Raw genomic sequence first — 52,035 nt, 5'->3', positions numbered from 1 at the left:
AGTGGCGCGGCCATGTATCGATCAATTCGAAGCACTGGCAACACTCACTGGCGCCTGAATCTCAACCAGCCTGGAAGCCCCGGTTTGCTGAGATCTTAGATTCCATAAAAAGAATTGAATTTTTTAATCGATTTTTCGTAATTGTCTTTCATGGCAATATATTGACGAAAATCACTTTTGATGCCATCAATAATTAGTGAGGAATTAAACATAGGGTAACTAGGCAAACCACTAATTCTTTTTAATTTGAAATTATTGTAAGCACCTATTAAGTCGCCGCTATTGTCATTTGAAGAAAACCACTTATCAAAGCCGGACCTAACATAGAAATCTTTAAGCCCTTTATCTGAAATCACAACTGTAGCTTTTTGGTTTTCGGATATTTCTTTTATTAGATTGGCTGCATAACCCTTACCTCTATACATTGGGGGAGTATAGAGCAAGCGAATTCTGCAAAAAGTACGGTCATAATAATCATGAACAACTGCCATTGAGAGGGGATGCTCAAGATCGTTTGAGTATATACCCACGACTTTAGCATAACCCTTAAGATAATTGGTTTTTATATATCCCGTATAATTTGCGAGCCCCTCCCCAGGAAATAGTGGTTTCTTATCAAAGATATTACTAACGACGCCTGATATATAAATAGGCCAGAGTCTTTTGACCTCGATCATACAACTTACCTTAATCAGCTATTAACACTCCAACTAATATAGCGTGCGGTTTTGTAATGTCACCCTTTACAACGCCCGCCGCTCGCCAATCTGAACCCCGCGCCACACCATGAGCCTGACCTTTTTCACGATCAGGACAGCCCATGGCACTCGATCAATACCACCACGGCGTGCGCGTCGTCGAAGTGAGCGACGGCACCCGCGTGATCCGCACGGTCTCGACCGCCGTCATCGGCGTGGTCTGCACCGGCCCGGACGCTGACGCAGACGCCTTCCCGCTCAACCGCGCCACACTCATCACCAACGTCTCGAGCGCGATCGGGAAGGCCGGCACCCAGGGCACGCTGCGCAAGACGCTGACCGCCATCGAGGCGCAGACCAAGCCCATCATCGTCGTGGTGCGCGTGGCCGAAGGCGCCGACGCTGACGAGACCACTGCCAACGTCGTCGGCACCGTCGATGAGAACGGCCGCCGCACCGGGGCCCAGGCGCTGCTGTCGGCCAACAGCCGGTTGGGCGTGACGCCGCGCATCCTTGGCGCGCCGGGGCTCGATACGCAGGCCGTGGCCACCGCGCTGGTCAGCATCGCGCAGGACCTGCGCGCGTTCGTCTACAGCTACGCCCACGACTGCACCACGATCAGCGATGTGACCGCCTACCGCGACCAGTTCGGCGCCCGTGAGCTGATGGTGATCTGGCCCGAGTTCGAGGCGTTCGATACCACCGCCGCCGCGACCGTGCCCCTGAGCGCGGTGGCCTGTGCCCTTGGCCTGCGCGCCAAGATCGACAGCGAGACCGGCTGGCACAAGACGCTCTCGAACGTCGCCGTCAACGGCGTGACCGGCATCAGCGCCGATGTGTTCTGGTCCCTGCAAAATCCCAACACCGACGCCGGCCTCTTGAACGCCGCCGACGTCACCACCCTGATTCAGCGCGACGGTTTCCGGTTCTGGGGCTCACGCACCTGCGCCGGGCCGACCTCGCTGTTCGCGTTCGAGAACTACACCCGCACCGCGCAGATCCTCGCCGACACCATCGCCGAGGCCCATTTGTGGGCGGTCGACAAGCCGCTGCACGCAAGCCTTGCCCGCGACATCATCGAAGGCATCAACGCCAAGTTCGCCGAACTCAAGGGCCTCGGCCTGATTGTCGACGGCACCGCCTGGCTGAATGAGGAACTGAACACCGCCGAATCGCTCAAGGGCGGCAAGCTCCGCATCGATTACGACTACACCCCGGTGCCGCCGCTTGAGGATCTCGGCTTTCAGCAGCGCATCACCGACACCTATCTGGCCGACTTCGCCGACCGCGTCAACGCCGGTTAAGGAGACACTGACCCATGGCACTTCCCAAGAAACTCAAAGGCCTGAACCTGTTCGGCAACGGCGACAGCTACCAGGGCCAGATCCAGTCCGTCACCCTGCCCACGCTCTCGCGCAAGATCGAGGAGTGGCGCGGCGGCGGCATGGATGGCGCAGTCGGCATCGACATGGGCATGGACGGCACGCTCACCTGTCAGTGGACCGTCGGCGGCCTGATCGAATCGATCTTCGACAACTTCGGCTCGAGCCGGCTCGACGCCGAACTGCTGCGCATGACCGGCAGCTTCGAGCGTGACGACGCTGATGAGGTGGTCGCGGTTGAAGTCGTCATGCGCGGGCGACACACCGAGATCGATCTCGGCGATGCCCAATCGGGCGAGAACACCGAGCACCAGATCACCTCGACCCTCAGCTACTACAAGCTGACGATCGACGGCGCCACCAAGATCGAGATCGACCTGCCCAACTACGTGTTCAAGGTCAACGGCGAGGACCGCCTCGCCCAGCGCCGCACCGCCCTCGGCGTTTGATCAGCCAACCATCCTTTACCGTAAAAGAGACCCATCATGACCAAAGCACACACCGCCCAGGTAATCAGCGACGCCATCGAACTCGACAGCCCGATCACGCGCGGCGAGCAGACCATCGACACCGTGACGCTTCGAAAGCCCACCGCCGGCGAACTTCGCGGCGTGAACCTCTCGGACGTGTTGCAGCTGCAAACAGATGCGCTGATCAAGCTGATTCCCCGCCTGTCGAACCCGTCCCTCACCGAGCACGAAGTGCGCCACATGGACCCGGCCGATCTGGTCCAGTGTGGCGGCGAGATCGCCGGTTTTTTGCTGACGAAGCGGGCCAAGGGCGAGGCCGCATAAGCCTGCCTGCCACGGTAGAAGACGCGATGGCCGATCTGGCCATCGTATTCCACTGGACGCCCACCGACTGCGCGGCGTTAACCCTGCGCGAACTGATGGACTGGCGCGAGCGCGCCCGAACCCGCTCCAACCCCGAGGACGCCCATGGCGCGCGATCTCAAGCTGCAAGTCATTCTCGACGCGGTCGATAAGGCCACCCGGCCGCTCAAGAAGATCGCCCAGGGCAGCGGCAAGACCGCCGAGGCACTCAAGGCCAGCCGTGATCAGCTGCGCCGCCTCGAACGCCAGCAAAAGGACCTGTCCTCGTTTCGGGGGCTCAAGCAAGCCACCCGCGATAACAGCGACGCGCTTGCACGGGCGCAGGAGCGCATGCGAAACCTTCGCACCGAACTCAAGCACACCGCCGCCCCCACCAAGCAGTTTCAGCAGCGCTTTCTCAAGGTCCAGCACGAAGTCGAGCGGTTGAACTCCACCCTTGGCGATCAGCGCCGACGCCTCGGGGAGCTTCGCACCACGCTCAAACAGGGCGGCGTCAGCACCGACGACCTCACCGGCAGCGAGCGCCGGCTGACCGAGCAGATCAAGCAAGCCAACGGCGAACTGAGTGAACAAAAGCGCCGCATGGGGGACGTGGCCAGCGCCCAGCGCAAGGCCAAGGCGGCAGCGGATCAGTACCAGCGCGGCCTCGGGCGCGCCAACGCCATGCGCAGTGCCGGCGTCACTGGCCTCGCCACCGGTGGGGGCGCACTCTACGCCGGCGCGCAGATGCTGACGCCCGGCATCGCCTGGGGCGAGCAGATGAGCGCGGTGCAGGCGGTGGGCCGGTTCTCGGCGGACGACGCCCGCTTCCAGGCGCTCAAGCAGCAGTCCCGCGATCTCGGCGGCTCGACCGCCTTCAGCGCCAATGAGGTCGGCGCCGGCCAGGAATTTCTGCTGCGCGCCGGCATGAGCGCCGAGGCCATCAAGGCCTCGATGAAAGACGTGCTCGACCTGTCTCTGGCCAACAACACCGAGCTTGGCCGCACCGCCGACATCGCCTCCAACATCGCCGGCGGCTTCAAGATCGACCTCGAACAGGCCGGCGGTATGACCCGTGTGGCCGACGTGCTCTCCGGCACGGCCAGCCGCGCCAACGTCGACCTCGAAATGCTCGGCGAGACCATGAAGTACCTAGGCGCCGGCTCGGATCTGGGCCTTACGATCGAGCAGGCCGGTGCCATGGCCGGGCTTTTAGGCAATATCGGCATTCAGGGCAGCCAGGCCGGCACCACAATGCGCGCCATGATGGATCGCCTGACCAAGCCCACCGCGGCCGCCTCTGCCGTCATGGAGGATCTCGGGCTCAAGGTCGCCGATGCCGAGGGCAACATGCGGGCGATGCCCGACATCCTGCGCGACATCAACGACGCCACGGCAGACATGGGCAACGTCGACCGTAAGGCCGTACTCCAGGAGCTGTTCGGGGCCGAGGCCGGCTCCGGCATGGCCGAGCTGGTCAGCCAGATGAGTACCGGCCAGCTCGATGCGCTGATCGATAACCTTTCGAACGCCTACGGCGAGAACGCCGAGATGGCCCGGGTGCGGGCCGACAACCTCGGCGGCGACCTGAAGAGCCTGCGCTCGGCGTGGGAGGAAGTCGGGATCTCGGTCACCGACACGAACGACGGCCCGCTGCGCGAGCTGATCCAATCGATCACCGGCATCACCCGAGGCGTCGGTGACTGGATCAAGGAAAACCCCAGGCTCGCCGGAACCCTTGCCAAGACAGCCGCCGGGCTCGCCGCGCTGGTCGCGGTCGGCGGCGCGTTTACCCTGATGATGGCCTCGATCCTCGGGCCGATCGTCACCGTGCGCTATGGCCTCGCCATGCTGGGCCTCAAAACCGGCGGCGTCGGCGGCAAACTCTATCAGTTCACCAGCCGCATTCTGCCGGCGCTCGGCAAGGCGCTGTTGTGGCTCGGGCGGATCTTCATGACCGTGGGGCGGCTGTTTTTGCTGAACCCGATCGGGCTGGCCGTGACCGCCATCGCCGGCGCGGCGTATCTGATCTACCGCTACTGGGAACCGATCACCGCGTTTTTCGGCGGGCTATGGCAGCAGGTGAAAGACGCCTTCAATGGCGGCATCGGGGCCATCGGCAAGCTGCTGATCAACTGGTCCCCGGTGGGGCTGTTGTACCGGGGCATCACCGCCGCGCTCGATAAGCTCGGCCTCGAGATTCCGGACAAATTCAAGGACCTCGGCAGCTTCATCGTCGATGGGCTGATCGGCGGCATCAGTGACAAGTTCGGGGCGCTCAAGAATAAGGTCTCGGAGATGGGCAGCTCGGTCACCGGCTGGTTCAAGGACAAAATGGGCATCCACTCCCCGAGCCGCGTGTTTGCAGCGCTTGGTGGCCACACCGTCGATGGCCTGAACGTCGGCCTCGAACGCCAGCGCGATGAACCCGCTCAACGCATCGCCGACATCGCCAAGCGCGCCCAAAAAGCCGGTGCAGGTCTCGCGATCGGGGCGATGACGTTACCAGCCACCGCCATGCCGGCCATCACGCCCGCCGAGCCGATCCGGTTCGATACTCGGCCGCCGATTGGCGCCAGTGGTGGCCAGCAGCGCGTCGATCAAAGCATCACCTTGGGCGATATCAACGTAACCGCCTTACCAGGCATGGACGAGCGCCAGCTCGCCCAATACGTCGCGCAGGAGGTGCAGCGAGCACTGGCGCAGGCCCAGCGCGATCAGGGCGCCCGCCGCCGTTCATCCATGTACGATCAGGAGTAAGCCGCCATGCTGATGGCCTTGGGCATGTTTGTATTCGAAACCGGCACCGTGCCGTACCAGGAACTCCAGCGCCGCACGGAATGGCGCCATGCGTCACAGTCCCGCGTCGGCGATCGGCTGGCCTATCAATTCCTCGGGCCAGGCACGGACACCATCACCCTCTCGGGCACGCTGCTGCCAGCGTTCACCGGCGGGCGAGTCAGCCTCGATCAGATTCGCGACATGGCCGATCAGGGCCAGGCTTGGCCGCTGGTCGAGGGCACGGGCAAGCATTACGGCCTGTGGGTGATCACCGGCGTCGATGAAACCTCGAGCACACTGTTTCGAGACGGCGCCGCCGCCAAGATCGAGTTCAGCCTCACGCTCGAGCACGTCGATGACGAACGTACCGACCTGATCGGGGATCTCACCCGCTATGGCGCAGCCCGGCTGGCCGGGGCCTACGTATGAGCGAGCAACCCACCTACCGCCGCCCGGGCTATCGGATCACCCTGGCCAGCGAGGACATCACGCCGCGCATCAACGGCCGCCTGATTGATCTGCGCATCACCAGCCAGCGCGGACAGGAGGCCGACCAGCTCGACCTGACGCTTGCCGACCACGACGGCAAACTCGCATTGCCGCCCACCGGTGCCCGGCTAAGCGTCGCGATCGGCTGGCAGCACGAAGGGCTCATTGAGCGGGGCGTATTCATCGTCGATGAACTCGAGCACAGCGGATCACCCGACCATCTCACCCTTCGCGCCCGCGCCGCTGACATGCGCCATCTTCTGCCCGGTAAGCGCTCCCAGTCCTGGCACGACATCACCCTCGGCGACATCGTCGATACCATCGCCAAACGGCATCAGCTCACCCCCGTAATCGGCAAGACGCTGCACGGCATTCGCGTGGGCCACATCGACCAGACCGACGAATCCGACCTCAACTTTCTGACCCGGCTCGGCGAGCGCTATGACGCCATCGCCGCGGTTAAATCCGAACGAATGCTTTTTACCCTCGCAGGAGAGGCTCTGACAGCCAGCGGCACTGCCCTCCCCCGCATCACGCTCACCCGCCGCGACGGTGACCATCATCGGTTCAGCCAGACCGACCGCGACAGCTTCACCGGCGTGCGCGCGTATTGGAACGACACCGCCGGCAGCGTACGTAAAACCGCCATCGCCGGTGAGAGGGAAAAGTTCAAGGATTTACGCGCCACCTACGCCTCAGAAGCGGACGCCCTCGAGGCCGCCAAGGCGGAACTTAGGCGGATTCAGCGGGGTAAAGCCACGTTCGAGCTGACGCTGGCCCAGGGCCGCGCAGACCTCATGCCCGAAACGCCGGTGACGCTCAACGGCTGGAAACCGGGCATCGATGGGAAGGACTGGCTGGTGACCGAAGTCGAGGATTCACTTGATGAGCGCGGGTATGGCACGCGCATCAAATGTGAGGTGATGCGCGTTTGAGTGAAGCGTTAATTGACCCCCCAAAGCTTGAGAGCAACCGTAACTAAAATAGGAGCAATAATCGGACCCCAGAGCCAGTCTTGAAAGCCAACCCAGCTTATTGAACCCATTTCTGTCTTATAAACGGGCCTTTTATTGAAAGTGGTGACCTCTTCTCCGGCCCGCTGTTTTTTAAGTCTCTCCCTTCTGATGTCTGCGTCAATTTCTTTCAGCTCTTTGCTGTCCTTGCTGGCCCCAGCCCATACTAGAGCAGCCGCCAAACCAACAACATAGGCAGTCAGCGCGTACAAGTTTATTGCTGCAAACGGGTAATTCAAATCAATGGGAGCCAGTAGAAAATTGACGCTATTGGTAACATGCAGAAGGTTGAAAACTTGAGCAGCAGAATTGCTAATAGCATTGTTTGCTGCTCCCGCCATGCCGTATCCGATACCACCATGTGAGGCATCCCAAACTCCCCAACTTAAATCGAGGAGTAGACAATACAAAGCCAAAAGACCGACTAGCCCACTGAATAATCGCCGAACCCAAATGCTTGTAGAAATGCTCATGCCGTTGTCCCTTGCTATGAAAAGCAGAAACGTATCATGAGATATCATTTATTTAGATTTTTTGTATGTTAATTGGGTCACAAACCGTTACCGCGCCCATATCAGAACTTGGTTAACCTACGTCCATCACGTTTCTAGTCAAACATGGGGTCGTCATGCAGGATCTGGCAAAACTGGGGGATAAGGTCGCGTGCTCATGCAAGGGCGGGCCGCATTCCATCGTCTCGTCCGGCACATCGGTAATCGATGGTATTCCCGTCGCACGTGTCGGCGATATGAGCTCCTGTGGCGCATCGATCGTAGAGGGGCACTCCTGGTTCACCATCGACGGCGCTCCCGCCGCGGTTCACGGCAGCCAGACCTCCTGCGGCGGCAGTGTAATCGCCTCCTCGAGTGCCAACAGCGCGCCACCGCGCACCGCACAGACCGAACCGGAAGAGCCGGAAGAGGAAGAGCCGAAAAGCGACATCCTGCCTGGCATCACACTTGTGCGTGAGGCGGGCACTCGCGTACAGGTCAAGCAGCGCATCCTACCCTCGCCGTCTGCCGAGGTCAGTGCCAAGTTCGACGAGCTAAATACCCACCTGCCGGATAATGTACTGCCGGGCACACTGGTCGTATTAAGCGACCCCGAAAATACCAGCCAGATGTGTACCCAGCAGGAAGAAGAACTCAGACAGCAAGCGGTACGTGCTCAACAGACCGTTCAATGGCTAGAGCCCCCTGAAGCGCAGGCACTGGTCGATCATTACGGACCACTTCGCGATTTTGCCCTGCTTGATGATGAAACTTTAGGCAACGTAAGCACCGATTTAGGTGCCTTTTCTGCGGCCGGTACCGAAGTAGCAAATAAGATGAAAAAAAATCTTCAAACGATCGAAGGTTTATACCGGGACACGCTAAATCCTGAACGAAAAACATCGCGCGCTCAGTTCACAACGATAAGAGACTCCGTTTTCAAAGAACTTGATCAGTTTAGCGAGAAGTGGATCAATTCCATTCTAGGGATTCCTGATGACGCTCAAGAATTGAAAGCAAAGATAGGAGTGGCCACTGCCACAGCTGTCAGTAAAACCGAAACGGCCCTAACGAGCTATAAGGATTTTAAAGTACCTAGCGTTTCAGAAGCTATTGTTCGGGCAGGACATATAATTCGTGGACTTTCAATAGTTAATCTAGTGGGTATTGGAATTGATACTTATGCGACTACCTCCAGGGTAGAAGAGGCTTGCTCTTCAGGAAGGGCAGATGAATGCAATCGCGTTCGATTTAAAGAGTATGGTGCTCTTGCGGGCAGAGTAGCAGGTGGATCATTTGGCGGATCGCTTCTAGCTTCAGCGGCTGCTCAATCCGAATATCTTTGTCTAGCTATTGGACTGCACCCTGCTGGTCGTCTCGTATGCGTCGGGGTTGCAGCTGGCACAGGTGCAGTTTCAGGCGGTTATGTTGGAGATACCTTGGGTGAGATGATTGGGAACGGGATATATAAATCTTCCGCAACAGATAAAAGTGAGCAAAAAGATGATTGATATCATCGAGTTAGTGGGCATGTTTTTTGGCGGAGCAATGATTTTTTTCGGGCTTTTAGGGATTTTTTTGTCTCCATTTATAATCAAAACTGCGGACCGCGTTTTTACTGGAGAAAGTGATAACTTGAACGTCTGGTTTCCCCTTTGTTTCTGGGGTATGTCTCGTTATGCCTGGGATGCTTCTTTTTTGAAGAAAGAGAGGTTTAAAACAAAATACCCAAATTATGCTGAGGCTGTAAGAAGAAATTCAAAAAGCTACAAAGTAACAAGGTTCATATTATTTTCAGTTTACGCACCTGGAAATATTGCATTTATAGCATCTTGCTTAGCCTGGATACCTATTAGTGCCATTAACCGCTAAACCAAATTTAAGATGGCTACTCAGGCCTCTCAGATTATAAGAGATCATAGAACCATTACATCAAAAGCAACAGAATAGGGAAATGCTTAGTATCGTAGAGCACCTTTGTATCATTTCTGGTACGGCAATGATTGCCCTCGGACTGATTGGAATAGTCCTGTCTCCGTTCTTTATTAAAGCGACAGATCGATTATTTACAGGAGAAAGCGATAATATAAATGTTTGGTTTCCGCTTTGCTTTTGGGGAATGTCTCAATACGCATGGCATTTATTGCTATTCAAAAAGGACAAATTTGAGGCGGAGTACCCTGTTTATCTAGAAAAAACAAAATCATCAAAACCTAAATACACTATAATTAAAGGCTTGCTTTTCACTGTTTACATGCCAGCAAATATCGCACTTGTAATTACAGCCATATTATATGCCTTAAGAGTTTTTTTATAGGACACAAAACGTTAAAACAAGCTAGCCAAGACTGGGTGACTGACTACATCCATGAAAATTAAAAACTTATTCAAACGTTTTCAAAGCAAAAAACAGCGCTTCCGGGATTTCAAGCAAGAAGAATTTGAAGAGTTAGACTTGTCAAAGTACGTCTATCCACACTTCAACTCCGACGAAGAAGCATCAGGCCCGCGAGTCTATGCCTACCACTCGACGTTCTTGATGCGTCATGAGCAATTCGGCGCCTTAAAACAAATTGTGACTGAGAATGGATTCGACCTGACCGATCACGACTTCGATACACCAATCGTCAATCGCAATAACAAGGCAATGGCTTTGATGTGGCGAAACGAGTTTGCCGGGTTGATGGTCGTTTTGATTACCAATTGCGTCGCCCTGATCGATCAGGTTTATCGCATGCGGCCTATGCCACCGCTACCGCAGAACAGCTTCCCTGACCTCGACCCCGATGACTACCCAGGCAGTCTGCAAGGCAATATTGAATACTGGTGTGATTACCATTGGCACCCCTATTGGCAAACGCTCACCCAGGACGAAAAAGCCGCGTTACCGCTGACTGAGGGGTGGCGGGAATTCACTTACTGGCACTGTGAACCGGGCGCGTGGGATTGAATGACGCCAGCCGCCATACCACCGCATCAACGTTGTACTGCCGAATCAAAAGCCACGCCGGTGAGCCCTTGGTGAAGCCGTCCTCGACGTGATAGCGCTCGAGCAGCGTGGCGCCCTTCCAGATCCGGCCGTCGTGAACCGCGCAGTACTCGACCGGCCGGCGCCGTGGCACCACGAACCGCTTGCCATCCTTCCAGCCGGCGCGCTCCTTGCGCTTGCGCCATTGGATCAGCTCATAGCGCGAGGGTGCCCAGCGCACCGGCACGCTCGTTTGCCAGTCTCGAAAGCGCGTGTACGGCTCACCCTGGGCGCGGGCCATGTCAGCTCACCTGCCGAATCAGATTGACCACCACGCCCTTGAGGGTCGCGTTACGCGCATCGGTGTACGGTGCGCCTTCGAGTGTTTCGATGTGCCGGTGGCCATCGAATGCCCGGTACCGCATCACGCGCAGCTCGCCGTCATAATCCACCACCACCGGCGCGTTATCGGCGGGGGCCTGCTGCTCGCTGATTACCAGCCAGTCGCCTTCGCTCCACTCCGACGATGACGACACAGGCTGCTCGACGATTTCGACAAGAAAGGACACGCCCGCGTGCGGGGCGAAGAACTGCTGCCAATGAAAGGCCGCAGAATCGGGTTTCAGCGCTGGCCGCGAACTCATCGCAGGAACAGGCACCCGGTACACGACACGCATAGCTCACACCTTAATATACTGTATATTTATACAGATAACGTATATCAAGTTGGCTATCAAGGTTAGGCTGAATTTCCTAAGCCTTCTGATGCGCCTCGACAAATGCATCAGCTACTCGGTTATCAAAGGTTCGGTATACTTGGGGCACGGCTCAGAATCACCGTGAGCTGCTGAACGGATAGAGAGGGCGACGATGAAACTATGGAAGAAATGGCGGGAGCGTTTGGAGAAAGCCTACTGGGAGGCCAAGGCGGAATCCGAATACAAGATACCGTACCGGATCGTTGGCAATGGCGTATTGGTCGCAGATGCAAAAGACATTGTTAACTCAGGTGCCTATAAAGAGCAGATACGTAAAGCGGCTGAGCTTGAAAGGCGCACAAGAGGGAATAACTGCTAACTTACTCTTTCGAGTTCTTTTTTTCTTCTATTTGCTCGTCAAACCTTTCAAGCTGCTTAGATATCAATCTATCTGGAAGACCAATTGAAAAAAAGAAAGAAATACAAGCAAAAAATATATAAAAATACTCAGACCACAACTTTAAACAAGGTGCGTCATTTTCATTCACAAGCCTAGAAGAAAATATCAAAACCAAGGTTATCAAATACGCATGAAATAAGTCTTTATGCCTAATTAGAGATTTTCTGTAATTTCCTTTCGTTAACTTATTATACCTCCAGTTTCTCTTCCTATAAATTATAGGTTCACTCATAATAGTCATAACTGCTACTAGGAATCCGGCCAGTATCGAAAAAACATTGACCAAAACATCAGAAGCACCTTTATTTTGATGTATTAAAGGCTGTATATAATATGCAAGCGCTGCTGAACCTGCAGCTGCCGCTGTCAACTTAATCAAAGATATTTTATCTAAAGCCATTTTATTGACCTAACAGGTTTTGTTCTTCCAGCTCACTATAGTAAACGCGAAGCTGCCTCCAAACATCACCATAAAGTAGGCTTTTTCCGTGTTTATCTATTCGGATTTTTTTTTGCAACCTCATATCACTAGAGTTGATCGGCTCTCCATCTTGAGTATGAATTGTCACGTTATTCTCTTCGGCACACTCTTGAGCGATTCTTCTAATTTCGCCCTGTGCTGTTTCATGTGCACGCCTGTTACCATCAAGCCGTAGACATCCCTCTATGATCAACCCTTGCATTACATTCAGTTGGTGCTGATCTTCGTATTGTTCAAATCTGTCTCTTAACGCTTCTGCCAGCTTTCTTTTTGCATATTGGATATAAGAATTATCATTGGCCTGCTCAAAACTGGCATTATAAGCCGAAGCATTAAACGATATACTTTTCACGCCGTGTCTTTCTATCAGCCTGTATTTATCAAGATTCAAAGCGGTGCTTATATTAAAGAAACAATCTCTGCCTTCTGGATTTTCATCATCTATGCTACCCCTTCTTGCAAAGGCATGCAGATAGCGTTCGATTTTAGAATGACTCATATTCATTCCATGAGCACAACCAATAATATTGTGTGAGGAACAGTACATATAAAAGTCTCCATCTTTGTATTCCATACCTTGGGGAGCAGAATGCGGAGACTCATTGTCTTCTGGATGTTCAAAATTAGGGGTAAGCGTTTCGTTGCTTTCGCCAGGAACATATCTTACAAAGTGTATCGAAATACCCTGTTCATGATTTTCATAGTGTTGAATTCTTATGACTTCATCCGCGAATTCAATTTCCGAACTCGCAACGGTATCAAGCTGTTCTCTAGCTTGGCGAACTAAATACTCTAGATCGAAGGCCTGCTGTTCTCTATCTATGCAGCGAAAGTACTTTAATGCTTTTGTTGTTTTAGCCACACATTACCTCTTTCTATAAAACTAATTAACAGGTTAAATAACCCTTCCCAAACTCCCCAATACCTGCCCGAGCACCTCGACTTCCCCTAGCCGTTCGGGCGGCACCAATTCCGGCTGATATCGATTGTTATCGCTCACCAGCGACAACGCTCCGCCGGCCATCTGCTGCACGCGCTTGATGCGAAGCGCATCGCCCACGCGCACTAAAAACACGCCATCAGGGCGTGTTTTTGAGCGATCGACCAGCACTATATCACCGCTGTTTAATGTATCGGCCATGGAATCACCCACTACAGTCAGCGCGACCAGTTGGCTCACGCTGGCCGCTTGCTCACTGAGCCAGGCAGGGTCGAACGGTAGGTGGGAAATGATCGTTTCGTTGTCGAATAAAGCGCCGTCTCCGGCAGCGGCCTCAATGTCGTAAAGGGGGACAGTTGCACAGTCTTGGGTACCTGCAACAGCATCTTGGTTATCTTTTGTTCCCCTACCCGTCAAAACAAAGAGAACATCTATCCCCATTTCAGCTATGCCAACCAGATAATCAGCCCTAGGAAGGCGTTGCCCACCCTCGTAAAGCATTTGGCTTCGCTTGGTTATGCCGAGCTTTTCGCCGAATTCGGTTTGAGAAAGACCAAGCTTTAGCCTTTCGGATCTCAAACGCTTACCCAATGAGTCCATTAATTCACCATTCCCTATTGACAGGGAAACATATGTTCACCTAACTTGTAGGCGTTCCTTAATCATGCGTAACACTTAATCACACCCGAGGATACACCATGGAAGCCACCCAAGCTCCCCGTACACCCCGAGAGGCCTACCGCCCGCCGCTGTGTGGCCGTCGCATTGGCCTCGAACTGCCGGTCGAGGCTGACGCCGAAGTCGCGAAACTGGCCGAGCGCGAGCACCGCAGTAAAACCGGCATGACTCGCATGCTGGTGCTCGAAGCGCTGAGTGCACGGCGTTCAAGCGCAACTCACGCTAGCCACTAAACCAAACCAAAAGGAACCGCAGCCATGTATCGAAAAAATCGTTCGGTTGGCATGTCGACCACTATAGCGTTCAGTCACCGCCAAGAAGCATCAGAACTGAATTCGCACCTTTTGCCGCATCAGCCCAGCCCCGACGAGCCCATTGCCAATCGCATTGAAGTTATCGACATCACGACAAGCGGTTGCCCAGCCATTGTGGCGTCCGGCTCGCGCTCAGAGGCCATCCGTTACCTCAGGAAGGTGAGCGCCAAATGCACGACCGAAGACCAACTTGGCTTTCATCTTACTCAAGCGGTCGCCTGTGGGTATCCGGACGTCACAGCTACGTTTCGGCGGTTGGGGCAAACCGGCAATCCAGACCGGCACTGGTCGATGACCGTCCGTCGAGTTGATCTCGAAGGCCAAGAGGATGAAGCCCTTGGGTCAACGTAACGACGTCGTGCAGGTCTTCAAGTTCGAGGATGCGATACACCTCGCCCTGATGATTCTCGATACCAGCGAAGTATTCCGGAATACCTGCAAATGGAGGCAAGTCTTCCTCAGGAACTTCAGGAAACTCCTTGGCGAGCAGCGCGGTTATTTCAGCATCGAACTCAGGAACGGTCGCACCATCGATATACCGGCTTTCCATACATATAAACCTTTTAGTGAGTGGTAATACACCTGCGGCACTACCCACAAAATTACCGTAAATGCAAAGAATCGAAACTAAGAAAAAAGGACCTTTCCCATGTACCAGGATACCCGCCGCCTCAAGTCGAACCGCATCGGCATCAACCTTGATGAGTTCGAAGACAACCTGATCGACGCGCTGGCCACCTACACCGGCGTCGAGAAAGCCACCCTCGTGCGCGAGATGGTGATGCGCAGCGCCATGGATATGCTCGGTGTCAGCAGCCAGCAGGAGTTCGATGCCATCAGTCTGACCGAGTTTCATCCGATCGCGACACGCCATTGAGGCCCGACGGGACATCCTTTCAGGACCTCACGAGGTACTCATGACTTTACGCTACAGCGAGTTTTTCCCGACCGACGCCGACCGCCGCATGCTCGAGGCCGTACGCGAGCAGCAAGGGCTCGAGACGCTGGATCAGGCCGCCGAAGTGGCCCTGCGCCGCGGGCTGCGAAAAGGCACCGCCCGCATCGCGATTCCCCGGGGGCCTCGCCCGGTAGGACGGCGCGGATGACCATGCGCTGGGAGTGCCCGCACTGCGATGGCCCATGCCGGGTGCGCACCTCGAAACAGATGCACGACGACTACCGAGTGGCCTACCTGCAGTGCCAGAACCCGATGTGTGGGTGGTGCGGCAAGGGGGAATACATCGTGACCGAAACGACCAGCCCCAGCGGTATGCCGAACGCCAAGTACAAGGGCCGCCTGGCCGAGCACGTGCCGTACCGGCTCGTATCCAACGCCAAGCCGCCAAGAGATATGTTCAGGAGCCAACCATGACCCACCTCGACACCACCAACGCCGCTACCGCGTTTCTGTTGACGCTGCCACGGCCGGTCGCCCGGGAAGACGCCGTCGCCCGCTGCTGCGCACACCTGATGACCGAGCACGACCAGACTCGCGATAACGCCAGCATCCTGGCGCTTCAGGCCTACGCGGAGCTGGAAGCGGTCAACCGCACCGCCTGGATCGACCTCGATGCCAGTACGGCAAGCCTGCTGGTCATCCGGCAGTCGGGCGGCCCCATCCACGCGCTGACGCTAGGCGATCTACTGCGCCTCAAGGCCACTGCCGAGCGTGAGATCAAGGTCGCGCCCTCGACCACGCACTAGCCGCGCGCTTTTCCAAACCGCTGATTTTTCAACGACTCAGGAGGTCGTCATGGGTTCGCTCGCTCTAATTTCAGGCACCGAGGCACACACCGCCTCCCCCCGGGCCGGGTTTCTGGCCCTGCGCGATGAGCTGCGCAGCCGCCACCAGGACCTCGATCTCATCGAGGTGTGGGAAGGCATTCAGCCCGGCGAACGCGCCACGCTGCTGCGAAGCGCGGCGCAGCATCTGGTCCCGGCCAAGCCGATCAACGAGCGGCCGGTGGATATGCGCACGCCGGAGGCGATCGCCAAGACGCTGACGCACATCCCGATGGGTGAGATGCCCCAAGCCACGCGCGATCAAGTGCGCGCCGCCATTCACCGCATGAGCGCTTACGCCAGCCGCTTGAAGGATCGGTTGGCGGGCAACCGGCCGCACCCCTCGCAGGCGCTTGCCGCAAGCGCTCGCGCAGCACTGGATAAGGGCGACCTCACCGGCGCCCGGCATTTTCTTTCTCTCATCGAGCACGCCGAATGAACCTGATCGAGCAGACCCGCCGCTATGGCGCTCCGGGCAAGGGCGATCAGCTCGGTTGCGCCGACTGGCGCGAAACGCAGGTGTTCGACCGCTTTCCGCAGTACGCCGAGCAGTTGGCCGCGGGCTTCCTGCGCGTTGCGCACCGGGAGGGCAACGCCGCCGGCAACCACTGGCTGCGCCGCATGCGCGAGGCGCTTTACGTCGGCCCGTGGAACGTGACCCACGATGACGATGCGCTGGTCGAGCACGCCCGCGCTCAGGCCCGTGCGGTTCAAAGCAGTTATGAGGCACTGACCGCCAAGCTGATCAAACAGGGCGGCGTTGAAGCCGACGCGGTGCGCGATGGCCTGCGGGATGGCCTCGAGCGCGCCCAGCGCCACCGCATCGACCCGCCGAGCAACAAGCTGCCACTGCTTTCCCAGCTGCTGCGCCTGTGCTGCCCGAAGTGGTGGCGGCGCAAGCTGCGGGTGGTGTCGGGCCGCCGGCTGGAGCAGATCGAGCGGGATCTCGGCAACGTCCACCACCGTGCGGGCATCTACTGCTCCGTAACCACGCTGGAGCGCCGCCGCAAGCAGGTGCGCCGTAACGCGGCGATGCTTGAGGCGGTCGAGGCGATCAACCAGTACGGGCAGTACTACACCCTGGCCGAGCTTTCAGAGCTGGGGCTTGCGAACCCGGATAACCGCCGCGCCGAACTGATGCTGCGCATTCGTGAGACCGAGGCCGAGGGCCAGCGCCTTGGCCATGTGGGCGTGTTCTATACGCTGACCTGCCCGAGCCGCTTCCACCCGATCCGGGCCAAGAGCTGCACCCGCAACCCACGGTACGACGGCGCGACCCCACGTGATGCTCAGCGCTATCTCACCAAGGTGTGGGCGAAGATCCGCGCCAAACTGAACCGGGATGGCATGGGCGTCTACGGCGTTCGCGTTGCCGAGCCGCACCACGACGGCACCCCGCACTGGCACATGCTGCTCTGGATGAAGCCGGAGCATTACGAGCACATCAACGAGGTTATCCGCGCCTACGCCCTGGCCGACTCCCCCGACGAGCACGGTGCCCAGAAGAACCGCGTCGAGATCAAGCTGATCGATTACACCCGGGGAACTGCGGCGGGCTACATCGCCAAGTACGTCTCAAAAAACATCAACGGCCAGCAGTTCATCGACCTCGACCAGTACGGCAAGGACATGGCCTCGAGCGCGCCGCGCGTCGAAGCGTGGGCGGCCGTATGGGGCATTCGCCAGTTTCAGTTTGTCGGCCTGCCGAGCGTGACGGTATGGCGGGAAATGCGCCGGATGACCGAGCAGCAGGCGGCGCAGATCGCCCAGTGGGAAGCGATGTTCAACCCCGGCCGCAGCATCATCGAGTTCACCAAGAAGCTTCGCACCGCGTGCAACGCCGGTGCCTGGGATCAGTTCATTCGCCTGATGGGCGGGCCGCTGACGCCGAGGGCGGATCAACCGGTGCGGCCGTGGCGGATGGAGAAGGCAAACATCGACGGCAACCTGATCAATTACGCCACCGGCGAGTACAGCGCCTTCGCGCGCGGCCAGTATGGGGACACCGTCTCGAACATCTTCGGCCTGATGATTCAGGGCATGGAGTACCCGACGCGTTTCTACAAGTGGGAGATGCGCCACAAGCGTTCAAGCACCGGCCACGACTTCAGCCAGAAGGGGGCGTATGGAGAGAGCGCAGCGAACGACCCTTGGACTTGTGTGAATAACTGTACGGGGCTGGATTTCGAGCCTCGAACCCCAGGCCCCGACGAGGCCAAACGCCAGCAGCAGAACTTCGATGAATGGCGGCGCGACTCGAAAACCCGCGCCGACGACGACGCCAACGAGCAAGAAGCCATCACCGTGCGCCGAGCGCTCGAGCTGATGCACCAACCACCGCCCCCGCCCTCGGCGTGGGATCGAATCCCCGAGTATTTCCCGGAAAGCCTTTAATCAGGAGAACGACCTATGGCAGACGCTGCCGATTACGCCACTGAACTCAACGAGCGCCACCTGGCCGGCGCGCTGGCCAGCCGTGCACATCTGGCCGCAAGCCACGCCACCGAATGCGACGACTGCGGTGATGACATTCCAGACGCCAGACGCAAGGCGGCGCCGTTCGCCCGCACCTGCATCGAGTGCCAAGGCATCCGCGAACTGAAAGCCAAGGGGGTGCGCCGATGATCGCGTTACTGATCCTGAGCGGGCTTTCGCTGGCCTCGCTGCTGTTCTTCATCGCCGCGCTCCGGCTCGGCGCGATCTACGACGAGAACGATCTGAAGGTGATCGAGCGAGGGGAATCATGACCATGCCGGAGCAGGTGCGAGCCACCTGCCTGAGCCTCGTCACCGAACGCTTGATTGTCCTGCGGCGCTCAGGGGACAGCGAGGATACGCGCCGCGAGCGGCGCGAGGTTCAAACCGCCGCCGAGTGGTTGCTCGGGGCGAAAGGCGAGACAGAACGATGCGAGGAAAGGTGATGAACAAAAGCTCAACCCAAAAAATCACGATAGCCATATTAATCGGCGTGTTCGTCGTCTCTTGCCTCAGTAGCGCCTGGCAATTCCACGAGTGCCGAAAGGTAGGGCACGGATTCCTCTACTGCACGGTCAGCGTGGGGAATTGAAGGTAAGCGGTGCTAGCGCACCGATGCCATTCAAAAACGACTTTCCGAATATGAACATTTCGAGAGGCCAAGGAGGATGCGATGGCAAGCGTGAACCACGTCACCATCGAAAAGTTTTCGTCTGAGACCGGCTATAGCCCCAACGCGGTGCGTTCAAAAATAAAACGCGGGGAATGGCGCTTAGGATACGAATTTTGCAAGGCACCGGATGGGCGCATCCTGGTATCACTGGAGGGGTATGACGCGTGGGCGACAAGCAATATGAAGGAGTCAAAGCTGGCTCAGAGACTTCCATACAAATCGACTTTCAATACCAGGGGATCAGGTGTAGGGAGCGCCTCAAGCTCAAGCCCACCCCCGCTAACATGAAGAAGGCGGCGCAGCATCGCGCCGCCGTTATCGCATCGATTGAAGCAGGGACATTCGATTACTCGGTTACTTTCCCGAGGAGCAAAAATGCGCGCAAGTTTATCCGTCAGGATCGAATGGACCACTACCTTCGCCAGTGGCTGAAGGATAAAAAGCCGACCCTCAAAACCAGCACATACCGTGATTACTACAAGATCCTCGAGGGTCAGATCATTCCCCAGTTTGGGCACTTCATGCTGGCCGAGTTCAAACGCAAGCATGCCCGGGAGTGGGCTGCCTCTCTTACGTGCTCAAACAAGCGCCTCGCCAATATCTTGAGCCCTCTTCGCTCGGCCCTGAGCGACGCGGTGCACGATGAGCTTATTAACACCAACCCTCTTCTTGGCTGGCGCTATAGAAAGCCGGAAGCGGATATTAAGCGAATGCAGGATGAGCCCGACCCATTCACCATGGAAGAACAGGCGTTAATTCTGGATAACCTGGCCGATGATAGTCGGCCATTGATTCAGTTCGCCTTCTGGACGGGCTTGCGTACGTCAGAACTGGTGGCACTGGAATGGACGGATATCGACTGGGCAAAGAAAACCGTTCGGATCGATAAGGTCATTACTCAGGCATCCCGTGGCAAGGCCGAGCCGCCGAAAACAGCAGCCGGCATTCGTGACGTCACTCTACTGCCAGCGGCCGAAGAAGCGCTGAACCAGCAATGGGAATTCAGCCGCGACCATGAAAGCGGGCGTGTTTTCCTGAACCCTCGCACTCACTCACCCTGGACCGGCGATCAGGCCATTCGTAAAACGCTCTGGGCCCCTGCCCTCAAACGTGCGGGCGTCCGTTATCGACGCCAGTACCAGACTCGGCATACATTCGCGTCGATGATGGTGTCGGCTGGAGAGCCATTGGCATGGGTGTCAAACCAGATGGGGCATACGGATGTCATCATCACCGCGAGGGTTTATGCGAACTGGATCAACAGCGCGTATGATCAGGCAGGACAGAAGGCGCTCAGACTATATTGGCAGGATAAGGTAGATTGAGGGCAACAAGTTTTATAAGCTGTTGTTCTTGGGCTTATGTCTGCGGGTTCAATTCCCGCCGCCTCCACCAAGCGCCAAAGCCGCTGTCACCGACAGCGGCTTTTTTTATGGCTCTCAAAGAGAGAAACAAGCTGTGTGCCTACCGAAATCATCCGCTTCAGCACATCTTGCCCACTCAAAAAATGCCACTATAACCCACTCTTAGCGTGCCCAACACTCAAGGCCAACTACCTTAATGTCATCCGTTCGCATCAACACATTCTGGATCCTGTTTGAAAAGCTCTTTTTCGTACTTTCCGGTCTTTTCATCAATGTGTATGTGGCTCGCTACCTTGGCCCCGAGCTTTTTGGAGTTCTTGGCTTTTCGCTGGCAATGACCGGTCTTATAGGGCCGTTTACCACGCTTGGCGCCAACAATATCGTATTCAACAGATTGGCGAAAAACCTGCCAAGCGGACTCCAGCTTCTGGCGTCATCGGCACGGCTCAGACTGATCATCTTCGCTCTACTTGCCCTGGCATTCACAGGGTTTGCCATCCCTTATTTTGAAGATGCGCAAAAACGCACGGTCTTCTTGATCATTCTATGGGGAAGCTTCTTCACAACGAACGACATCTTTCAGGTGTTTTTCAATGCGCGACTCGAATCCAAGATCAACACCCTTTGCCAGAACGCCTCACTGCTTGCCTCAGTTCTTTTAAAGCTTGGCTTCATTGCCGCCAAACTTTCCGTGACCGCCTTCGCGATCGCCAATGTTCTGCAGTGGGCTACGTCTTATTTCATGAAACGCCATTTCTTCAAGCGTCACCATGAAACCAAAGCACATAGCACCGGCAAGATTTCACGCCGCCACGCGAAATACCTTTTAAAAGTTGGGTTACCACTGGCGTTTTCGGGCCTGGCCATCGTTTTGTATACCAAAACGGACCAGATCATGCTCGGCATGCTGATCGACGATACTACTGTCGGGTATTACACGGCCGCCATAACACTGGCGCAAGGCTGGATCTTTATCCCTCAAGCAATCATCGCTTCACACATGGTTCGGGTAAGCGAGGCCGCTCGAGACTCACATCTGTTTGAAAAACGCACCGAGCGGTTGTTCAGACTGATTTTGTGGCTTTCACTACCCATAGCGATCATTCTGTCCGCACTGAGCCCCTGGGTCGTTGGCCTCATTTATGGCGAACAGTTTTCGGCTTCTATCGATATTTTGTATATTAGTGCATTCAGCACACTCTTCTCGGCGCTGGGCACCATCAGCTACAGAGCTATTACAGTTTTGGGTGGCTATCGATTCCTGTTCTACAAAATGGCTGTCGTAGCTGTGCTCAACATTGCAGCCAACTACTTATTGATTCCCAAATATGGCGGCGTTGGCGCTGCCATGGCAACACTACTTGCCGAAATTCTATCATCAGTAGTTTTCAATCTATTTTTTCAAGGCGGGCGCATCCTAAAACTACAATGTCGCGCATGCCTGCCGCTGCTTGTAACGGAGAACTCTGATGCCAAGGACCGCACCAGATAGAAAATATGTCATGACAAATCAAAAACGAACGTCGCGCTGGAGTAAACGGAATAGCCCTAAACGCGCTTTTGACGCGCTGATGACGGCAATTAGAAGCAACATCATGAACTCGCTGTCAGATAGGCTTCACGTTCCGTTACGCTATAAACGTGCGTTTGGCGAGTTTCCGAATCTGCGAAACCCCAAAACGTTCAACGAAAAGATTTGTTATCGAAAACTTCACCCACAGCCGGTTTTTTCGATTCTGAGCGACAAGATAGAAGCCAGGGCGTACGTCAAGCACACCATCGGCGAGCGGTTCCTTATACCGCATTACGGCATTGCCAAGGAATTGTCGCCGGATCTGTTCGAACAGCTTCCCAATAGCTTTGTCATGAAGGCAAGTCATGGGTCAGGCTTTAACCTATTGGTTGACGATAAGCGAAATACATCATTTGCGGAGCTCTACAATTTGAGCCAGCAGTGGTTATCGCAAAACTTTTATACCGTATGTCGTGAAAATCAGTACAAGCCCATCGAACCTCGACTGATCTTCGAGAAGATGTTGCTTGATGAAGACAAAAAGGTACCTAAAGACTATAAATTCCATTGCTTCAGCGCGCCTGATAAAGAACCCGTCATCTATATTGAGGTCAGCCATGACCGCTTCATCAATTATAAGGTCGACTTCTTTGATCTTGACTGGAAGCCCGTACAAGTTCGTTCGGAGCATCTGAACTCGAATATAGATCTCGAAAAACCACGCACTCTCGACGAGGCCATCTCACACGCAAAAGCCTTGGCAGCAGGCTTTTCGTATGTGCGCGTCGATTTCTACCTGATTGGCGATGACATCTATTTTGGAGAGATGACGTTTACCCCCATGGCAGGACTCATGAAATTCAGGTCGCGTCAGATCGATGAAGAGTGGGGCGCACTCTTCAACGATTGATGATCACTACCCGACTTGCCCAGCGCTCGATCGCTCAAGATGATAATTGCTTGAGCAGACGCTCTCTCAACTTGGGCGACATGGGCAAGTTAATCTCGGGATTGGGGTGCAGACTGAAGGTCAAAGTCTGCGTCAGCTCAAGCGCCAATTTTCCTCGCCAGCCGCAATCCGCGTTCTGACACTCGACCACCGCCTCCCTATAGACCGGCGTCATCTGCTGACTCTTGCGAATTCGAGCAAACGCTCCGCAATGCGGGCAGCTAAGACGTAGGTTACTTTTACGATCCATATGCAATTCCTCCATCCCCTTTGTTTATAATTCCTGCCCTTACGGTCAAGCTGCAGAAACGACGCTGAATCTGGCTTTTTTATTTTCGTCAACGGACATGACTTACCAGATAGGATATGCTTCATATTGTTCAGTACCACTTTGACTAAGACTATTTACTTAAAGGGGAATAGTCAACTTATTAGGGAAGAATAATTATCATGAGCACAGCCCCCCATTCCTCCCCTCCCACGCTATCCGGCGCGATCATGGAGCGAATGAAAGCCATTACAGGCCTGAACTCTGATTATAAGCTCGCTCAGCGCTTTGGAAAATCAACAAGCGCTATTCACAACTGGAGGAAACGAGGCACGATACCAGTCGATGAATGCATTGAACTTTCTGTTGAATACGACGTTAGCCTAGACTGGCTCATCCTGGGACGAGGACCCGATCGGCCTGACAAATCATCGAGCTCAAAGCACACAATGGACTTGGAGCATCAATTCATACAAAAGGACTACTCCGGAGTGCCGCTTTATGACATAGAGGCTGCTGCCGGACCAGGGCGCCTATTTGATCATGAACACGTCAGCAGCTTTTTAAGCTTTCATGACGAATGGATTACCCGCGAAGGCTTACACACCAAAAACCTCGTTGCGATCCGCGTACGAGGAGACTCGATGGAGAATACGCTCAAGAATGGCGACACTGTACTGATCAATCGGGCAATCACCAATCCAGACGGGGTATTCTTGATCAGGGTAGGGGACGAGCTTCGGATAAAGCGACTCCAGCGACTCTCGGATGGCTCTCTAAGGCTCTCTTCCGACAACTCTTACTATGCCCCTGAGATCATAGCGCCCGAAGCCCTGCAGAATGTCCATATCATTGGTCATTGCCACTGGCACAGCGGCAGGGTTAGCTAACAAGACATCGCACGCATGACCATTTAAAGCCGCCTTGACGCGCACAGGTCATGCCCTGCTCCTCGTGCACTTACCCATGACGTAATCTTTCAAAGATGATAAGCACGCCGTGGCAGCAGCCGCTCTATCATTACCCAGATGAGCACTGGCCAGCTCGATGCGCTGATCGATAACCTCTCAAACGCCTACGGCGAGAACGCCGAGATGGCCCGGGTACGGGCCGACAATCTTGGCGGCGGCTTGAAAAGCCTACGCTCGGTGTGGGAAGGGGTCGGGATCTCAGTCACCGACACCAACGACGGCCCACTGCGCGAGCTGATTCAATCGATCACCGTCATCACCCTAGGCATCGGCGACTGGATTAAGAAAAACCCCAAGCTCGCCGGAACGCTGGCCGCATTCTGCCGGCACTCGGTAAAGCGCTGCTGTGGCTCGGGCGCATCTTCATGACCGTCGGGCGGCTGTTTCTGCTGAACCCGATCGGGCTGGCCGTGACCGCCATCGCTGGCGCGGCGTATCTGATCTACCGCTACTGGGAACCGATCACCGCGTTTTTCGGCGGGCTATGGCAGCAGGTGAAAGACGCCTTCAATGGCGGCATCGGGGCCATTGGTAAACTGCTCATCAACTGGTCCCCGGTGGGGCTGTTATACCGGGGGATCACCGCCGCGCTCGATAAGCTCGGCCTCGAGATCCCGGACAAGTTCAAGGACCTCGGCAGCTTCATCGTCGACGGCCTGATCGGCGGCATCAGCGACAAGTTCGGGGCGCTCAAAAATAAGGTCTCGGAGATGGGCAGCTCGGTGACCGGCTGGCTCAAGGACAAGATGGGCATCCACTCCCCAAGCCGTGTGTTCGCCGCGCTTGGTGGCCACACCGTGGATGGCCTGAACATCGGCCTTGAGCGCCAGCGCGATGAACCCGCCCAACGCATCGTCGACATCGCCAAGCTATCAGGACAATTCGACCAGCCACTACACCATCACGATCAACGCCCCACCCGGGAGCGACGAGCACGCGATCGCGAATGCCGTAAGTCGTGAGCTAGATCGGAGGGCAAGGGAGCAACAGGCGCGGTGGCGGTCGTCGATGTGAGACCGGGAGTAGCTCGAGACTCATCATGCTCTCTTTGCTGTGCAGGAGTTGGTCCAGAGCCTTCGCTTACATGGTGTCGCAAAGCAATAAAAGCACAAGAAACAAGCCCAACGATTGCAAATGAAAAGGCTGCTATAGGCAGAGCCACGTGCAGAGAAGTAGTGCCATTAATAGGGGGAGAATATGGAAATAGCCGGGTTAGAAGCTGAGAGATCGCGAGCAGTAATCCGCTTGCAAAGAGCATGGCAACCGTCGAGCGGTAGTAGGTTCTTTTAAAACCGAGCGTCCCAATGATGCCGACAAACGTCAGTAAGCCTGTCGCATCATAGCTCTGAATGGTTTGAAAGAGGTCTTCGGTAGTTCGAGTCGCGGTCAATAACGCCAAAAGCGCCATCGGAATAACCATGGCCACACCAACGATCAAGACGCCTTCGATCCAGTTTTTATGGCGTTTCTCTTTAGAGGTCTCCAGCATGCTCATGGCTCTCGGAATGTTCGTATTTGAGACAAGTACGGTACCTTATCAACAGCCCCAGCGCCGCACGGAATGGCGCCACGCCTCACAGCCCCGTGTCGGCGACCGGCCGGCGTATCAGTTCCTCGGGCCAGGCACGGACACCATCACGCTGTCGGACACGCTGCTGCCAGCGTTCACCGGTGGGCGAGTCAGCCTCGATCAGATCCGGGACATGGCCGACCAAGGCCAGGCGTGGCCGCTGGTCGAGGCCACGGGCAAGCACTACGGCCTGTGGGTGATTACCGGTGTCGATGAGACCTCGAGCACACTGTTTCGAGACGGCGCCGCCGCCAAGATCGAGTTCAGCCTCACGCTCGAACACGTCGATGACGAACACACCGACCTGATTGGGGATCTCACTCGCTACGGCGCGGCGCGGCTGGCCGGGGCCTACGTATGAGCGAGCAACCCGCCTACCATCGCCCTAGTTACCACATCACCCTGGCTGGCGAGGACATCACGCCGCGCATCAACGGTCGACTGATCGATCTGCGCATCACCAGCCAGCGCGGGCAGGAAGCCGACCAGCTCGACCTGACGCTTACCGACCACGACGGCAAACTCGCACTGCCGCCCACCGGTGCCCGGCTGAGCGTAGCGATCGGCTAGCAGGACGAAGGACTCATCGAGCGGGGCGTATTCATTGTCGACGAACTAGAGCACAGCGGCTCACCCGACCGGCTCACCCTTCACGCCAGCGCCGCTGACATGCGCCACCTGCTGCCCGGCAAGCGGTCGAAGTCCTGGCACGACATCACCCTCGGCGACATCATCGATACCATCGCCAAGCGGCACCAGCTATCGGCAAGACGTTGCATGGCATTCGTGTGGGCCACATCGATCAGACCGACGAATCCGATCTCAACTTTCTGACCCGGCTCGGTGAGCGCTATGACGCCATCGCTGCGGTCAAATCCGAGCGAATGCTGTTCACCCTCGCTGGCGAGGCCCTAACAGCCAGCGGCACTGCCCTACCCCGCATCACCCTCACCCGCCGCGACGGCGATCAGCACCGCTTCAGCCAGACCGACCGTGACAGCTTCACTGGCGTGCGCGCGTACTGGGACGACACCGCCGGCAGTGTGCGCCAGACCGCCATCGCCGGTGACGGCGACAAGTTCAAGGATCTACGCACCACCTACGCCTCCGAGGCCGACGCCCTCGAGGCCGCCAAGGCGGAACTCAGAAGGATTCAGCGTAGGAAAGCCACGTTCGAGCTGACACTGGCACAGGGTCGCGCCGACCTCATGCCTGAAACACCGGTGACGCTCAGCGGCTGGAAATCGGACATCGATGGGGAGGAATGGCTGGTGACCGAGGTCGAGGATTCGCTTAATGAGCGCGGGTATGGCACGCGCATCAGAAGTGATGCGCGCTGAATAGTTAATGTTACTGAAGTCCTAAGATGTACAAGACAATCGCAACGAGAAGGGGAGCAATAATGGGGCACCAAATCCAATTTTGAAAATCTACCCAGTTCTTCACTGATGAAGCGTTCTGGTCGTAAACTGGCTTGTAAACCTCTGGAGCAACTTCTTCCCCTGCGCGTTGCCTTTTGCGTCTTTCACGCTTCAGCTCATTGTCGATTGCTTTCATTTCATTGGCGTCTTTGCCTGCACCAGCCCATATCACAGCAGCTATGAGAAGGATGATATAGGCCATCAACGCATATGCATTACTCGTTGAAAAGGGTCGATCTAGATTGATAGGGCTCAGCAAAAAGCTGATGCTATCCGTAAAGTACAACTGATTAAAAGCCTGGGCCGCTATATTACTGACGCCACTATTTAAACCACCAACAATGCCGTAACCGCTACCGCCCTGAAAGGCTTCCCACCCCCCCCAACTTAAATCGAGGAGTAAACAATACAAAGCCAAAAGACCGACTAGCCCACTGAATAGTCGCCGAACCCAAATGCTTGTAGAAATGCTCATGCCGTTGTCCCTTGCTATGAAAAGCAGAAACGTATCATGAGATATCATTTATTTAGATTTTTTGTATGTTAATTGGGTCACAAACCGTTACCGCGCCCATATCAGAACTTGGTTAACCTACGTCCATCACATTTCTAGTCAAACATGGGGTCGTCATGCAGGATCTGGCAAAACTGGGGGATAAGGTCGCGTGCTCATGCAAGGGCGGGCCGCATTCCATCGTCTCGTCCGGCACATCGGTAATCGATGGTATTCCCGTCGCACGTGTCGGCGATATGAGCTCCTGTGGCGCATCGATCGTAGAGGGGCACTCCTGGTTCACCATCGACGGCGCTCCCGCCGCGGTTCACGGCAGCCAGACCTCCTGCGGCGGCAGTGTAATCGCCTCCTCGAGTGCCAACAGCGCGCCACCGCGCACCGCACAGACCGAACCGGAAGAGCCGGAAGAGGAAGAGCCGAAAAGCGACATCCTGCCTGGCATCACACTTGTGCGTGAGGCGGGCACTCGCGTACAGGTCAAGCAGCGCATCCTACCCTCGCCGTCTGCCGAAGTCAGTGCCAAGTTCGACGAATTGAATACCCACCTGCCGGATTACGTACTGCCCGGCACGCTGGTCGTGTTGAGTGACCCTGAAAACACCAGCCAGATGTGTACCCAGCAGGAAGAAGAACTCAGACAGCAAGCGGTACGTGCCCAACAGACCGTACAATGGCTGGAACCCCCTGAAGCGCAGGCGCTGGTCGATCATTACGGACCACTGCGTGACTTTGCACTGGTCAACAACGACGAGCTGTCAGAAGGTAGTACATGGGCCGGGGTTGCCTCTGCGGCGGGCACACATTTCATGGAAACCGTTCAAAAAGAGCTCGAACGCATTCACAGTGTGTATGTCTCGGCGTCAGAGAGAATGTCGGCACGTTTTGAGGCCATGCGCCAGTCCGCATTCAAGCGCATTGATGCCGCAGGTGATGCGTGGACGAACGTGAAGCTCGAGATCGTCGACGATGCCAACGATTTGAAAGGCAAGATCGGAGTAGCTGGCAGCGTTGCAGTCAGTAAAACGCAAGCCGCTCTGAAAAGCTTCATCGATTATGAAATACCTTCTATCTCGGAAGCGATTGGAAAAGCGGGGACAGTGGTGAAAGGGCTCTCACTGCTGAACTATGCAGCTATTACCGCTGATACATATGCAACCGATGCCCGAGTTACCCAAGCCTGTTCAGAGTCTCGGGAAAGTGAGTGTATGAGAGTTACTGTTAAAGAGTACGGGAGCCTTTTGGGTAGAATCGCAGGAGGCGAAATAGGCGGTAACATTGGAGCCGCTGCTGAAGCCAGATACGGTCAGGTACTATGTGGCGTCATCGGTGTACATCCGGCGGGGCGACTCATTTGTGGTGCCGCAATTATTGGTGGTGGTGCATATTTTGGTGGATCGAGCCTTGGCACTTTTTCCGGTGATTTAGCGGAGTTAATTTATACGCAATCTGAAAGCAAAAATACTGATAAGAAGGAAAGTGAGAAAAATGATCAATAACTACTCCTTGCTTGAACTTATTGGGATGCTTACGGGCGGAATGGCTATAATCACAGGATTGCTTGGTCTAGTACTCTCACACTTTACGATCAAGCCCGCTGACCGGCTATTTACCGGTAAAACTCACCCAAACAGAGTTTGGTACCCACTTTGTTATTGGGGGATGGGAGAGTATGCAATTGCGCTCATGGGATTTAAATCATCTAAAACAAGAGAAAAATACCCTCTTTACTTTAAAGAATGGAAGTCGGGAAGCTGGAGGTCTCGCTGGGTCACTATACTGCTTCTGACCATTTACATCCCAAGCTTTGTTTGTTTTACGATCGCAGTAATAGCATACTGGCTTAAAGAACTTATTTCATAGGAACCACGATTGATAGATGGCGACTACTCTTTTTTTGAGCTTTGAGGAATATTTTTTGGCGGAGCAATGATTTTTTTCGGGCTTTTAGGGATTTTTTTGTCTCCATTTATAATCAAAACTGCGGACCGCGTTTTTACTGGAGAAAGTGATAACTTGAACGTCTGGTTTCCCCTTTGTTTCTGGGGTATGTCTCGTTATGCTTGGGATGCTTCTTTTTTGAAGAAAGAGAGACTTAAAACAAAATACCCAAATTACGCTGAGACTGTAAGAAGAAATTCAAAAAGCTACAAAGTAACAAGGTTCATATTATTTTCAGTTTACGCACCTGGAAATATTCCATTTATAGCATCTTGCTTAGCCTGGATACCTATTAGTGCCATTAACCGCTAAACCAAATTTAAGATGGCTACTCAGGCCTCTCAGATTATAAGAGCTCATAGAACCATTACATCAAAAGCAACAGAATAGGGAAATGCTTAGTATCGTAGAGCACCTTTGTATCATTTCTGGTACGGCAATGATTGGCCTCGGCCTGATTGGAATAATTTTTTCCCGTTTTTCATTAAGGCGACAGACCGATTGTTTACGGGAGAAAGCGATAGTGTAAACGTTTGGTTTCCGCTTTGCTTTTGGGGAATGTCTCAATACGCATGGCATCTATTGCTATTCAAAAAGGACAAAATTGAGGCGAAGTATCCTGTTTATCTAGAAAAAACAAAATCGCCAAAACCTAAATACACTATAATTAAAGGATTGCTTTGCACTATTTACATGCCAGCAAATATTGCACTTATGATTACAGCTGCGTTATATGCCCTAAGAGTTACTTTATGAAACCCAAAGCCCCACATTAATTAAACCCAAATTAGGCCACTGATCTTATTGCTAGCATTGGTGTAAGTGTTTATGCGGATGACGTTGTCGGAAACAGCTTTGGAGAAAAGTCAGGTGAGTTGATTTACAACGCGTTGAGGAACGAGAAAGACGACCAAGAGAAGAAAAGTGAAAGCCCTGATTGATATTACTAATTATATAGGCATGAGTGGTGCAATAATAATGGGAACCTTCTTCACAATAGGACTCCCTATTTCATTTTTTACGATAAAAGAAACAGATAAGATATTTACTGGTGAAAATAATAGCTCACGAATGTGGTTTCCAACTTGCATTTGGGGCATGTCCTCTTACGCTTGGGACCTGGCATTTAAAAAAGACAGCCTGAATCAAAAATATCAAACGCTGAACAGCAACATAGAAGAAAGCCCCAAGAAATTTATATTCATAAAATATATCTTGCTCTGCATATATCTACCCGCAAACTTAGGCCTCTGCGTGATGATTTCAGCCTATGCGGCTAAATATTTTTTCGGGTTATTTTTATAAATAACACCAGTGATTGATAACCAAATATTGATGAAAAAAATGACTAATAACTGAGATCGAGGATTCGCCTGATGAGAGTGGGTATGGCACGCGCATCAGATGTGAAGTGACGCGCGCTGAATAGTTACTGAAGTCCCAAGATGCACAAGACGGTCGCAATAAGAAAAGAGCGATATGATGATGATTGACGACTACTCTGTCATTGAGCTTACTGGCATGTTTTTTGCCACTATTATGGTTATAACTATTCTACCAGGAGTTATTCTATCTCATTTTATAATCAGGCCTGCGGATAGGCTATTTACTGGAAAAACACACAAGAATAGGGTCTGGTACCCTCTTTATTTCTGGGGTATGGGCGAGTACGCCTTAGCACTCATGACCTATAAGTCACAGACGACTCGTGAGAAATACCCCTTATATTTCGAAGAGTGGGCGTCTGGCAGCCAAAGATCACGCTGGATCACCGGTATATTGGTTTCGATTTATATACCAGCAATGGTAAGCGGTACCCTTATGGTTGTCTTTTACATGCTTCAGAAGCTGATTGGGTGAGCCAACCGCCATACCACCGCATCAACGTTGTACTGCCGAATCAAAAGCCACGCCGGTGAGCCCTTGGTAAAGCCATCCTCGACGCGATAGCGCTCGAGCAGCGTGGCGCCCTTCCAGATCCGGCCATCGTGAACCGCACAGTATTCGATCGGCCGGCGCCGTAGCACCACGAACCGTTTGCCATCCTTCCAGCCAGCGCGCTCCTTGCGCTTGCGCCACTGAATCAGTTCATAGCGTGGGGGCGCCCAGCGCACCGGCACGCACGTTTGCCAGTCTCGAAAGCGCGTATACTGCTCATCTTGCGCGCGGGCCATGTCAGCTCACGTGCCGAATCAGATTGACCACCACACCCTTGAGGGTGGCATTACGCGCATCGGTGTACGGCGCGCCTTCGAGTGTTTCAATGCGGCGGTGGCCATCAAACGCCCGATACCGCATCACGCGCAGCTCGCCGTCATAATCCACCACCACCGGCGCGTTATCGGCGGAGGCCTGCTTCTCGCTCATCACCAGCCAGTCGCCTTCGCTCCAATCCGACGATGACGACATGGGCTGTCCGACGATTTCGATCAGAAAGGGCACGCCCACGTTTTCGTCGCGCACCCAACGGCTGTCGTGACAGTCCAGTCTGGATGAACCTGCCTTCCAAACACTTGAACCTTAAGATGCCTGCGCGATCTACCTCTGGATAGTCATGGAGTTGGCGTATCTGTGCAGGTTGCGAGGCATCGAGGTCATCACGCTGACCGACGCGAATCATCTGGCCGAGGGCGTCATGACCAACCGCTGCAAGGGCAGCCGAGATAACATCGTTCGTTGAAGCCCGCGACTCATGGCCACCTGGAAAGCAGCAATGACGCGACGAAATCAAATGTGGATTCAGACAAGGAAAACAAACAGTGCCGGCGCTGCCGGAAGCACGCTTTCTCATCGTCGCCGACGACTTTCGAAAAGCAACCTGAACACAACTTGGGAGCGGCTGATGCGCATGGCGATCAAGGAAGAGATCATCAGCCTTGAACAGCGCCTTGACCTACATGACCTGAAGCGCCGAGGGATCACCGACACGAAAAGCAGAATGCCAGTGGCCACCGAAGCGCGGCCATGATGGACGTCTACGATTTGAGCGTACCGCTGGTAGGGTCGTCGGATGAGCAGTAAAACGGGCGGTTTAGTACGTCGGATAGTACGCACAGACACAAAAAAACCGCCTTCGATGGCGGTTGATTTGGAACCAACTAATTGGTTTAGATGGAAAATTAATGGTGCCGACACCAGGAGTCGAACCCGGGACCTACTGATTACAAGTCAGTTGCTCTACCAACTGAGCTATGTCGGCACTGCATTAACAGTGTTGACTGGCTGGGGTACCAGGACTCGAACCTGGGAATGCCGATACCAAAAACCGGTGCCTTACCACTTGGCTATACCCCAACATGGTGGCCAGAGACGGAATCGAACCGCCGACACGGGGATTTTCAATCCCCTGCTCTACCAACTGAGCTATCTGGCCGTTGCCAACGGGTGCGTATTAAACCGAAAACCGGAGATTCGGTCAACACCCTTTTTCATCTTTTTTAAAAATAATTCGTAAAGCAGAATTAATGGCTCGGCGGCACAAAGCCTTCGGCTACATCCGTAGGCTCGTTATCCAGGAAAAGCTCCATCTGAGTCATCAGATAACGGCGCGCATCTGGGTCCAGTAAACTCAGATGTTTTTCATTGATCAGGCGCGTTTGATGCTGCTGCCACTCTTCCCACGCCTGCTTGGATACGGTCTCAAAGAGCTCCTGCCCTTTCTCGCCTGGCAGAGGCGGCATCATCAACCCCTCTTTCTCTTCACCATACTTGCGGCACTGAACGGTTCGCATTCGACTTACCCTACGTTGTTGACTGAATAACATCCTGGGCGGACTGTAGATGCTCAAGAAGCGACTTGACCGGCGCGGCAAGCCCAATACCGGACACATCGGACGGGTCGACCCAGATACGATCAGCGCTCTGAAGCGTCTCATCGGCATCTCTCAAGCGTACCGGGCACGGCGTGATGGTCAATCGAAAATGACTGAATACGTGCACAAATGGCGCCCAATGCGGCGCGCACTGTATATCGCTCGACAAGTCCCTCAGCCAGGCCTCAAGCCCGCCCCTATCCTCGAACTGAGGGAAGCTCCATAAACCGCCCCAGATGCCCTTCTCGGGCCGTTTCTCGAGCAGGACGCGCCCTGTGTCATTCTGAACGAGCGCAAAGTAGGCCTGTCGCTCCGGTTTGGCCTTCTTGGGCTTGGACTCAGGAAAAGCGTCTTCCTGCCCACATGCATGAGCCGTGCACACGTCTTCAAACGGACACAACAGACACGCAGGCTTTTTCCGTACACACAGTGTGGCCCCTAGATCCATCATCGCCTGGGTGTACTCGGCGGCGCGCATCGAGGGAAGGTAATACTCGGCCAACTGCCATAGATGCCGCTCAACCTCGGTCTTGCCAGGCCAGCCTTCCACGGCATGCAAACGCGCAAGTACTCGTTTGACATTGCCATCCAGAATCGGCGCCGGACGGTCGGTCGAGATGCTGTAAATGGCGCCGGCCGTAGAGCGCCCCACGCCTGGCAGCGTCATGAGCGACTCGACCGACTCGGCCGGAAACGAGCCGTCGTGCTCGCTCATGACAACGTTCGCGGCCTTATGGAGATTGCGCGCTCGCGCGTAGTAGCCAAGCCCCGTCCAGAGATGGAGCACCTCGTCCAGCGGCGCCTCGGCGAGCGCTTTGACGTCAGGAAAACGCGCCATGAACCGTTGGTAATACTCGATGACGGTTGCTACCTGCGTTTGCTGGAGCATGATCTCCGAAACCCAAACACGGTACGGCGTTTTATTGTGCTGCCAAGGCAGATGGGTTCGCCCGTATCGGTCGAACCAGGTGAATACGCGCTGTTGAAACGCCTCGGCGGTTAGAACGTGCATGCGCTCTCCTCATCGTCATGGTCCCGCCATTATGCCGGTTTGTGACGGACATAAAAAAAGCGCCGAACGGGTGTCGGCGCTTAAAACTGGCTTTTGAAGGATTGCTCAGTTAAATAGACCATCCAATGCGTTTTTTAGTTCCTTGGCGGTGTCACTTCCAAACTTTTCACTCACCTTGTCATTGATGCCACGCTCGAGCTCTTTCTGAGTCTTGCGCTTGGCTTCGCTCACGGCCAACGACCCCAGTGACGCCTGAAGCGCGTCACGGTCAACCCCGCACCAGGAACCGGGCTCACCGGAAAATTCGCCCTTGCAGCGCACAGGGAATGCCACACGCTGGAACTTGTCACTGACACGACAAGCATCCGGGTCCGCCGTATTCACGAAATGGCCCTTGAGGCCGTAGTCGAATCGGGCCGTAGGCAGATTGGCCTCACCGGCACCGTCGAAACGAAGCCCGGGAATCGAAAGCTCAAAATCATCGTTTCGGGCGATACCGTCTGTAATCTTGAACGTGCCTTGAAGTGTCTTGAATGGCGTATCCTCGGACCACTCACGTGTCCCCTGCTTGCCGCTCAGCGTCGCAACCGCACCGCACATGGCCCTGGATAGGTTCTGACCCAGCAGTGCCCCATCGGTTACATGAAAATCGACGCGACCGTTCAGATTGGTCAGCATGCTGTCGAACTCATTTGTCCGCGAGGTCTGGGTGCCCTCGAGTGCCAGGGTGCCCTGAATCTTGGCTGGTTTTTGGGTAGCGTCAGCAAGCAGCGGCTTGAGCTGAACGCCTTTGATCTGCTCCGAAAAGCGCCATGCGATCGGCGATTGAAGCACATTGAGCGCACCCTTGAACGCGGCTGATCCACCGTAGAGATTGGCGTTGAGATGATCGAGGGTATGCTGGCCATTGCGTCCCGATACAGCCAGCGCCACATCAGACAGCGTCATTCCCTTGAGAGTCATCTGATCAAGCTTCACCCCCAGATCCAGCGACAACGTCTTGAGAAGCTCAACCGGCACCACTCCAGACGCATCGGCCGCGCCTTTTTCCTCGGCCATTGCCGAGCGGATCAGAGCACTGCGTGAGGCCTGACCAGCACTGTCTTTCGGCGGCGCCAGATAACGATCAAGGTCAAGGCGCTTACCGGTCAACGCAAGCATCAGTCGCTGCCCCTTGAGGCCAAGCTCGGCCTCGCCGGAGAAATCCTGATCATCGAGTGCAATATCAAGATCAGGCAGCTTCAGCGTATTGAGATCGCCCTTGATGGGCGAGCTGAAGGCCAATTTGGTCAACGCGCTCTTGTCCGCACTGGGAAGAGACACGTTCAAGTGATCGGAAAGCCATTGGCGCACATTGAACGGCGCAAGCGTCAGCGTGCCGTTATACGAGGGCGCATCCAAAAGCCCGGTTACGTTCAGACCACCACTCAAGCGAAGGTCATCACCACTTGTCACGCTCACATCGGTCAAGGCTGCTGTCTGCTGTGAAAGATCGGCCTCTGCAGAAAGCGACGCGGCAAAGGGCAGCGCCTTCTCGGTTTCACCCGGCAGGTAACTTTCACCGTCGAAGGTCACGCCCTCAAGCTGATATCGACTCGCCTGAGTATCCGCAACGAGGCGCTCGACACTGGCATCAAGCACTTGCTCATGAGCGTCGTCGAGGGCGGGGTAGTGAGTGCGGCTATTGACGGCAAGCTTGGACAGCTCATAACGCTTGGCGGCAAGGTCGGCCCTTGCCTGGGTTTTAAGCGAGACTTCCGAGGTGAACTCGGGCGCCTTGCTGGCGAGCTCGAAACTCATGGTCAGCGGGAACGACTGCGTCGGCACGATGTTCGAACCTTCGATCATGACCTTGTCGAGGGTATATTCAGCGCCGCTTTCAAGGTCCTGATAATGAATCCAGCCGTTATTGACGTTGAGTCGTGCGATGTCGATGCCCAGCGGCTGGCTGGCCGCATTCTGCGGAGAGACCGGCCGAGAGGCCTTGGGCTTGTCGTTGGAAAGCGTGCCCTGACTCTCGCCCATATGATCGAGTACCTGAACCCAGTTGCCTCGTCCCTGCTCATCGCGTTTCAAATCAAGCTTGAGCCCGTTGACGGTGATCCCGTCGATCGATACATCTCCGACCAGAAGCGGTGCGAAAGCGACTTCCACATCGGCGCTTTTGACCGAGGCCAGCGGTGAAGCATTGGCGTCAGACTCCGGCAGACGCACTGACGCGTCCTGAATCGACATGCCAAGGTGAGGATAGAACGACCAGTCCAGCGGGCCGCTCAGCGTCAGATCCAGTCCGGTCTGTGCCTTGACCGCCTCGACCATGCGCGGCTTGAGATCGTTCGGATCCAGAAACGTCGTGACATAGATCACGCCACATACCAGCAATAACGCCAAAACGCCGATCGCTGCCAACAGGAGGCGAACCAGTGCTTTCATCGAAAAACTCCCTTGCAAATGGCCTGTTCGCGCATCCATTGCGCAACATATCGCGCGAGATGATGGCTCGCAGCAGGCGGGCCATCCCTTTTCTAACATCGTCGCCGCAGGCATAAACTGAAACGAATGACCGCCAATGCAGGTAGCCTGCACGCTCATTTATCGGCGGCGGCGTCCTAGTGTAGCGGATGGCACGGCGCCTTCTCTATAATGACCCCATTTCACAGGGCGTCCGTTTAATTGGCCGCCTGGATTCCAACCGAGCTTGCCGGAGAGTGCGATGTCTCGTCCCGACCTGGACACCCGAACTGCCACCGTTACCCGAAACACTCAGGAAACGCAGATTACCGTGTCCATCGACCTTGATGGCAACGGCGACCTGAAGGCAGACACCGGAGTCCCGTTTTTCGAACACATGCTCGATCAGATCGCCCGCCACGGACAGATCGACATCAGTATCGACGCCCAGGGCGACCTTCACATCGATGATCATCATACGGTTGAAGACGTCGGCATTACACTCGGCCAGGCGTTTGCGAAAGCGCTGGGCGACAAGAAAGGCATCTACCGGTACGGCCACGCTTATGTACCGCTCGACGAAGCGCTTTCCCGAGTGGTCATCGATTTTTCCGGACGCCCGGGGCTATTCTTGAACGCACCGTTTACCCGGGCAACCATCGGCCGGTTTGACACCCAACTGGTCTCGGAGTTCTTCCAGGGCTTTGCAAACCACGCCCAGGCCACCGTGCACATCGACAACCTGAAAGGCGACAATGCTCACCATCAGGTCGAGACCATCTTCAAGGCCTTCGGACGCGCGCTTCGCATGGCCGCCGAACGTGACCCACGCATGGCCGGGCGTATCGCCTCGACCAAGGGTAGCCTGTAAGCTACCGCTTTCATTGATGTGACGACCAGGAGACTACATGACCATTGCCGTCATCGATTATGGGATGGGCAACCTGCACTCCGTTGCCAAGGCGCTGGAACATGTCGGCGACGAACGTGTCACCATCACGCGAGATGCGCGCGCGATCAAGGGCGCGACCCGTGTTGTGCTTCCGGGCCAGGGCGCGATTCGTGACTGCATGGGCGAACTTGAACGCACCCAGCTCAAGGGGCTTGTCAACGAGCTCCTGACCGACGCCGACAAACCGCTGCTCGGTATCTGTGTAGGCCAGCAGATGCTCATGAGTCACAGCGAGGAAAACGGCGGTGTGCACTGCCTCGATTACCTGCCGGGCAAGGTCAAGCGCTTCGATGACACCATGACCGATGACGAAGGTCACCGCCTCAAGGTGCCGCACATGGGCTGGAACCGGGTCGATCAGCACCATATGCATCCGCTGTGGGAAGGTATTGCCACCGGTGAACGCTTCTATTTCGTTCACAGCTATTTCGTCTCGGCCGAAAACGACGCCCACGTGTTCGGCACCACCCGCTACGGCCATCATCAGGCGCACATCGCCACTGGCCGGGACGCGGTGTTTGCCGTTCAGTTTCATCCTGAAAAAAGCGCCGGCGTCGGCCTCAAGCTTTTGGAAAACTTCGTGCACTGGGCCCCCTGATTACGGCCCACATTCAACAATAAAGGATTCGACACGACATGCTGGTCATACCCGCTATCGATCTCAAGGACGGCCACTGTGTTCGTCTCAAGCAGGGCCGAATGGATGATGCGACCGACTATGGCGCCGACCCGGTCGCCATGGCGCGCCGCTGGGTTGACGCCGGCGCACGCCGCCTGCACCTGGTCGATCTCAATGGGGCCTTCGAAGGGCGGCCGATCAACGGCGAGGCGGTAACCGCCATCGCACGGGCCTACCCCGACCTTCCCATCCAGATCGGCGGCGGCATTCGCTCCCGTGAAACCATTCAGTACTACCTCGATGCCGGTGTTTCCTACGTCATTATCGGTACCAAGGCGGTAAAAGAGCCGGAGTTCGTTACCGAGATGTGCAAGGCCTTTCCAGGCCACATCATTGTCGGACTCGATGCCCGCGACGGGTTTGTCGCGACCGACGGCTGGGCCGAGGTCTCGACCATCAAGGCAACAGAACTTGCCAAGCGATTCGCCAACGATGGCGTCGAGAGCATCGTCTATACCGACATCGCCCGTGACGGCATGATGCAGGGGGTCAACATCGACGCGACCGTCGAGCTTGCCCGTGAAGGCGGTCTGCCGGTCATCGCCTCAGGCGGTGTAACCAACCTCGAGGACATCGAAGGTCTTGCCGATGTGGCCGACCAGGGCATCCTGGGCGCCATCACCGGCCGCGCCATCTATGAAGGTTCGCTTGATGTCGAAGAAGCCCAGGCCCTGTGCGATCGCAAGGCAGGAGAAGGCTCATGAGCCTGGCCAAGCGCATCATACCGTGCCTGGATGTTGATCGCGGGCGCGTGGTCAAGGGCATCAATTTCGTCGGCATCCGCGACGCCGGGGACCCGGTCGAGGTCGCCAAAAGCTACAACCAGCAAAATGCCGACGAAATTACCTTTCTCGACATCACGGCAAGCCATGAAGGGCGCGGCACAACGCTCGACATGGTCAGCCGGATCGCAAGCGAGGTCTTTATACCGCTCACCGTCGGCGGCGGCATTCGCACCTGCGAAGACATTCGGGCGCTGCTCAACGCCGGCGCCGATAAGGTCTCGATCAACACCACTGCCGTCACCCACCCGGAATTCGTTCGGGAAGCCGCCGAGCGCTTTGGCAGCCAGTGCATTGTGGTCGCGATCGACGCCAAACAGGTCAGCACCGAGGATGAACCGCTCAAGTGGGAAGTCTTTACTCATGGTGGGCGCAAGGAAACCGGGCTGGACGCGGTCGACTGGGCACGCAAGATGGTCGAGTACGGCGCCGGTGAAATTCTTCTGACCAGTATGGACCGCGACGGAACGCGTCAGGGCTTTAACCTCCCGATGACGCGCGCGATCAGTGACGCCGTCTCCGTGCCGGTCATTGCCTCCGGCGGCGTCGGCTCGCTTGACGACCTCGTGGCCGGGGTCAAGGAAGGTGGCGCCGATGCAGTACTGGCAGCCAGCATCTTTCACTTCGGCGAACATACGGTTGAAGACGCCAAGCGCTACATGGCCGATCAGGGCATCGAAATGCGCCTCTGAAGGTCACTGACCGTCTCGAGTCAGGGGCGCAAAGACCAAGCCTTTGCGCCTCATCCGACGCCCTGATTAAAGCGCCACGCCCACGTTACTGACGCCCTCGTTGCGAGCAAGGCGCTTCACGGCCTTGAGCTGCGCTCGATCAAGCCCCGCCTCGATCTGATCGAGCACGGCCTCCAGAAACGCCTGCTCATCCTGCATCAGGGGCTCCTGGGTCAAATCGGCGTCATCGTCTGCGTCACGGCTCAACTCGAGAAACCGCGCAACGCCCGCACTTGAAAGCTGGGCGACTTCCATGGCGCTGTCGATCGGGCGCGATTTTTGAAGACCATCGAAACAGCTTGAAAGCGCCATGGTCGTCTCAAGCGCAAGACGAGCCCCAAGGCTATCGTCGTGATCGATATCCGGCTCGAGTTCCTCGAGCTTTTCGCTCTGACGCTCGAAATCGATTCGAGCCTGGCTCGGACCCAGCTGCTCCCAGATCAGATCCATCATCACGCGAACGCGATGCATATCCCCCTGCCCGGTCAGCTCGGTATAAAGGGCGTAATTCGGCAGCATTCGCTCGCAAAGCGCCGCGGCCAGCGCCAACGCTTGAGAATCACTCAACGCACGGATACGGGTGGCCGCGTGCTCGGTAACGTTCATGGTGTCCATTTTCTGCCTTGATTCCGCGTTGGGGTCGATCGGGCCGTCCGCCGCGCCCGCTCGACAAATATGCTAGCTTTGTGGCACATCGCACTGTTGCTCAAGGAGCGCTCATGCCGCGCCTGTTCGCCTACGCCGATTGCCTTAGAAGCGCACCGAACCACCACCTGCTGGACGGTGCCCGCCTGCTGGGCCATCACCGCACACGACCTCGATTTCGTTTGTTCGAAACCCCGCAGGAAACCGCGTTGTTTGAACCCGGCAATATTGCCATCGACGGGGAAGTATACACCTTGAGTGATGCGCATCTGGCCTGGCTCGACCAGCATCTGGCACACGGTGCCATGACGCGTGCCACGACCCTTTCAACGCCTTACGGCAAGGCCTGGTACTACCGCTTCGATGCCCTTCCTGACACGGCACGGCCGTTACCCCACGGAGACTGGCTTGCCTACCGTACCGAGCGCGTTTGAATGAAGGCATCACCTCCGTTCACGCCTGGTTCACGGCCAGAAAAAACGCGCCGGAATTCGCCCCCGCTCATCAAAGACAATGCCTTCATCCTGCAGGCGTCGACGCTGATCATCCGCGCCACCGTGGTCGGCCAGAACGCCGCCGGAGCGCACGATACGAAACCACGGCAAGTCATGCCCGGCCGGCAGCGTTCTGAGCACATAGCCGACCGAGCGGGCCGTCGCGCCTTCAGTCATCCTGGCGATGGTGCCGTAGGTCGTGACCCGGCCCTCGGGTATGCGCGCCATGACCGTGGTAACCTGTTCTTTTAACGCCTCTTTCACCGGTTCCTCCGCTAAATTAACGCACTCGCTGTTTTCATCATGAGGGAATCATGCACATCTATTTCCTACAGCATAGCGACGAAGATGCACCTGCGCGGCTGGCTGACTGGCTGACTGGCATGGGACACAGCTACAACGTCTGCGAACTTCATAAAGACGAAGTGCCGCCACGCCCAAGCGATTTCGATGCGCTGGTCGTACTGGGTGGACCGTCACCGGTCAGCGGCGGCGCACAGCTTGGGTGGTCAAAACGCGAACGGCAGTTGATCGATCGCATCCTCAAAAGCAACAAGCCCCTGCTTGGCCTTGGCCTTGGCGCGGAGCTCATCGCCGAACAACTCGGCGCCGTGGTCTCACCAGCCGCATGGCCTGAAATCGGTTGGCATACCGTTACGCGCCACGAAGACTGTGCGCTGCCGCTTCCGGAAACGTTCGATCTGTTTCAATGGCGCGAGCGCGTGTTCGGCCTGCCGGAGGGGTGCACGCCCATCGGCGCGAGCGCGGCAAGCCCGGTTCAGGGCTTCAGCTGGGACTACAACCGAGTCATCGCCCTGCAGGGCCATCCCGAGGCCACGCCGGCCTGGGCCCGCGCGCAGTACAACGCCAAGACCGCAACCGAAGGTCCCTATACTCAATTCGAGGCAGACGCACTGGATATCGGCAAGCGCTTTGACCGGCTGGCCCCAATTCTCGACCGCCTGATGCTCGCCTGGCTCGATGAGCTGATCGATTGAGCGCCCCCGTAAACCGTTCGTCCTGACACATAAAAAAACGCCCCGAATTCGGGGCGTTTTTGAAAGGCTCAGGCGTTACCCCACGACCGAGATCGTCGGCGCCCCCTCCTTGGCTCTCAGGCACTCTCCGAACGGCTCAAGGGTCATGCCATACTCACGCCCCAAACGCTCGACGTCGTCGTCCCAGGCCGGGTCAACCGCGACCAAAAGTCCGCCGGAGGTCTGCGGGTCACAGAGCCACTGCCAGTGTGCGTCGTCCATCTGATTCAGTGCCTTGCCAAGCGCGTTGCGGTTGCGTGCAGTCGCTTCCGGCACGATGCCTTGCCGGCGATAGCCCTCGGCCACCTTGATGCGGGGCACCTTGTTGAACTCAATGCGCGCCTGCACGCCGCTGCCTCGGCACATCTCTTCCAGGTGGCCCGCAAGCCCGAAGCCGGAGACGTCGGTCATGGCGTTGACACCCTTGATGCGCCCCAGCGCCTCGCCGATGCGGTTGGGCTTGAGCATCGTTTCGGTGGCAAGGCCGCGGTGGCCCGGATCAAGACCGCCCTTGCGCTCGGCTTCGGTCAAAAGACCGGTCCCGATGGGCTTGGTCAGATACAGCTTGTCGCCGGGTTTGGCACCCATGTTGCGCTTTAGATTTTCAAGCGGAACCATGCCGTTGACCGAAAGCCCGAAGATCGGCTCGGCGGTGTCGATCGAATGCCCACCGGACAGCGCCACCCCAAGCTCGCGGCAAACGGTCTGCGCGCCCGAGACAACATCGCCTGCGATCTTCGCCGGCAATTTCGACAGCGGCCAACACAGAATTCCCAGCGCCATGAATGGCTTGCCGCCCATGGCGTAGACATCGCTCATGGCGTTGGTCGCAGCGATACGCCCGAAATCGAACGGATCGTCGACGATCGGCATGAAGAAATCGGTGGTCGAGACCAGGCCCTGGCCCGTGCCGAGGTCGAAAACGGCGGCGTCTTCGTGCCCCTGGTTACCGACGATCAGCTGGCTATTGATGGCGCCGGGGCCTGCATTGGCAAGAATCGAGTCCAGAACGTCAGGAGCCACCTTGCAGCCACTGCCGGCACCTTGGCTGTACTGCGTCAAGCGAATGGAAGTCATAATCGGTCCTTATGGCGTACCGCATCCACGCGGTGCACAGAGTGTTTCACTAGATAATAGCATCGGCGCAAGTGTACGTCGGCTCGAGTGAGTCAAGCCATGCCGAAGCGTTACAGGGCATCGATGGCTTGCATAAGTTTATCTACGGCGACGACCTCCATCCCTTCAGGCCGCTTCTTGGGCACATTGGCGTTCGGTGCGATGGCTCGGGTAAACCCGTGCTTGGCGGCCTCGATCAGTCGCTCCTGGCCGCTCGGCACCGGCCGGATCTCACCTGAAAGCCCCACTTCGCCGAACACCACCAGCTCTCGCGGCAGCGGCGTATTCTTGAGACTGGAGACGATCGCGAGCAGCACCGCCAAGTCGGCACTGGTTTCCAGCACCTTGACCCCGCCGACCACATTGACGAACACGTCCTGGTCACCAGTAAAGAGCCCACCGTGCTTGTGAAGCACCGCCAGCAGCATGGCCAGACGCTGGCTGTCCATACCGACCGATACCCGCCGCGGATTACCAAGTGCTGACTCATCGAGCAGAGCCTGCACTTCGACCAGAAGCGGGCGCGTGCCTTCCCACACCACCATGACCACGCTGCCGGGTGCCTGCTCTTCCCCGCGCGACAGGAAAATGGCACTTGGGTTTTTCACTTCCTTGAGCCCGTGCTCGAGCATCGCGAACACACCGAGCTCGTTGACAGCACCAAACCGGTTCTTGTGCCCGCGAAGCGTTCGAAAACGCGAGTCGGCGCCGCCTTCCAGCAAAAGCGAGGCATCGATCATGTGCTCGAGCACTTTCGGCCCGGCAAGTGTACCGTCCTTGGTGACGTGCCCCACCAGCAACAGCACCGTGCTGCTCTGTTTGGCAAAGCGGGTCAGGGCCGCTGCGGATTCGCGCACCTGCGCCACGCCACCCGGCGCGGAGGCGACGTCTTCAAGATGCATCGTCTGGATCGAGTCGATGATCAAAACGTCCGGCGTCTCACGCTCGGCCGTTGCAAGGATGGTCTCGACGCTGGTCTCGCCCAGCATCTTGAGCCCCTGGGTCGGGAGCTTGAGCCGATGCGCCCGCATGGCGACCTGCGAAAGCGACTCCTCACCGGTCACGTAAAGCACCTTCTTGCCCTGAGCAAGCGCACAGGCGGTCTGCAAAAGCAGCGTCGATTTGCCAGCCCCCGGGCTTCCGCCGAGCAGCACGGCCGACCCCGGTACCAACCCGCCGCCCAGGACGCGGTCAAACTCACCGAACGTGGAGCTGAACCGGGGCACCTCGCTCAGATCGACCTGTGCCAGATCGGTCACATTGGATGACAGGCTTCCGGCATAGCCTGAACGCCCCGCGCTTGCGGAGCTACCGCCACTGCGTGCCGGAGATGCGGAGAGACGCAGCTCTGTCAGCGTGTTCCATTCGCGGCAATTGGAACACTGCCCCTGCCATTTGGAATATTCCGCACCGCACTCGGTGCACACGAACGCACTTTTTGCCTTGGCCATTCACTTTCCCCGGTCGAAACGGGCTCTTCTTTAACGTCGTGAGTCAAAAAAGGCGCCCGAAGGCGCCTTGGAGCGTATAGCAACCCTGCACGACTTACTGCGCCGCGCTGGCCTGCTGCCGCTTGAGCTGGAGGGTCTGGCCATTTTCGAACTTGCGAAGCTGTGGATCGATCAGCTCCAGCGTGTTCGGGTCGACCTTCAGGAAGTAATACACCTGGCCTTCGCCGTTCGGCGTCAGCTCATACACCGTTGCCTCCGGGTTCGATTGCGTACCGGAAATCATGTCCCAGTTGCCCTCGTAATGCTCCTTGGGCGGATTCTGGGGATGGTTCAGGTATTCGGCATCGAGTGAAAAGGTGCGCTCGGCGGCCTGAGCCTGCTCGGTGCCCTTGAGATCAACGGTAAGCTCGATTCCGTCGCAGTTGCGGCACGGAAGGGTCCCTTGATACTCGGCGGTCTGAACGCGCTCTTCCTGGCTTGTGGACTGAGAGCCCGACGTCGCACACCCTGCGAGCACGGCGGTCATGGCAACCCCCGCCAGCAACGTTCTGATCTGCATGAACTGTACTCCTTTGCGTCATTGTCAGGCCGCAAGACAGCGGCTTGCCTTACAGCATAGCGGTTCGTGACGGTCGGCGACCAGCCCGGGATGCGCATGACTTACATTTCCATGTCGCCAAGTCGTTCTCCTCTTTTAGTCGCACAGCGTCGTTTTTTGCCGTCAAACTGTCGCAAACAGAAAGGTGCCTACCCCAGTCGCTCCTATGCTGAACCGGCCTTGGCCCGTCGAGATCGCCGAGGTCGTTCATAAAAATTAGGAGAGCACGCCATGTCATCACCCGCCAACCGAGGCGTTGTCTTTCGCGGCGCCGGAAAGGTTAACGTCGAGTCCATTCCCTTTCCCGAACTGGCGCTGGGCAACCGTCAATGCCATCACGGCGTTATCCTCAAGGTCCTGACCACCAACATCTGCGGCAGCGACCAGCACATGGTCCGCGGTCGTACCACGGCCCCCGAAGGCCTGGTTCTCGGTCACGAAATCACCGGTGAGGTTATCGAGTGCGGCCGTGATGTCGAATTCGTCAACAAGGGCGATATCGTATCCGTCCCGTTCAACGTCGCCTGCGGTCGCTGCCGCAACTGTATCCGCGGCGATACGCACATCTGTCTCAATGTTAACGACGACCGCGCCGGTGGTGCCTACGGCTACGTCGACATGGGCGGCTGGGTCGGCGGTCAGGCCGAATACGTGATGATCCCGTACGCTGACTTCCAGCTGCTGGTGTTCCCGGACAAGGAACAGGCCATGGAGAAAATCCTTGACCTGACCATGCTGTCCGACATTTTCCCGACAGGTTTCCATGGCTGCTACATGGCGGGCGTGCGTCCTGGTTCAACCGTTTACATCGCAGGTGCGGGCCCGGTCGGCCTGGCGGCTGCCATGTCCGCACAGCTTCTGGGCGCGTCCTGCGTCATCGTGGGCGACATGAACGACAAGCGCCTTGAACAGGCACGCAGCTTTGGCTGTGAAGGGCTCGACCTCAAGCAGGACGCGTCCATGCCGGATCTGATCGAGAGCGTGCTGGGCATTCCGGAAGTGGATTGCGCCGTCGACGCCGTCGGCTTCGAAGCCAACTGCCATGGCCATAACCACAGCCATGAACAGCCGGCCACCGTTCTTAACGCTGCCATGGAAATCACCCAGGCAGGCGGCCAGGTCGGGATTCCGGGCCTGTACGTCACTGAAGACCCGGGTGCCTCGAGCGAAGAAGCCAAGCACGGCAACATCTCGATGAAGTTCGGCCTCGGCTGGGCAAAAGCCATGTCCTTCCACACCGGCCAGACCCCGGCGATGCGCTATCAGCGCCAGCTGATGAAAGCTATCCTTGGCGACCGCGCACCGATCGGCAAAGCGGTCAACGTCCAGACCATCTCTCTGGATGATGCACCCAAGGGCTACGCCGCGTTCGACGGTGGTGCTGCGCAGAAGTTCGTCATCGATCCGCACAACCAGCTCTAAGCGTTATCGATTGCGAGTAAAAAAAGGCGACACAGTGTGTCGCCTTTTTCGTGTCCGATCAGAAACTAGATCAATCGATCAAAAACGGATAGTCGGTGTAGCCTTCCGCGCCACCGCCATAGAACGTATCCGGGTTCGGCTCGTTGAGTGTGGCCTCGCGCCGGAAGCGCTCGGGCAGATCCGGATTGGCAATGAAGGGGCGTCCGAAGACCGCCGCGTCGGCAATCCCACGCTCGATCACATCCTCGGCACGCTCGGCGGTATAGTGGCCGCAGAAGAACAGGGCGCCCTTGGAAAACCGCGCTCTCAACGCTTGGCGAAACTCATCGGTTAAATGAATGTCATCACCGGCCCAGTCCGGCTCGTTGACGTGCAGATACGCGATGCCGCGCTTATTGAGTTCCTCGGCCATGTAAAAGGCCATTTCCTCGGATTCATCGTCGGTCAGGCCGAAGATTTCGATAAAGGGTGAGATTCGAAGCCCCACACGCCCCGGACCAAACACCTCGCACACGGCATCGACCACCTCGAGCGGCAGACGCGCCCGGTTTTCAAGCGAGCCGCCATAGTCATCGGTGCGCTGATTCGACCCGGTCGCCATGAACTGCTGAAGCAGATACGCGTTGGCGGCATGCACTTCGACCATGTCGAATCCGGCGCGCTTGGCGCGTACCGCCGCCTGACGGTATTCGTCGATCAGTCCGGGGATCTCATCGGTTTCAATCGCGCGGGGCGTACTGGCATCGGCGCGGCCGGAGGAGCCATCCTCGAATTCGATGAACGCTTGCGCCCCTTCACCGCGAAGGGCGCTCGGCGCGAGCGGGGCCTGATTATTCGGCTGAACGCTTACGTGCGACACGCGCCCCACGTGCCAGAGCTGCATCGCGATGTGCGCGCCGTGGGCGTGCACCGCTGATACCACATCCTTCCAGCCGGCTTCCTGTTCATCGGTGTAGATGCCGGGGGTATAGACATAGCCGCGCGCAGTAGGCGAGATATTGGTGGCTTCGCTGATGATCAGACCGGAGGTGGCCCGCTGAGAATAATACGTCTGTTGAAGTGCGCCCGGCACCATGTCCGGCGTGCGCGCGCGCGTCAGCGGCGCCATCAGCACGCGGTTGGGGAGCGTAATGTCGCCGACCTTGAGCGGTTTAAAAAGAATGTCGTGTGCCATGCGGCCTCCATGCAGTCCAAGTCACTTGATGGACGTGAGCATGGTAGCAATTAGCAGACTTATCAAGTCATCGACCGGATAGTGTACGGTTATCGACGCTTAGCGGAGCTGGCTGTCCTTACTGCCACGACGATTGTAGGCACTGTGACGCGTCTGGCGCTTGTCCTGCGCACTCTGACATTCGATGCACAACCGCACGCCCGGTACCGCCTCGCGGCGGGCCGCTGGAATCTCGGCGTCACATTCTTCACAGAACTCGAGACTTGGCCCGGTATGCGCCGACAACCGCTTGCGCACTTCTTCGATGCCATCCTCGACCGTGCCATCGATCTGATCCTGTACGGCGCCATCGCGCGCCCATCCTCCGGCCATGATGCCCTCCTTGAAGTCCTTCGGCCCCGCCCGGGTGGCGCGGCACTAACGCCCTGGTGGTTGAAGCCCCATGACCAGCCGGTCACGAACCGCTGCCATCGTCATGGGCAGCAGTCTGGCCTCTGGAATCATGCCCTGAGTCCAGCCCCACCGTTTTGCCAATAGCAACATCGAATTGCCCGTGGGCGCCATGATGTGCATCGGCACCTGGCGAGTGGCCTCGTTCCCGGTGATGATCGACGCCGGCTGATGATCGCCGACGGCCACCACGATGGGGCGGGTCTTCTGAAACTCGGTGACGAAGCTTCCGAGCGTCTTCAAAGTGTAGTCGATCGATTTTAAATACTGGCGTCGCACTCGATCCGGATCTTGCCATACCACTCGGGGCGGGTCTCCCGAGTCGGCCTCCTGATCGAACGCTCGCCCCTGGTCGAGGTGATCCCACGCCTTGAGGGTTGGAATGGGGGTCCAGGGGGCGTGGCTCGAGATCAGCGCCGCTTCGATCATGACCGGCTGTGACCGCGTGACCGCAAGCTCCCGTTGATATAATGACCACAGCGTGAACTGATCCGGCATGGTGACCCAGTTGAAGGGCTTGCCTTCATAGCCCAGATTGCTGGCGTCATAGACCGTGTCATAGCCGAAGAAGCTGGCCTCATCCCACGGCCGGGTGTTGGCTGGCATGGCCGCGACCGTTCGCCAGCCGCCTCGCTGAAAAAGCCGATTGAGCGTGAGCCTGGGGGACTCAACCAGCCACTCGTAGCGACGCTGACTGTCGATCCAAAGTCCCGACAGAAGCGTTGCGTGAGCAAGCCAGCTCTGACCGCCGACCGTTGGGGATTCAAGCCACCCACTGTAGGCCTCATAGCCTGCCGAACCGAGCGACCGCTCGATTGCCTCGAGACGCGCACGGACCACGCCTGAATACTCCGGTGCCTCGAGCGCGCTGCGCCCGTAGGATTCGACAAACAGCAACAGGACGTCCTGCCCCTTGATCTGCGTCATCAATCTGTTCGAGGGCATGCTGGCAAGCGCGTCCTTGCCAAGCTCGGTCTTGAGCGAGGCCAGCGCCTCGAGGTTGTGGCGTGAAAGCTCAACGTGCTCGGCAACGAATCGGCTTGCACTGCGCTCACCGATCTCCTGATCGATCACCCCCCCTCCTAGACACACCGCGCCGACGGCCCCCAAAAGCGCCGCAGTCCGCAGCCGGTTGCGATGCCCCAAGCGGGACGCCAGATAAAGCCCTGCGGCACTCAGCCAGCCGACCACGGCCAGAAGCAAAATTAGGGCACCAAGCACCGCAAGCGACCAGCCAGTGCCAATCGACTGAGTGAGCACGTTCCAGCCCGGCGCCAGCAACCGCCAATCGGCCAGCGGGTCGAACGTGCGCCAATACGCAGTGCGCGCAAAGATATCGGCAAGCTTCCAGGCAAGCAGCACGACCAGCAGCGCCGCCACGGCTGCGCTTGCGCGTCTGGCCATCTCTCGAGGCAGCACGCACAACAGCGCAAGCCCCCAAAACAGCTCGAACGGCGCGCCGACCCACGCCGTCGGCTCTGATATCCGCGCGGCGTCAGAAGGCATCAGAAGCACCGACAGCGCAACAATCACCCCCGCAAGGGTCAGCGCAAACAGGTTTCTTGGCATCCCGTCATCCTTGGCAAGCGTTCACAAAGCCGCCTCACCCACGCACAGGCCCGGCAGCCTTGCGCGCACCCGGTTGCAGCGTCACTATTGAAGATACAAGTCACTATTGAAGACATCATCGAGCGGCGTGTCCGCTACCCATTTGCCTCTATCGAAAGCGAGTCATCATGAGTCAGTTCTGGAGCCCGGCGGTGCGAGACCTCGAGCCTTACGTGCCGGGAGAGCAGCCCCGCGACACCGTGATCAAGCTCAATACCAATGAAAACCCCTATCCGCCGGCCCCGGGCGTTGCCAAGGTGCTGGCCGACTACCCGATCGATCATCTTCGTCGCTACCCTGATCCGAGCAGCCTGGCCCTGCGCGAGGCACTCGCCGCGCACTATGGCGTTCACGTCAATCAGGTGTTTGTCGGCAACGGGTCCGATGAAGTGCTGGCGTTCGCGTTCAAGGCCTTTTTCTGCCGTGAACAGCCGCTGGCAGTGCCCAGCATTTCCTACAGCTTCTATCCGGTCTACTGCGATTTCTACGGCATTACACCGCATAAAGTGCCGCTGACGGACTCGTTTGAAGTCGACCTTGATGCCTTCCCGACCGACAACGGCGGCATCGTGTTCGCCAACCCGAATGCCCCGACCGGCCACGCGCATTCCCGGGCGGCCATCGAGGCGCTGCTCGACAAACACACCTCGCGCGTCGTGCTGGTTGATGAGGCCTATATCGATTTCGGTGGTGAATCGGCCATCCCGTTGATCGAGCGCTACCCCAACCTCCTGGTGACGGGAACGTTTTCGAAATCAAGAAGCCTTGCCGGCCTTCGCATCGGCTTCGCCATCGGCCCGGCCGATCTGATCGATGGCCTCGACCGGGTCAAGGATTCGTTCAACTCCTACCCGCTCGACAGCGTCGCCGTGGCCGCAGGCGTGGCCTCGATCAAGGACGACGCCTATTACCGCGCGTGCTGCGCAAGTGTGATCGCCACGCGTGAGCGCACCACGGCCGCGCTCGAGGCCTGCGGCATCGAGGTGCTGCCCTCGAGCGCCAACTTCGTCTTCGCCCGCCCGACAACGATCGAGGCCGGCATGCTGTTCGACGCGCTTCGAGCTCGCGGCATCCTGGTGCGCTATTTCAACAAGCCAGGCCTTGACCAGTTCCTTCGCATCTCGATCGGCACCGACGATGAGATGGATTACCTGATCGATGCCGTACACGCCATCGTAGGAGAAAAGTGATGTCCCTGCCGCTGGATGGCATTCACCATGTTGCCCTGATCACCGCCGACTACCCCGCCGCCAAGGCGTTTTACACCAAGGTGCTCCAGGCCCGCGTGATCGAGGAAACCTACCGGGAGGCCAGAGACAGCTACAAGCTCGACCTCGCCCTCCCGGGTGGCGCGCAACTCGAGCTGTTCTCGTTTCCGAATCCGCCGGCGCGGGTCAATGGCCCCGAGGCCTGCGGCCTTCGCCACCTGGCGTTCAGCGTGACCGACCTTGATACCGCCATCGAGCACCTGACGACGCACGGCGTGGCCTCTGAGCCGATTCGCATCGACGAGCTGACCGGCCAACGGTTTACCTTCTTCAAGGACCCCGATGGCACGCCGCTCGAGTTCTACGAGCGCCCGACGGAAACGAACGGGTTCTAGGCACCGGCCCGATCCCCCTCAAAAAAAGCGCCCCGCAGGGCGCTTTTCTGTGAGACTCGATCTACACCGGCTTTAGAACGTCAGGCCGAAGTGCGACTGGACGCTGGTGTGCCAGTCGTTGTCGATCGGTGAGCCGAAATAACCAAGGCCATTCTTGTTGGTCACGATATCGAACCAGGCGTAGTAACGCCCGGCGGTCAGCTTGAAGCCCAGATCGTTGAGCATCGGGTTGTCGACATCGCCGAAGCCGCCGTTGACCGGCGAATAGCCGTCGGACGGGTCGATCATGCTGAAATCGTTATAGAAATAAACGTTTTCGATCGGACCCCATTCCACGTCCATGCTGTAGGCAAGACTCGCTGAATACATCTCGCCC

The 52,035-nt window shown here is 56.9% G+C and carries 72 protein-coding genes and 3 tRNA genes (2 of these 75 running past the window's edge); 46 read left to right on the top strand and 29 right to left on the bottom strand.

All coding sequences use genetic code 11. The features are described from left to right. Positions 1-58, top strand: partial view of a hypothetical protein gene (locus tag NAT49_RS13335; protein ID WP_251595016.1) — the 3' portion only. It extends 509 nt beyond the left edge of the window; 58 of the gene's 567 nt are visible here — the last part of the coding sequence; its start codon lies off the left edge, out of view; the stop codon is at positions 56-58. Positions 59-95: 37 nt separating this feature from the next. On the opposite strand, the gene NAT49_RS13330 is transcribed toward NAT49_RS13335, so the two are convergent. Next, positions 96-677, bottom strand: a complete 582-nt coding sequence (locus NAT49_RS13330; protein WP_251595014.1) for a GNAT family N-acetyltransferase — start codon at positions 675-677, stop codon at positions 96-98. Positions 678-820: 143 nt separating this feature from the next. Between NAT49_RS13330 and NAT49_RS13325 the strand changes: the two genes are divergently transcribed. The 7 genes from NAT49_RS13325 to NAT49_RS13300 are packed head-to-tail and all read left to right on the top strand — an operon-like array spanning position 821 to position 7,097. Further along, entirely contained in the window at positions 821-2,002 is a 1,182-nt protein-coding gene (locus NAT49_RS13325) for a phage tail sheath protein (protein ID WP_251595012.1), read from the top strand. Positions 2,003-2,016: 14 nt separating this feature from the next. Beyond that, positions 2,017-2,529: a phage major tail tube protein gene (locus NAT49_RS13320; RefSeq protein WP_251595010.1), complete on the top strand. Its 513-nt coding sequence runs from the start codon at positions 2,017-2,019 to the stop codon at positions 2,527-2,529. A 36-nt stretch (positions 2,530-2,565) separates the two neighbouring features. Continuing rightward, the gene (locus tag NAT49_RS13315) at positions 2,566-2,874 is read left to right on the top strand and encodes a phage tail assembly protein (protein WP_251595009.1); all 309 of its coding nucleotides are present in this window, start codon (positions 2,566-2,568) and stop codon (positions 2,872-2,874) included. A gap of 26 nt (positions 2,875-2,900) precedes the next feature. Continuing rightward, positions 2,901-3,065, top strand: a complete 165-nt coding sequence (locus tag NAT49_RS15090; protein WP_285836143.1) for a GpE family phage tail protein — start codon at positions 2,901-2,903, stop codon at positions 3,063-3,065. Next, positions 3,019-5,652, top strand: coding sequence for a phage tail tape measure protein (locus NAT49_RS13310; RefSeq protein WP_251595007.1), 2,634 nt, complete (start codon positions 3,019-3,021; stop codon positions 5,650-5,652). Before NAT49_RS15090 ends, NAT49_RS13310 begins: the two co-directional genes overlap by 47 nt. 6 nt (positions 5,653-5,658) lie before the next feature. Then, positions 5,659-6,102 (top strand): phage tail protein, encoded by a 444-nt coding sequence (locus NAT49_RS13305; RefSeq protein WP_251595005.1) that lies wholly within the window; start codon positions 5,659-5,661, stop codon positions 6,100-6,102. Continuing rightward, positions 6,099-7,097, top strand: a complete 999-nt coding sequence (locus NAT49_RS13300; RefSeq protein WP_251595003.1) for a contractile injection system protein, VgrG/Pvc8 family — start codon at positions 6,099-6,101, stop codon at positions 7,095-7,097. The genes NAT49_RS13305 and NAT49_RS13300 overlap by 4 nt, the downstream gene beginning before the upstream one ends. 8 nt (positions 7,098-7,105) lie before the next feature. Here NAT49_RS13300 and NAT49_RS13295 read toward each other — a convergent pair whose 3' ends face one another. Beyond that, positions 7,106-7,648, bottom strand: a complete 543-nt coding sequence (locus NAT49_RS13295; RefSeq protein ID WP_251595001.1) for a hypothetical protein — start codon at positions 7,646-7,648, stop codon at positions 7,106-7,108. 155 nt (positions 7,649-7,803) lie between these two features. On the opposite strand from NAT49_RS13295, the gene NAT49_RS13290 reads away from it, so the two are divergent. The 4 genes from NAT49_RS13290 to NAT49_RS13275 all read left to right on the top strand — a co-directional run bounded on the left by NAT49_RS13290 (position 7,804) and on the right by NAT49_RS13275 (position 10,616). Further along, entirely contained in the window at positions 7,804-9,177 is a 1,374-nt protein-coding gene (locus NAT49_RS13290; protein WP_251595000.1) for a PAAR domain-containing protein, read from the top strand. Continuing rightward, positions 9,170-9,538 carry a hypothetical protein gene (locus tag NAT49_RS13285; RefSeq protein ID WP_251594998.1) on the top strand — a complete coding sequence of 123 codons (369 nt, stop codon included), beginning with the start codon at positions 9,170-9,172 and terminating at the stop codon, positions 9,536-9,538. The genes NAT49_RS13290 and NAT49_RS13285 overlap by 8 nt, the downstream gene beginning before the upstream one ends. Positions 9,539-9,620: 82 nt before the next feature. Continuing rightward, positions 9,621-9,983 (top strand): hypothetical protein, encoded by a 363-nt coding sequence (locus NAT49_RS13280; protein ID WP_251594996.1) that lies wholly within the window; start codon positions 9,621-9,623, stop codon positions 9,981-9,983. Between the two features lie 51 nt (positions 9,984-10,034). Then, a complete protein-coding gene (locus NAT49_RS13275; RefSeq protein WP_251594994.1) occupies positions 10,035-10,616 on the top strand; it encodes a hypothetical protein in 582 nt (193 codons plus the stop codon). Here the strand turns inward: NAT49_RS13275 and NAT49_RS13270 are convergent. Then, complete coding sequence (locus NAT49_RS13270; RefSeq protein ID WP_251594992.1) at positions 10,579-10,935, bottom strand: hypothetical protein; 357 nt, start codon at positions 10,933-10,935, stop codon at positions 10,579-10,581. The two genes, NAT49_RS13275 and NAT49_RS13270, sit on opposite strands and share 38 nt — an antisense overlap. 1 nt (position 10,936) lies before the next feature. Then, positions 10,937-11,311 (bottom strand): transcriptional repressor LexA, encoded by a 375-nt coding sequence (locus NAT49_RS13265; RefSeq protein ID WP_251594990.1) that lies wholly within the window; start codon positions 11,309-11,311, stop codon positions 10,937-10,939. A 193-nt stretch (positions 11,312-11,504) separates the two neighbouring features. Between NAT49_RS13265 and NAT49_RS13260 the strand changes: the two genes are divergently transcribed. Then, positions 11,505-11,711, top strand: coding sequence for a hypothetical protein (locus tag NAT49_RS13260; protein WP_251594988.1), 207 nt, complete (start codon positions 11,505-11,507; stop codon positions 11,709-11,711). 1 nt (position 11,712) lies between these two features. Here the strand turns inward: NAT49_RS13260 and NAT49_RS13255 are convergent, their stop codons facing one another. The 3 genes from NAT49_RS13255 to NAT49_RS13245 are packed head-to-tail and all read right to left on the bottom strand — an operon-like array spanning position 11,713 to position 13,813. Then, the gene (locus NAT49_RS13255; RefSeq protein WP_251594986.1) at positions 11,713-12,192 is read right to left on the bottom strand and encodes a hypothetical protein; all 480 of its coding nucleotides are present in this window, start codon (positions 12,190-12,192) and stop codon (positions 11,713-11,715) included. 1 nt (position 12,193) lies between these two features. Further along, a complete protein-coding gene (locus tag NAT49_RS13250; RefSeq protein WP_251594984.1) occupies positions 12,194-13,135 on the bottom strand; it encodes a hypothetical protein in 942 nt (313 codons plus the stop codon). Between the two features lie 33 nt (positions 13,136-13,168). Beyond that, entirely contained in the window at positions 13,169-13,813 is a 645-nt protein-coding gene (locus NAT49_RS13245; RefSeq protein WP_251594982.1) for an XRE family transcriptional regulator, read from the bottom strand. A gap of 98 nt (positions 13,814-13,911) precedes the next feature. Here NAT49_RS13245 and NAT49_RS13240 point away from each other — a divergent pair, with 98 nt between their 5' ends. Continuing rightward, entirely contained in the window at positions 13,912-14,124 is a 213-nt protein-coding gene (locus tag NAT49_RS13240; RefSeq protein WP_251594980.1) for a hypothetical protein, read from the top strand. A gap of 322 nt (positions 14,125-14,446) precedes the next feature. On the opposite strand, the gene NAT49_RS13235 is transcribed toward NAT49_RS13240, so the two are convergent. After that, positions 14,447-14,755, bottom strand: coding sequence for a hypothetical protein (locus tag NAT49_RS13235; RefSeq protein ID WP_251594978.1), 309 nt, complete (start codon positions 14,753-14,755; stop codon positions 14,447-14,449). A gap of 99 nt (positions 14,756-14,854) precedes the next feature. Between NAT49_RS13235 and NAT49_RS13230 the strand changes: the two genes are divergently transcribed. The 12 genes from NAT49_RS13230 (at position 14,855) to NAT49_RS13180 (ending at position 22,921) form a co-directional block, all read left to right on the top strand. Next, positions 14,855-15,082: a hypothetical protein gene (locus NAT49_RS13230; RefSeq protein WP_251594976.1), complete on the top strand. Its 228-nt coding sequence runs from the start codon at positions 14,855-14,857 to the stop codon at positions 15,080-15,082. 40 nt (positions 15,083-15,122) lie between these two features. Further along, positions 15,123-15,311, top strand: a complete 189-nt coding sequence (locus NAT49_RS13225; protein ID WP_251594974.1) for a hypothetical protein — start codon at positions 15,123-15,125, stop codon at positions 15,309-15,311. Then, positions 15,308-15,577: an ogr/Delta-like zinc finger family protein gene (locus tag NAT49_RS13220; RefSeq protein ID WP_251594972.1), complete on the top strand. Its 270-nt coding sequence runs from the start codon at positions 15,308-15,310 to the stop codon at positions 15,575-15,577. The genes NAT49_RS13225 and NAT49_RS13220 overlap by 4 nt, the downstream gene beginning before the upstream one ends. Next, the gene (locus tag NAT49_RS13215) at positions 15,574-15,909 is read left to right on the top strand and encodes a hypothetical protein (RefSeq protein ID WP_251594970.1); all 336 of its coding nucleotides are present in this window, start codon (positions 15,574-15,576) and stop codon (positions 15,907-15,909) included. Before NAT49_RS13220 ends, NAT49_RS13215 begins: the two co-directional genes overlap by 4 nt. Positions 15,910-15,958: 49 nt before the next feature. Then, positions 15,959-16,426 (top strand): hypothetical protein, encoded by a 468-nt coding sequence (locus NAT49_RS13210; RefSeq protein ID WP_251594968.1) that lies wholly within the window; start codon positions 15,959-15,961, stop codon positions 16,424-16,426. Continuing rightward, positions 16,423-18,381 carry a replication endonuclease gene (locus NAT49_RS13205; protein ID WP_251594967.1) on the top strand — a complete coding sequence of 653 codons (1,959 nt, stop codon included), beginning with the start codon at positions 16,423-16,425 and terminating at the stop codon, positions 18,379-18,381. Before NAT49_RS13210 ends, NAT49_RS13205 begins: the two co-directional genes overlap by 4 nt. Before the next feature lie 15 nt (positions 18,382-18,396). Further along, positions 18,397-18,612, top strand: a complete 216-nt coding sequence (locus NAT49_RS13200; protein ID WP_251594965.1) for a TraR/DksA C4-type zinc finger protein — start codon at positions 18,397-18,399, stop codon at positions 18,610-18,612. Then, positions 18,609-18,734 (top strand): hypothetical protein, encoded by a 126-nt coding sequence (locus tag NAT49_RS15040; RefSeq protein ID WP_285836142.1) that lies wholly within the window; start codon positions 18,609-18,611, stop codon positions 18,732-18,734. Before NAT49_RS13200 ends, NAT49_RS15040 begins: the two co-directional genes overlap by 4 nt. Continuing rightward, positions 18,731-18,907, top strand: a complete 177-nt coding sequence (locus NAT49_RS13195) for a hypothetical protein (RefSeq protein ID WP_251594963.1) — start codon at positions 18,731-18,733, stop codon at positions 18,905-18,907. The genes NAT49_RS15040 and NAT49_RS13195 overlap by 4 nt, the downstream gene beginning before the upstream one ends. A 391-nt stretch (positions 18,908-19,298) precedes the next feature. Next, entirely contained in the window at positions 19,299-20,459 is a 1,161-nt protein-coding gene (locus NAT49_RS13190; protein ID WP_251594961.1) for a site-specific integrase, read from the top strand. A 235-nt stretch (positions 20,460-20,694) separates the two neighbouring features. After that, a complete protein-coding gene (locus NAT49_RS13185) occupies positions 20,695-21,990 on the top strand; it encodes a flippase (RefSeq protein ID WP_251594960.1) in 1,296 nt (431 codons plus the stop codon). 10 nt (positions 21,991-22,000) lie between these two features. Continuing rightward, positions 22,001-22,921 carry an ATP-grasp fold amidoligase family protein gene (locus NAT49_RS13180; protein WP_251594959.1) on the top strand — a complete coding sequence of 307 codons (921 nt, stop codon included), beginning with the start codon at positions 22,001-22,003 and terminating at the stop codon, positions 22,919-22,921. A 34-nt stretch (positions 22,922-22,955) separates the two neighbouring features. Here NAT49_RS13180 and NAT49_RS13175 read toward each other — a convergent pair whose 3' ends face one another. Continuing rightward, the gene (locus NAT49_RS13175) at positions 22,956-23,210 is read right to left on the bottom strand and encodes an Ogr/Delta-like zinc finger protein (protein ID WP_251594957.1); all 255 of its coding nucleotides are present in this window, start codon (positions 23,208-23,210) and stop codon (positions 22,956-22,958) included. Positions 23,211-23,410: 200 nt separating this feature from the next. Between NAT49_RS13175 and NAT49_RS13170 the strand changes: the two genes are divergently transcribed. From NAT49_RS13170 to NAT49_RS13160, 3 genes are all read left to right on the top strand, one after another. Next, positions 23,411-24,118 carry a LexA family transcriptional regulator gene (locus tag NAT49_RS13170; RefSeq protein WP_251594956.1) on the top strand — a complete coding sequence of 236 codons (708 nt, stop codon included), beginning with the start codon at positions 23,411-23,413 and terminating at the stop codon, positions 24,116-24,118. Positions 24,119-24,256: 138 nt separating this feature from the next. Continuing rightward, positions 24,257-24,568, top strand: a complete 312-nt coding sequence (locus tag NAT49_RS13165) for a phage tail tape measure protein (protein ID WP_251594954.1) — start codon at positions 24,257-24,259, stop codon at positions 24,566-24,568. After that, positions 24,565-25,161, top strand: coding sequence for a phage tail protein (locus NAT49_RS13160; protein ID WP_251594952.1), 597 nt, complete (start codon positions 24,565-24,567; stop codon positions 25,159-25,161). Before NAT49_RS13165 ends, NAT49_RS13160 begins: the two co-directional genes overlap by 4 nt. On the opposite strand, the gene NAT49_RS13155 is transcribed toward NAT49_RS13160, so the two are convergent. Continuing rightward, complete coding sequence (locus tag NAT49_RS13155) at positions 25,107-25,688, bottom strand: hypothetical protein (RefSeq protein WP_251594950.1); 582 nt, start codon at positions 25,686-25,688, stop codon at positions 25,107-25,109. The genes NAT49_RS13160 and NAT49_RS13155 overlap by 55 nt on opposite strands. Positions 25,689-25,704: 16 nt before the next feature. On the opposite strand from NAT49_RS13155, the gene NAT49_RS13150 reads away from it, so the two are divergent. Beyond that, positions 25,705-26,130 (top strand): phage tail protein, encoded by a 426-nt coding sequence (locus tag NAT49_RS13150; protein WP_251594948.1) that lies wholly within the window; start codon positions 25,705-25,707, stop codon positions 26,128-26,130. After that, positions 26,127-26,339 carry a hypothetical protein gene (locus NAT49_RS13145; RefSeq protein ID WP_251594946.1) on the top strand — a complete coding sequence of 71 codons (213 nt, stop codon included), beginning with the start codon at positions 26,127-26,129 and terminating at the stop codon, positions 26,337-26,339. The genes NAT49_RS13150 and NAT49_RS13145 overlap by 4 nt, the downstream gene beginning before the upstream one ends. A 60-nt stretch (positions 26,340-26,399) precedes the next feature. On the opposite strand, the gene NAT49_RS15030 is transcribed toward NAT49_RS13145, so the two are convergent. Continuing rightward, a complete protein-coding gene (locus tag NAT49_RS15030) occupies positions 26,400-26,525 on the bottom strand; it encodes a hypothetical protein (RefSeq protein ID WP_285836141.1) in 126 nt (41 codons plus the stop codon). Here NAT49_RS15030 and NAT49_RS13140 point away from each other — a divergent pair. Beyond that, on the top strand, positions 26,474-27,109 hold the full coding sequence (locus tag NAT49_RS13140) for a contractile injection system protein, VgrG/Pvc8 family (protein ID WP_251595256.1): 636 nt from the start codon (positions 26,474-26,476) through the stop codon (positions 27,107-27,109). The two genes, NAT49_RS15030 and NAT49_RS13140, sit on opposite strands and share 52 nt — an antisense overlap. Positions 27,110-27,119: 10 nt before the next feature. On the opposite strand, the gene NAT49_RS13135 is transcribed toward NAT49_RS13140, so the two are convergent. Then, positions 27,120-27,665 (bottom strand): hypothetical protein, encoded by a 546-nt coding sequence (locus tag NAT49_RS13135; RefSeq protein ID WP_251594944.1) that lies wholly within the window; start codon positions 27,663-27,665, stop codon positions 27,120-27,122. 155 nt (positions 27,666-27,820) lie between these two features. On the opposite strand from NAT49_RS13135, the gene NAT49_RS13130 reads away from it, so the two are divergent. From NAT49_RS13130 to NAT49_RS13120, 3 genes are all read left to right on the top strand, one after another. Next, complete coding sequence (locus NAT49_RS13130) at positions 27,821-29,200, top strand: PAAR domain-containing protein (protein WP_251594942.1); 1,380 nt, start codon at positions 27,821-27,823, stop codon at positions 29,198-29,200. Then, on the top strand, positions 29,190-29,564 hold the full coding sequence (locus NAT49_RS13125) for a hypothetical protein (protein WP_251594940.1): 375 nt from the start codon (positions 29,190-29,192) through the stop codon (positions 29,562-29,564). Before NAT49_RS13130 ends, NAT49_RS13125 begins: the two co-directional genes overlap by 11 nt. Before the next feature lie 1,002 nt (positions 29,565-30,566). Continuing rightward, positions 30,567-30,947 (top strand): hypothetical protein, encoded by a 381-nt coding sequence (locus tag NAT49_RS13120; RefSeq protein WP_251594938.1) that lies wholly within the window; start codon positions 30,567-30,569, stop codon positions 30,945-30,947. 536 nt (positions 30,948-31,483) lie between these two features. On the opposite strand, the gene NAT49_RS13115 is transcribed toward NAT49_RS13120, so the two are convergent. Both NAT49_RS13115 and NAT49_RS13110 read right to left on the bottom strand, forming a co-directional pair. Next, entirely contained in the window at positions 31,484-31,816 is a 333-nt protein-coding gene (locus NAT49_RS13115) for a hypothetical protein (RefSeq protein WP_251594936.1), read from the bottom strand. Position 31,817: 1 nt separating this feature from the next. Beyond that, on the bottom strand, positions 31,818-32,105 hold the full coding sequence (locus NAT49_RS13110; protein ID WP_251594934.1) for a transcriptional repressor LexA: 288 nt from the start codon (positions 32,103-32,105) through the stop codon (positions 31,818-31,820). A 91-nt stretch (positions 32,106-32,196) separates the two neighbouring features. Here NAT49_RS13110 and NAT49_RS15025 point away from each other — a divergent pair, with 91 nt between their 5' ends. Then, positions 32,197-32,322 carry a hypothetical protein gene (locus tag NAT49_RS15025; RefSeq protein ID WP_285836140.1) on the top strand — a complete coding sequence of 42 codons (126 nt, stop codon included), beginning with the start codon at positions 32,197-32,199 and terminating at the stop codon, positions 32,320-32,322. 12 nt (positions 32,323-32,334) lie between these two features. After that, entirely contained in the window at positions 32,335-32,610 is a 276-nt protein-coding gene (locus tag NAT49_RS13105) for a hypothetical protein (protein ID WP_251594933.1), read from the top strand. 155 nt (positions 32,611-32,765) lie between these two features. Here the strand turns inward: NAT49_RS13105 and NAT49_RS13100 are convergent. From NAT49_RS13100 to NAT49_RS13075, 6 genes are all read right to left on the bottom strand, one after another. After that, positions 32,766-32,841, bottom strand: a tRNA-Thr gene (locus NAT49_RS13100). 20 nt (positions 32,842-32,861) lie between these two features. Further along, positions 32,862-32,936, bottom strand: a tRNA-Gln gene (locus tag NAT49_RS13095). Positions 32,937-32,939: 3 nt separating this feature from the next. After that, positions 32,940-33,015, bottom strand: a tRNA-Phe gene (locus tag NAT49_RS13090). Positions 33,016-33,103: 88 nt separating this feature from the next. Further along, positions 33,104-33,373, bottom strand: coding sequence for an oxidative damage protection protein (locus tag NAT49_RS13085; RefSeq protein WP_285836139.1), 270 nt, complete (start codon positions 33,371-33,373; stop codon positions 33,104-33,106). A gap of 10 nt (positions 33,374-33,383) precedes the next feature. Next, positions 33,384-34,466 carry an A/G-specific adenine glycosylase gene (mutY, locus tag NAT49_RS13080; protein WP_251594929.1) on the bottom strand — a complete coding sequence of 361 codons (1,083 nt, stop codon included), beginning with the start codon at positions 34,464-34,466 and terminating at the stop codon, positions 33,384-33,386. Between the two features lie 105 nt (positions 34,467-34,571). Next, positions 34,572-36,899: an AsmA family protein gene (locus tag NAT49_RS13075; protein WP_251594927.1), complete on the bottom strand. Its 2,328-nt coding sequence runs from the start codon at positions 36,897-36,899 to the stop codon at positions 34,572-34,574. A 295-nt stretch (positions 36,900-37,194) separates the two neighbouring features. Here NAT49_RS13075 and hisB point away from each other — a divergent pair, with 295 nt between their 5' ends. The 4 genes from hisB to hisF are packed head-to-tail and all read left to right on the top strand — an operon-like array spanning position 37,195 to position 40,022. Continuing rightward, positions 37,195-37,788: an imidazoleglycerol-phosphate dehydratase HisB gene (hisB, locus tag NAT49_RS13070; protein WP_251595254.1), complete on the top strand. Its 594-nt coding sequence runs from the start codon at positions 37,195-37,197 to the stop codon at positions 37,786-37,788. Positions 37,789-37,825: 37 nt separating this feature from the next. Then, positions 37,826-38,467 (top strand): imidazole glycerol phosphate synthase subunit HisH, encoded by a 642-nt coding sequence (hisH, locus tag NAT49_RS13065; protein ID WP_251594925.1) that lies wholly within the window; start codon positions 37,826-37,828, stop codon positions 38,465-38,467. A 38-nt stretch (positions 38,468-38,505) separates the two neighbouring features. Further along, a complete protein-coding gene (gene hisA, locus NAT49_RS13060; RefSeq protein ID WP_251594923.1) occupies positions 38,506-39,252 on the top strand; it encodes a 1-(5-phosphoribosyl)-5-[(5-phosphoribosylamino)methylideneamino]imidazole-4-carboxamide isomerase in 747 nt (248 codons plus the stop codon). Next, positions 39,249-40,022, top strand: a complete 774-nt coding sequence (gene hisF, locus NAT49_RS13055) for an imidazole glycerol phosphate synthase subunit HisF (protein WP_251594921.1) — start codon at positions 39,249-39,251, stop codon at positions 40,020-40,022. The genes hisA and hisF overlap by 4 nt, the downstream gene beginning before the upstream one ends. Positions 40,023-40,088: 66 nt before the next feature. Here the strand turns inward: hisF and NAT49_RS13050 are convergent, their stop codons facing one another. Continuing rightward, complete coding sequence (locus tag NAT49_RS13050; RefSeq protein WP_251594919.1) at positions 40,089-40,676, bottom strand: YjaG family protein; 588 nt, start codon at positions 40,674-40,676, stop codon at positions 40,089-40,091. A 104-nt stretch (positions 40,677-40,780) separates the two neighbouring features. Here NAT49_RS13050 and NAT49_RS13045 point away from each other — a divergent pair, with 104 nt between their 5' ends. Then, positions 40,781-41,140 carry a gamma-glutamylcyclotransferase family protein gene (locus NAT49_RS13045; RefSeq protein WP_251594917.1) on the top strand — a complete coding sequence of 120 codons (360 nt, stop codon included), beginning with the start codon at positions 40,781-40,783 and terminating at the stop codon, positions 41,138-41,140. A 30-nt stretch (positions 41,141-41,170) separates the two neighbouring features. Here the strand turns inward: NAT49_RS13045 and NAT49_RS13040 are convergent, their stop codons facing one another. Continuing rightward, the gene (locus NAT49_RS13040) at positions 41,171-41,464 is read right to left on the bottom strand and encodes an MGMT family protein (RefSeq protein WP_251594915.1); all 294 of its coding nucleotides are present in this window, start codon (positions 41,462-41,464) and stop codon (positions 41,171-41,173) included. Positions 41,465-41,514: 50 nt separating this feature from the next. On the opposite strand from NAT49_RS13040, the gene NAT49_RS13035 reads away from it, so the two are divergent. Then, the gene (locus NAT49_RS13035) at positions 41,515-42,198 is read left to right on the top strand and encodes a type 1 glutamine amidotransferase (RefSeq protein ID WP_251594913.1); all 684 of its coding nucleotides are present in this window, start codon (positions 41,515-41,517) and stop codon (positions 42,196-42,198) included. 75 nt (positions 42,199-42,273) lie between these two features. On the opposite strand, the gene selD is transcribed toward NAT49_RS13035, so the two are convergent. The 3 genes from selD to NAT49_RS13020 form a co-directional block, all read right to left on the bottom strand. Continuing rightward, entirely contained in the window at positions 42,274-43,314 is a 1,041-nt protein-coding gene (gene selD, locus NAT49_RS13030; protein WP_251594911.1) for a selenide, water dikinase SelD, read from the bottom strand. A gap of 110 nt (positions 43,315-43,424) precedes the next feature. Further along, positions 43,425-44,804 (bottom strand): DNA repair protein RadA, encoded by a 1,380-nt coding sequence (radA, locus tag NAT49_RS13025; RefSeq protein WP_251594909.1) that lies wholly within the window; start codon positions 44,802-44,804, stop codon positions 43,425-43,427. A gap of 94 nt (positions 44,805-44,898) precedes the next feature. Then, positions 44,899-45,363 carry a copper resistance protein NlpE N-terminal domain-containing protein gene (locus NAT49_RS13020; RefSeq protein ID WP_251594907.1) on the bottom strand — a complete coding sequence of 155 codons (465 nt, stop codon included), beginning with the start codon at positions 45,361-45,363 and terminating at the stop codon, positions 44,899-44,901. A gap of 270 nt (positions 45,364-45,633) precedes the next feature. On the opposite strand from NAT49_RS13020, the gene fdhA reads away from it, so the two are divergent. Further along, on the top strand, positions 45,634-46,824 hold the full coding sequence (gene fdhA, locus NAT49_RS13015; protein ID WP_251594905.1) for a formaldehyde dehydrogenase, glutathione-independent: 1,191 nt from the start codon (positions 45,634-45,636) through the stop codon (positions 46,822-46,824). 70 nt (positions 46,825-46,894) lie between these two features. Here fdhA and NAT49_RS13010 read toward each other — a convergent pair whose 3' ends face one another. The 3 genes from NAT49_RS13010 to NAT49_RS13000 all read right to left on the bottom strand — a co-directional run bounded on the left by NAT49_RS13010 (position 46,895) and on the right by NAT49_RS13000 (position 50,017). Further along, positions 46,895-47,998: an alkene reductase gene (locus NAT49_RS13010; protein ID WP_251594903.1), complete on the bottom strand. Its 1,104-nt coding sequence runs from the start codon at positions 47,996-47,998 to the stop codon at positions 46,895-46,897. Between the two features lie 99 nt (positions 47,999-48,097). Then, positions 48,098-48,370, bottom strand: a complete 273-nt coding sequence (locus NAT49_RS13005; RefSeq protein WP_251594901.1) for a DksA/TraR family C4-type zinc finger protein — start codon at positions 48,368-48,370, stop codon at positions 48,098-48,100. A gap of 45 nt (positions 48,371-48,415) precedes the next feature. Next, complete coding sequence (locus NAT49_RS13000) at positions 48,416-50,017, bottom strand: sulfatase-like hydrolase/transferase (RefSeq protein ID WP_251594899.1); 1,602 nt, start codon at positions 50,015-50,017, stop codon at positions 48,416-48,418. A gap of 167 nt (positions 50,018-50,184) precedes the next feature. On the opposite strand from NAT49_RS13000, the gene hisC reads away from it, so the two are divergent. Together hisC and gloA2 are read left to right on the top strand one after the other, a co-directional pair. Beyond that, entirely contained in the window at positions 50,185-51,246 is a 1,062-nt protein-coding gene (hisC, locus tag NAT49_RS12995) for a histidinol-phosphate transaminase (RefSeq protein ID WP_251594897.1), read from the top strand. Beyond that, positions 51,246-51,659, top strand: coding sequence for an SMU1112c/YaeR family gloxylase I-like metalloprotein (gene gloA2, locus NAT49_RS12990; protein ID WP_251594895.1), 414 nt, complete (start codon positions 51,246-51,248; stop codon positions 51,657-51,659). Before hisC ends, gloA2 begins: the two co-directional genes overlap by 1 nt. Positions 51,660-51,731: 72 nt before the next feature. Here the strand turns inward: gloA2 and NAT49_RS12985 are convergent, their stop codons facing one another. After that, positions 51,732-52,035, bottom strand: partial view of an OprO/OprP family phosphate-selective porin gene (locus tag NAT49_RS12985; protein ID WP_251594893.1) — the end only. The gene runs 1,040 nt beyond the window's last position; the window shows 304 of its 1,344 coding nt (coding positions 1,041-1,344); its start codon lies off the right edge, out of view; its stop codon occupies positions 51,732-51,734.

It is taken from the genome of Larsenimonas suaedae (assembly GCF_023712105.1).
Taxonomy (GTDB): Bacteria; Pseudomonadota; Gammaproteobacteria; order Pseudomonadales; family Halomonadaceae; genus Larsenimonas; species Larsenimonas suaedae.
This window is presented reverse-complemented; position numbering and strand designations above follow the sequence as displayed.

Coding starts and splice junctions, on each gene's coding strand:
- hisH (WP_251594925.1), top strand. CDS start 37,826: ATGACCATTGCCGTCATCGATTATGGGATGGGCAACCTGCACTCCGTT.
- NAT49_RS15040 (WP_285836142.1), top strand. CDS start 18,609: ATGATCGCGTTACTGATCCTGAGCGGGCTTTCGCTGGCCTCGCTGCTG.
- gloA2 (WP_251594895.1), top strand. CDS start 51,246: ATGTCCCTGCCGCTGGATGGCATTCACCATGTTGCCCTGATCACCGCC.
- NAT49_RS13215 (WP_251594970.1), top strand. CDS start 15,574: ATGACCCACCTCGACACCACCAACGCCGCTACCGCGTTTCTGTTGACG.
- NAT49_RS13295 (WP_251595001.1), bottom strand. CDS start 7,648: ATGAGCATTTCTACAAGCATTTGGGTTCGGCGATTATTCAGTGGGCTA.
- NAT49_RS13240 (WP_251594980.1), top strand. CDS start 13,912: ATGGAAGCCACCCAAGCTCCCCGTACACCCCGAGAGGCCTACCGCCCG.
- NAT49_RS13310 (WP_251595007.1), top strand. CDS start 3,019: ATGGCGCGCGATCTCAAGCTGCAAGTCATTCTCGACGCGGTCGATAAG.
- NAT49_RS13280 (WP_251594996.1), top strand. CDS start 9,621: ATGCTTAGTATCGTAGAGCACCTTTGTATCATTTCTGGTACGGCAATG.
- hisC (WP_251594897.1), top strand. CDS start 50,185: ATGAGTCAGTTCTGGAGCCCGGCGGTGCGAGACCTCGAGCCTTACGTG.
- NAT49_RS13105 (WP_251594933.1), top strand. CDS start 32,335: ATGGCCACCTGGAAAGCAGCAATGACGCGACGAAATCAAATGTGGATT.
- NAT49_RS13305 (WP_251595005.1), top strand. CDS start 5,659: ATGCTGATGGCCTTGGGCATGTTTGTATTCGAAACCGGCACCGTGCCG.
- NAT49_RS13160 (WP_251594952.1), top strand. CDS start 24,565: ATGACCGTCGGGCGGCTGTTTCTGCTGAACCCGATCGGGCTGGCCGTG.
- NAT49_RS13155 (WP_251594950.1), bottom strand. CDS start 25,688: ATGCTGGAGACCTCTAAAGAGAAACGCCATAAAAACTGGATCGAAGGC.
- NAT49_RS13220 (WP_251594972.1), top strand. CDS start 15,308: ATGACCATGCGCTGGGAGTGCCCGCACTGCGATGGCCCATGCCGGGTG.
- NAT49_RS13325 (WP_251595012.1), top strand. CDS start 821: ATGGCACTCGATCAATACCACCACGGCGTGCGCGTCGTCGAAGTGAGC.
- NAT49_RS13125 (WP_251594940.1), top strand. CDS start 29,190: ATGATCAATAACTACTCCTTGCTTGAACTTATTGGGATGCTTACGGGC.
- radA (WP_251594909.1), bottom strand. CDS start 44,804: ATGGCCAAGGCAAAAAGTGCGTTCGTGTGCACCGAGTGCGGTGCGGAA.
- NAT49_RS13185 (WP_251594960.1), top strand. CDS start 20,695: ATGTCATCCGTTCGCATCAACACATTCTGGATCCTGTTTGAAAAGCTC.
- NAT49_RS13225 (WP_251594974.1), top strand. CDS start 15,123: ATGACTTTACGCTACAGCGAGTTTTTCCCGACCGACGCCGACCGCCGC.
- NAT49_RS13075 (WP_251594927.1), bottom strand. CDS start 36,899: ATGAAAGCACTGGTTCGCCTCCTGTTGGCAGCGATCGGCGTTTTGGCG.
- fdhA (WP_251594905.1), top strand. CDS start 45,634: ATGTCATCACCCGCCAACCGAGGCGTTGTCTTTCGCGGCGCCGGAAAG.
- NAT49_RS13285 (WP_251594998.1), top strand. CDS start 9,170: ATGATTGATATCATCGAGTTAGTGGGCATGTTTTTTGGCGGAGCAATG.
- NAT49_RS13200 (WP_251594965.1), top strand. CDS start 18,397: ATGGCAGACGCTGCCGATTACGCCACTGAACTCAACGAGCGCCACCTG.
- NAT49_RS13235 (WP_251594978.1), bottom strand. CDS start 14,755: ATGGAAAGCCGGTATATCGATGGTGCGACCGTTCCTGAGTTCGATGCT.
- NAT49_RS13265 (WP_251594990.1), bottom strand. CDS start 11,311: ATGCGTGTCGTGTACCGGGTGCCTGTTCCTGCGATGAGTTCGCGGCCA.
- NAT49_RS13330 (WP_251595014.1), bottom strand. CDS start 677: ATGATCGAGGTCAAAAGACTCTGGCCTATTTATATATCAGGCGTCGTT.
- NAT49_RS13150 (WP_251594948.1), top strand. CDS start 25,705: ATGTTCGTATTTGAGACAAGTACGGTACCTTATCAACAGCCCCAGCGC.
- NAT49_RS13275 (WP_251594994.1), top strand. CDS start 10,035: ATGAAAATTAAAAACTTATTCAAACGTTTTCAAAGCAAAAAACAGCGC.
- NAT49_RS13145 (WP_251594946.1), top strand. CDS start 26,127: ATGAGCGAGCAACCCGCCTACCATCGCCCTAGTTACCACATCACCCTG.
- NAT49_RS15025 (WP_285836140.1), top strand. CDS start 32,197: ATGGAGTTGGCGTATCTGTGCAGGTTGCGAGGCATCGAGGTCATCACG.
- selD (WP_251594911.1), bottom strand. CDS start 43,314: ATGACTTCCATTCGCTTGACGCAGTACAGCCAAGGTGCCGGCAGTGGC.
- NAT49_RS13205 (WP_251594967.1), top strand. CDS start 16,423: ATGAACCTGATCGAGCAGACCCGCCGCTATGGCGCTCCGGGCAAGGGC.
- NAT49_RS13115 (WP_251594936.1), bottom strand. CDS start 31,816: ATGGCCCGCGCGCAAGATGAGCAGTATACGCGCTTTCGAGACTGGCAA.
- NAT49_RS13315 (WP_251595009.1), top strand. CDS start 2,566: ATGACCAAAGCACACACCGCCCAGGTAATCAGCGACGCCATCGAACTC.
- NAT49_RS13045 (WP_251594917.1), top strand. CDS start 40,781: ATGCCGCGCCTGTTCGCCTACGCCGATTGCCTTAGAAGCGCACCGAAC.
- NAT49_RS13255 (WP_251594986.1), bottom strand. CDS start 12,192: ATGGCTTTAGATAAAATATCTTTGATTAAGTTGACAGCGGCAGCTGCA.
- NAT49_RS13020 (WP_251594907.1), bottom strand. CDS start 45,363: ATGCAGATCAGAACGTTGCTGGCGGGGGTTGCCATGACCGCCGTGCTC.
- NAT49_RS13300 (WP_251595003.1), top strand. CDS start 6,099: ATGAGCGAGCAACCCACCTACCGCCGCCCGGGCTATCGGATCACCCTG.
- NAT49_RS13005 (WP_251594901.1), bottom strand. CDS start 48,370: ATGGCCGGAGGATGGGCGCGCGATGGCGCCGTACAGGATCAGATCGAT.
- NAT49_RS13320 (WP_251595010.1), top strand. CDS start 2,017: ATGGCACTTCCCAAGAAACTCAAAGGCCTGAACCTGTTCGGCAACGGC.
- NAT49_RS13000 (WP_251594899.1), bottom strand. CDS start 50,017: ATGCCAAGAAACCTGTTTGCGCTGACCCTTGCGGGGGTGATTGTTGCG.
- NAT49_RS13035 (WP_251594913.1), top strand. CDS start 41,515: ATGCACATCTATTTCCTACAGCATAGCGACGAAGATGCACCTGCGCGG.
- NAT49_RS13260 (WP_251594988.1), top strand. CDS start 11,505: ATGAAACTATGGAAGAAATGGCGGGAGCGTTTGGAGAAAGCCTACTGG.
- NAT49_RS13085 (WP_285836139.1), bottom strand. CDS start 33,373: ATGCGAACCGTTCAGTGCCGCAAGTATGGTGAAGAGAAAGAGGGGTTG.
- NAT49_RS13010 (WP_251594903.1), bottom strand. CDS start 47,998: ATGGCACACGACATTCTTTTTAAACCGCTCAAGGTCGGCGACATTACG.
- NAT49_RS13195 (WP_251594963.1), top strand. CDS start 18,731: ATGACCATGCCGGAGCAGGTGCGAGCCACCTGCCTGAGCCTCGTCACC.
- NAT49_RS13245 (WP_251594982.1), bottom strand. CDS start 13,813: ATGGACTCATTGGGTAAGCGTTTGAGATCCGAAAGGCTAAAGCTTGGT.
- NAT49_RS13135 (WP_251594944.1), bottom strand. CDS start 27,665: ATGAGCATTTCTACAAGCATTTGGGTTCGGCGACTATTCAGTGGGCTA.
- hisF (WP_251594921.1), top strand. CDS start 39,249: ATGAGCCTGGCCAAGCGCATCATACCGTGCCTGGATGTTGATCGCGGG.
- NAT49_RS13180 (WP_251594959.1), top strand. CDS start 22,001: ATGACAAATCAAAAACGAACGTCGCGCTGGAGTAAACGGAATAGCCCT.
- hisA (WP_251594923.1), top strand. CDS start 38,506: ATGCTGGTCATACCCGCTATCGATCTCAAGGACGGCCACTGTGTTCGT.
- NAT49_RS13130 (WP_251594942.1), top strand. CDS start 27,821: ATGCAGGATCTGGCAAAACTGGGGGATAAGGTCGCGTGCTCATGCAAG.
- NAT49_RS13175 (WP_251594957.1), bottom strand. CDS start 23,210: ATGGATCGTAAAAGTAACCTACGTCTTAGCTGCCCGCATTGCGGAGCG.
- mutY (WP_251594929.1), bottom strand. CDS start 34,466: ATGCACGTTCTAACCGCCGAGGCGTTTCAACAGCGCGTATTCACCTGG.
- NAT49_RS13165 (WP_251594954.1), top strand. CDS start 24,257: ATGAGCACTGGCCAGCTCGATGCGCTGATCGATAACCTCTCAAACGCC.
- NAT49_RS13170 (WP_251594956.1), top strand. CDS start 23,411: ATGAGCACAGCCCCCCATTCCTCCCCTCCCACGCTATCCGGCGCGATC.
- NAT49_RS15090 (WP_285836143.1), top strand. CDS start 2,901: ATGGCCGATCTGGCCATCGTATTCCACTGGACGCCCACCGACTGCGCG.
- NAT49_RS13270 (WP_251594992.1), bottom strand. CDS start 10,935: ATGGCCCGCGCCCAGGGTGAGCCGTACACGCGCTTTCGAGACTGGCAA.
- NAT49_RS13210 (WP_251594968.1), top strand. CDS start 15,959: ATGGGTTCGCTCGCTCTAATTTCAGGCACCGAGGCACACACCGCCTCC.
- NAT49_RS13050 (WP_251594919.1), bottom strand. CDS start 40,676: ATGGACACCATGAACGTTACCGAGCACGCGGCCACCCGTATCCGTGCG.
- NAT49_RS13290 (WP_251595000.1), top strand. CDS start 7,804: ATGCAGGATCTGGCAAAACTGGGGGATAAGGTCGCGTGCTCATGCAAG.
- NAT49_RS13230 (WP_251594976.1), top strand. CDS start 14,855: ATGTACCAGGATACCCGCCGCCTCAAGTCGAACCGCATCGGCATCAAC.